The organism is Luteibacter sp. (assembly GCF_036499525.1).
Classification (GTDB): domain Bacteria; phylum Pseudomonadota; class Gammaproteobacteria; order Xanthomonadales; family Rhodanobacteraceae; genus Luteibacter.
The window spans coordinates 1-54,871 of the sequence record NZ_DASYDO010000023.1 but is presented as its reverse complement, the minus strand read 5'-3'; the positions used below and the strand labels follow the sequence as shown (position 1 = coordinate 54,871).

Annotated in this window: 42 protein-coding genes; 23 read left to right on the top strand and 19 right to left on the bottom strand. The window is 65.9% G+C overall.

What is annotated here, in order from left to right:
• Nucleotides 1–714 (bottom strand): M14 family zinc carboxypeptidase (locus VGM71_RS04855; RefSeq protein WP_331542693.1); only part of this gene is annotated, 714 nt, incomplete at its 3' end.
• A 135-nt stretch (nucleotides 715–849) separates the two neighbouring features.
• Here VGM71_RS04855 and VGM71_RS04850 point away from each other — a divergent pair.
• The 4 genes from VGM71_RS04850 (at nucleotide 850) to VGM71_RS04835 (ending at nucleotide 7,565) form a co-directional block, all read left to right on the top strand.
• A complete protein-coding gene (locus VGM71_RS04850) occupies nucleotides 850–1,515 on the top strand; it encodes a response regulator (protein WP_331542692.1) in 666 nt (221 codons plus the stop codon).
• Complete coding sequence (locus tag VGM71_RS04845) at nucleotides 1,512–2,900, top strand: ATP-binding protein (protein WP_331542691.1); 1,389 nt, start codon at nucleotides 1,512–1,514, stop codon at nucleotides 2,898–2,900. The genes VGM71_RS04850 and VGM71_RS04845 overlap by 4 nt, the downstream gene beginning before the upstream one ends.
• Before the next feature lie 81 nt (nucleotides 2,901–2,981).
• A complete protein-coding gene (locus VGM71_RS04840; protein ID WP_331542690.1) occupies nucleotides 2,982–3,503 on the top strand; it encodes a DNA starvation/stationary phase protection protein in 522 nt (173 codons plus the stop codon).
• Between the two features lie 165 nt (nucleotides 3,504–3,668).
• On the top strand, nucleotides 3,669–7,565 hold the full coding sequence (locus VGM71_RS04835) for a dermonecrotic toxin domain-containing protein (protein WP_331542689.1): 3,897 nt from the start codon (nucleotides 3,669–3,671) through the stop codon (nucleotides 7,563–7,565).
• A gap of 46 nt (nucleotides 7,566–7,611) precedes the next feature.
• Here VGM71_RS04835 and VGM71_RS04830 read toward each other — a convergent pair whose 3' ends face one another.
• Complete coding sequence (locus tag VGM71_RS04830; RefSeq protein WP_331542688.1) at nucleotides 7,612–9,492, bottom strand: M61 family peptidase; 1,881 nt, start codon at nucleotides 9,490–9,492, stop codon at nucleotides 7,612–7,614.
• A 177-nt stretch (nucleotides 9,493–9,669) separates the two neighbouring features.
• Nucleotides 9,670–10,542 carry a thioredoxin gene (gene trxA, locus VGM71_RS04825; protein WP_414675088.1) on the bottom strand — a complete coding sequence of 291 codons (873 nt, stop codon included), beginning with the start codon at nucleotides 10,540–10,542 and terminating at the stop codon, nucleotides 9,670–9,672.
• A gap of 168 nt (nucleotides 10,543–10,710) precedes the next feature.
• Between trxA and VGM71_RS04820 the strand changes: the two genes are divergently transcribed.
• The 15 genes from VGM71_RS04820 to VGM71_RS04750 all read left to right on the top strand — a co-directional run bounded on the left by VGM71_RS04820 (nucleotide 10,711) and on the right by VGM71_RS04750 (nucleotide 35,950).
• Nucleotides 10,711–11,322, top strand: coding sequence for a paraquat-inducible protein A (locus tag VGM71_RS04820; RefSeq protein ID WP_331542686.1), 612 nt, complete (start codon nucleotides 10,711–10,713; stop codon nucleotides 11,320–11,322).
• Nucleotides 11,319–11,939, top strand: a complete 621-nt coding sequence (locus tag VGM71_RS04815; RefSeq protein ID WP_331542685.1) for a paraquat-inducible protein A — start codon at nucleotides 11,319–11,321, stop codon at nucleotides 11,937–11,939. The genes VGM71_RS04820 and VGM71_RS04815 overlap by 4 nt, the downstream gene beginning before the upstream one ends.
• Nucleotides 11,936–13,612, top strand: a complete 1,677-nt coding sequence (locus VGM71_RS04810) for an intermembrane transport protein PqiB (protein WP_331542684.1) — start codon at nucleotides 11,936–11,938, stop codon at nucleotides 13,610–13,612. Before VGM71_RS04815 ends, VGM71_RS04810 begins: the two co-directional genes overlap by 4 nt.
• The gene (locus VGM71_RS04805) at nucleotides 13,609–14,211 is read left to right on the top strand and encodes a PqiC family protein (RefSeq protein ID WP_331542683.1); all 603 of its coding nucleotides are present in this window, start codon (nucleotides 13,609–13,611) and stop codon (nucleotides 14,209–14,211) included. Before VGM71_RS04810 ends, VGM71_RS04805 begins: the two co-directional genes overlap by 4 nt.
• Nucleotides 14,212–14,424: 213 nt before the next feature.
• Complete coding sequence (leuS, locus tag VGM71_RS04800) at nucleotides 14,425–17,166, top strand: leucine--tRNA ligase (protein ID WP_331542682.1); 2,742 nt, start codon at nucleotides 14,425–14,427, stop codon at nucleotides 17,164–17,166.
• A 2-nt stretch (nucleotides 17,167–17,168) separates the two neighbouring features.
• A complete protein-coding gene (gene lptE, locus VGM71_RS04795) occupies nucleotides 17,169–17,720 on the top strand; it encodes an LPS assembly lipoprotein LptE (protein WP_331542681.1) in 552 nt (183 codons plus the stop codon).
• Between the two features lie 13 nt (nucleotides 17,721–17,733).
• Nucleotides 17,734–18,744 carry a DNA polymerase III subunit delta gene (holA, locus tag VGM71_RS04790; RefSeq protein WP_331542680.1) on the top strand — a complete coding sequence of 337 codons (1,011 nt, stop codon included), beginning with the start codon at nucleotides 17,734–17,736 and terminating at the stop codon, nucleotides 18,742–18,744.
• The gene (gene nadD / locus VGM71_RS04785) at nucleotides 18,741–19,382 is read left to right on the top strand and encodes a nicotinate-nucleotide adenylyltransferase (RefSeq protein WP_331542679.1); all 642 of its coding nucleotides are present in this window, start codon (nucleotides 18,741–18,743) and stop codon (nucleotides 19,380–19,382) included. The genes holA and nadD overlap by 4 nt, the downstream gene beginning before the upstream one ends.
• Before the next feature lie 268 nt (nucleotides 19,383–19,650).
• Entirely contained in the window at nucleotides 19,651–20,037 is a 387-nt protein-coding gene (gene rsfS, locus VGM71_RS04780) for a ribosome silencing factor (protein WP_331542678.1), read from the top strand.
• A 7-nt stretch (nucleotides 20,038–20,044) separates the two neighbouring features.
• Nucleotides 20,045–20,515, top strand: a complete 471-nt coding sequence (gene rlmH / locus VGM71_RS04775; protein ID WP_331542677.1) for a 23S rRNA (pseudouridine(1915)-N(3))-methyltransferase RlmH — start codon at nucleotides 20,045–20,047, stop codon at nucleotides 20,513–20,515.
• A gap of 10 nt (nucleotides 20,516–20,525) precedes the next feature.
• Entirely contained in the window at nucleotides 20,526–21,083 is a 558-nt protein-coding gene (locus tag VGM71_RS04770; RefSeq protein WP_331542676.1) for a Maf family protein, read from the top strand.
• A 55-nt stretch (nucleotides 21,084–21,138) separates the two neighbouring features.
• Nucleotides 21,139–22,626, top strand: a complete 1,488-nt coding sequence (rng, locus tag VGM71_RS04765; RefSeq protein WP_331542675.1) for a ribonuclease G — start codon at nucleotides 21,139–21,141, stop codon at nucleotides 22,624–22,626.
• A 33-nt stretch (nucleotides 22,627–22,659) separates the two neighbouring features.
• A complete protein-coding gene (locus tag VGM71_RS04760; RefSeq protein ID WP_331542674.1) occupies nucleotides 22,660–26,532 on the top strand; it encodes a YhdP family protein in 3,873 nt (1,290 codons plus the stop codon).
• A gap of 236 nt (nucleotides 26,533–26,768) precedes the next feature.
• Nucleotides 26,769–28,208, top strand: coding sequence for a metalloprotease TldD (gene tldD / locus VGM71_RS04755; protein ID WP_331542673.1), 1,440 nt, complete (start codon nucleotides 26,769–26,771; stop codon nucleotides 28,206–28,208).
• Between the two features lie 827 nt (nucleotides 28,209–29,035).
• On the top strand, nucleotides 29,036–35,950 hold the full coding sequence (locus VGM71_RS04750; RefSeq protein WP_331542672.1) for a beta-1,3-glucanase family protein: 6,915 nt from the start codon (nucleotides 29,036–29,038) through the stop codon (nucleotides 35,948–35,950).
• A 215-nt stretch (nucleotides 35,951–36,165) separates the two neighbouring features.
• Here the strand turns inward: VGM71_RS04750 and yjgA are convergent, their stop codons facing one another.
• Nucleotides 36,166–36,705 (bottom strand): ribosome biogenesis factor YjgA, encoded by a 540-nt coding sequence (gene yjgA / locus VGM71_RS04745; RefSeq protein WP_331542671.1) that lies wholly within the window; start codon nucleotides 36,703–36,705, stop codon nucleotides 36,166–36,168.
• Entirely contained in the window at nucleotides 36,702–36,950 is a 249-nt protein-coding gene (locus VGM71_RS04740) for a DUF1653 domain-containing protein (protein ID WP_331542670.1), read from the bottom strand. Before VGM71_RS04740 ends, yjgA begins: the two co-directional genes overlap by 4 nt.
• 121 nt (nucleotides 36,951–37,071) lie before the next feature.
• Here VGM71_RS04740 and pmbA point away from each other — a divergent pair, with 121 nt between their 5' ends.
• Complete coding sequence (gene pmbA / locus VGM71_RS04735) at nucleotides 37,072–38,421, top strand: metalloprotease PmbA (RefSeq protein ID WP_331542669.1); 1,350 nt, start codon at nucleotides 37,072–37,074, stop codon at nucleotides 38,419–38,421.
• Between the two features lie 78 nt (nucleotides 38,422–38,499).
• Entirely contained in the window at nucleotides 38,500–38,904 is a 405-nt protein-coding gene (locus tag VGM71_RS04730) for a DUF4870 domain-containing protein (RefSeq protein ID WP_331542668.1), read from the top strand.
• 54 nt (nucleotides 38,905–38,958) lie between these two features.
• Here the strand turns inward: VGM71_RS04730 and ispA are convergent, their stop codons facing one another.
• From ispA to VGM71_RS04665, 13 genes are all read right to left on the bottom strand, one after another.
• Complete coding sequence (gene ispA, locus VGM71_RS04725; RefSeq protein ID WP_331542667.1) at nucleotides 38,959–39,861, bottom strand: (2E,6E)-farnesyl diphosphate synthase; 903 nt, start codon at nucleotides 39,859–39,861, stop codon at nucleotides 38,959–38,961.
• Nucleotides 39,842–40,102, bottom strand: coding sequence for an exodeoxyribonuclease VII small subunit (locus VGM71_RS04720; RefSeq protein WP_331542666.1), 261 nt, complete (start codon nucleotides 40,100–40,102; stop codon nucleotides 39,842–39,844). Before VGM71_RS04720 ends, ispA begins: the two co-directional genes overlap by 20 nt.
• Nucleotides 40,103–40,134: 32 nt before the next feature.
• On the bottom strand, nucleotides 40,135–41,424 hold the full coding sequence (gene tilS, locus VGM71_RS04715; protein ID WP_331542665.1) for a tRNA lysidine(34) synthetase TilS: 1,290 nt from the start codon (nucleotides 41,422–41,424) through the stop codon (nucleotides 40,135–40,137).
• Nucleotides 41,421–42,164, bottom strand: a complete 744-nt coding sequence (locus VGM71_RS04710; protein ID WP_331542664.1) for an NYN domain-containing protein — start codon at nucleotides 42,162–42,164, stop codon at nucleotides 41,421–41,423. The genes tilS and VGM71_RS04710 overlap by 4 nt, the downstream gene beginning before the upstream one ends.
• A gap of 254 nt (nucleotides 42,165–42,418) precedes the next feature.
• Nucleotides 42,419–43,378, bottom strand: a complete 960-nt coding sequence (locus VGM71_RS04705) for an acetyl-CoA carboxylase carboxyltransferase subunit alpha (protein WP_331542663.1) — start codon at nucleotides 43,376–43,378, stop codon at nucleotides 42,419–42,421.
• A gap of 144 nt (nucleotides 43,379–43,522) precedes the next feature.
• Entirely contained in the window at nucleotides 43,523–47,068 is a 3,546-nt protein-coding gene (dnaE, locus tag VGM71_RS04700) for a DNA polymerase III subunit alpha (protein WP_331542662.1), read from the bottom strand.
• Between the two features lie 83 nt (nucleotides 47,069–47,151).
• Nucleotides 47,152–47,736 (bottom strand): NUDIX hydrolase, encoded by a 585-nt coding sequence (locus VGM71_RS04695; RefSeq protein WP_331542661.1) that lies wholly within the window; start codon nucleotides 47,734–47,736, stop codon nucleotides 47,152–47,154.
• 26 nt (nucleotides 47,737–47,762) lie between these two features.
• Entirely contained in the window at nucleotides 47,763–48,653 is an 891-nt protein-coding gene (locus VGM71_RS04690) for a 5'-3' exonuclease (protein ID WP_331542660.1), read from the bottom strand.
• Nucleotides 48,650–49,216, bottom strand: coding sequence for a nitroreductase (locus VGM71_RS04685; protein ID WP_331542659.1), 567 nt, complete (start codon nucleotides 49,214–49,216; stop codon nucleotides 48,650–48,652). The genes VGM71_RS04690 and VGM71_RS04685 overlap by 4 nt, the downstream gene beginning before the upstream one ends.
• A 119-nt stretch (nucleotides 49,217–49,335) precedes the next feature.
• A complete protein-coding gene (locus VGM71_RS04680; RefSeq protein ID WP_331542658.1) occupies nucleotides 49,336–49,887 on the bottom strand; it encodes a DUF3106 domain-containing protein in 552 nt (183 codons plus the stop codon).
• Nucleotides 49,888–49,892: 5 nt separating this feature from the next.
• Nucleotides 49,893–50,264, bottom strand: coding sequence for a hypothetical protein (locus VGM71_RS04675; RefSeq protein ID WP_331542657.1), 372 nt, complete (start codon nucleotides 50,262–50,264; stop codon nucleotides 49,893–49,895).
• Nucleotides 50,261–50,884: an RNA polymerase sigma factor gene (locus VGM71_RS04670; RefSeq protein ID WP_331542656.1), complete on the bottom strand. Its 624-nt coding sequence runs from the start codon at nucleotides 50,882–50,884 to the stop codon at nucleotides 50,261–50,263. Before VGM71_RS04670 ends, VGM71_RS04675 begins: the two co-directional genes overlap by 4 nt.
• Before the next feature lie 99 nt (nucleotides 50,885–50,983).
• The gene (locus VGM71_RS04665; RefSeq protein ID WP_331542655.1) at nucleotides 50,984–51,451 is read right to left on the bottom strand and encodes a hypothetical protein; all 468 of its coding nucleotides are present in this window, start codon (nucleotides 51,449–51,451) and stop codon (nucleotides 50,984–50,986) included.
• 169 nt (nucleotides 51,452–51,620) lie between these two features.
• On the opposite strand from VGM71_RS04665, the gene sufT reads away from it, so the two are divergent.
• Nucleotides 51,621–52,178, top strand: a complete 558-nt coding sequence (gene sufT / locus VGM71_RS04660) for a putative Fe-S cluster assembly protein SufT (RefSeq protein ID WP_331542654.1) — start codon at nucleotides 51,621–51,623, stop codon at nucleotides 52,176–52,178.
• 12 nt (nucleotides 52,179–52,190) lie between these two features.
• Here the strand turns inward: sufT and VGM71_RS04655 are convergent, their stop codons facing one another.
• On the bottom strand, nucleotides 52,191–52,643 hold the full coding sequence (locus VGM71_RS04655) for a DUF4279 domain-containing protein (protein WP_331542653.1): 453 nt from the start codon (nucleotides 52,641–52,643) through the stop codon (nucleotides 52,191–52,193).
• A 236-nt stretch (nucleotides 52,644–52,879) separates the two neighbouring features.
• Here VGM71_RS04655 and VGM71_RS04650 point away from each other — a divergent pair, with 236 nt between their 5' ends.
• Nucleotides 52,880–54,682: a M4 family metallopeptidase gene (locus tag VGM71_RS04650; protein WP_331542652.1), complete on the top strand. Its 1,803-nt coding sequence runs from the start codon at nucleotides 52,880–52,882 to the stop codon at nucleotides 54,680–54,682.
• Nucleotides 54,683–54,871 lie beyond the last annotated feature (189 nt).

Sequence of the window (54,871 nt, the reverse complement as noted above, 5' to 3'; positions counted from 1 at the left end):
CGTCTTCTGCCACGCGGCGATCGGGGGCGGCAGCTTGTGCGGGTCCTCCGCGTACCAGGTGAGGTCGGGCTGGTAGTCGGCGCCGTCGGTGGTGTGGATGTCGATGAGCAGGTCGGGCCGCCATGTGTTCCAAAGCGTCAGCCACGCGCGCGTCTCCGGCGCGTCGGCCTTCACGTAGTCGCGGTTGAGGTTGAGGTACTGCGACTGGCCGCGGAAGCCCATCTCTTCAGGGCCGTTCTGGTTGATGCGGAAGTAAGGTCCCGAATTCTCGTGGCCGTCCACGCTATACACGGGGATATAAACGAGCACGGCGTGATCGAGAAGGTGCGGAAGGCGGCCGGTGGCGGCGAAGTCGCGCAGCAACATCAGGCCCGCGTCCTTGCCTTCGATCTCGCCCGGATGGATGCCGGCCTGTACCAGGACAACCGGCTTGCCGGCCGCACGCGCTTTCTCGGGTGTCAGGTCGCCATCCTTCGCGGCGATCATCACGATCATCGGGCGTCCTTCGGGGCTGCTTCCGAAGGTTTCCATGCGGAGCGTGTCTGGCGCGGCGGCGGCAAGTCGCCTCAGGTAGTCCTGTGTTTCAGCGTAGGACGGCGTGGTACGGAACGACGACGCCTCGGCGGGCGTGGTCCAGCTGTCCTTTGCCTGGATCGCCATCGGCGATACCGTGACAAGGGCAAGGAGCAGACATACGGGAAAGGTCCGAGGCATGGCGAGATTCCGTCTGTGAAGCAAGCATTGTAGGCATCCGGCAGAAGGTTCAGCCATCCCCGCGACGTTCCCCCTAAGCACGCGCTAAGCTCGGCAAAAGGATAATTGTTGTCCGGAAGTTACAGGCCATCGCCCTTGCACATCATCCTCGTCGAAGACGACGTCCAGCTCGGCGAAGCCATTCGCCGGGCGCTGGAGCGGCTGGCCTATACGATCAGCTGGTTCCGTAACGGCAATGAGGCCCTGCTGGCCCTGCGCGACCAGGATGCGGACCTGGTGCTGCTCGACCTCGGCCTGCCCGGCAAGGACGGCATCGATGTGCTGATCGAAGCGCGCCGCCTCCACGTGACCACGCCGGTGATCGTGATGTCGGCGCGCGATGCGGTCGATTCGCGCATCAGCGTCCTGGATGCGGGCGCCGACGATTACCTGGTGAAGCCGTTTCACCTCGACGAACTTGCGGCGCGTATCCGTTCGCTGGCGCGGCGCGTGCGCGGCGCCGCGGTGAACCGTCTGGAAGCGGGCGAGCTCAGCCTCGACCTCGGTACGTTCGAAGTTACCTGGCATGGCGAGCGGGTGGAGCTGACACGGCGGGAATTCGCACTCTTGCAGGCGTTGATGGAGCGTGCGGGACGCATCGTGCGCCGCGAATCGCTGGAGAATTCGCTCTACGGCCCCGACAACGTCATGAGCACCAGCGCGCTGGAAGTACTGGTCCATTCGTTGCGGCGCAAACTGAGCCACGGTGCGATCCAGACGGTGCGTGGCTTTGGCTACATGCTGCCGCGCGAGCCGCAATGAGCTTGCCCAGCCTTCGCTCGCGCCTGCTTGCTCTGATCGTCATGGTGCTGACGGCGGTGCTGCTTCCGCTCGGGTTCCTGAGCGCGAAACACACGCTCGAGGAGGTGGACGAGCTGTCGGACGGCAGGCTCGCCCAGGCGGCGCGCACACTGGAGGTACTGGTCGTCAGCGTCGGCGTGGAGCAGCTGCGCGAGCGGCGCCCGCCGCACCTGCTGGTTCCGAGCGTATCCAACCATCCGCAGAAATTGACGGTGCAGGGGCGCACCTTCGAGTCGGAGGTCGGTTTCCAGGTCTTCGATCGCGACGGCACATTACTGATGGCGACGGAGAACCTCGCTGCGGTGCCGAATATACGCGCAGCCGACGGCGCCTTCGAGGACATCCGCAAGGGCAAGTACGAATGGCGCGTGTTTACGCTCATCATGGGGGATGAAGGCATCACGATCCGCGCCGGTGAGCGATACGACAGCCGCAATGAGATCACCCGCGCACTGTGGATCGAGCACGCGCTGCCGACGCTGCTCGGCTTGCCGCTCATGGCGTTCCTCGTCGGGTGGGCGATCCGCCGCGGCCTCGCTCCGCTTGACGCCCTGGCGAGCGCGCTGTCGCGGCGCAAGCCCGGCAGTCGCGAACCCGTCCACCTCGCCACCGCGACGACCGAGCTGCAACCGGTGCTCGCGGCGCTGAACGACCAGATCGGCCGCCTGGAGGAAGCGCTGGACCGCGAACGCCGCTTCAGTGCGGACGTTGCGCACGAACTGCGCACACCGCTGGCCTCCACCATGATCAACCTCGAAGACGCCATGGCGTCCGCGCAGCCCGACGAGGCGCAGGCAGCCCTCAAGGCGGCGCGGGAATGCCTTGTGTCGCTGGCGCGGCGCGCCGAGCAACTGCTGGCGCTGGCCCGGCTCGAGGCAGGTGCCGCGTCGGGGCCACGCAGCCACGTGGATCTGGGTGAGCTGGCGCGGGACGTGGTCGATGAACTGTCGCCCCTGATCGGTGCCGGTGGCATCGAACTCGGGATCGACCTGTCGGATGGCCTCGTGGTCGAGGGCTATGGCGTCGGCCTCGGCTCGCTGTTGCGAAACCTGCTGGAAAACGCTTTTCGCCATGCCCCGCGGGGCGGCCACGTCGAACTTTCCATTCGCCGCGAGGGCGACCAGGCGCTGATCGAGGTGGCGGACGACGGTCCGGGCATTCCCGCGGAGCGGCGCGACGCGATGTTCAAGCGATTCCAGCGCGGCCTCGATACCGGGGGAAGCGGGTACGGGCTCGGCCTCTCGATCGTGCAGCGTGCCGTCGAACTGCACGGTGCCAGCATCCGCCTGCTGGACCGGGACGGCGGGCCGGGACTGCGGGTGCTGGTGAGCCTGCCGCTGACGTAATTCGCGAGCGTGTTTTGTCCAATCCCCTGTAACGCGGCTGGCGCATCCTCGGGAGCCCAAACACAGGTGGAGCGCGTCACCATGAAGAACCCCCAAGACACCAGGAACCTGCGCAAGGCCGCGCTGAAGACACCGACCGGCCTGGGTGCCGATGCGACCCGCGACATCTCCGGTGCCCTGGGCGCCCTGCTTGCGGATACCTTCGCGCTGTACCTGAAAACGAAGAACTTCCATTGGCACATGTCCGGGCCGCACTTCCGCGGCCTGCACCTCCTGCTCGACGAACAAGCCGCGGAAATCTTCGCCATCACCGACGACATCGCCGAGCGTGCGCGCAAGATCGGCGGAACCACGCTGCGTTCGATGGGGCATGCCGCCCGCATGCAGCGCCTTTCCGACAATGATGCCGACTTCGTCACGCCGCAGGACATGATCGCGGAACTGCGCGACGACAACGAGCGCTTCACAGGCTTCCTGCGTGAAGTGCATGGCGTATGCGACGAATACGGCGACGTCGCGACGGCCAGCCTCATTGAGAACTGGATCGACCAGGCCGAACGCCGCGTGTGGTTCCTGTTCGAAACCTCGCGCGATCAGCCATAGGGGGTATACGACGGCGAAACGGGGGATTGCCGCTCTCCTGGCAGGTCCTTGGCCGGCAGTCGGCGTACGCCGGTAGACTTATCGTCGCAGTCTCGAATAACACGTTGAGACGCCACTGCGATGACCCACCTACCCCCAATCACGCGGACCAGGATGGTCCGCGCCATGTTGACCGCCGCCGCCATGATGCCCGGCACGCACGCCGGCGCATCGGTAAGCGTCATGGTGCCGCCTCCCGACCAGCCGTCCCCGCTCCCGGCCCAACTTCCGTTCACCACGGTGGCGGACGCGCAGACATTCCACGGCATGGCGATCAGGGCACTCTCATCGCCAGCGCCCGACGCCCGGAAAGTGGCGAGGGAGCTCATCAAACAGCAACTGGGCGTCGACGGGGACGAGTACGTCGTGGCGCATTTTGCGACCAGGGAGGATCGGGCCCAGGGGAAACCCGATCACACCCTTTCGCTGACCAGCGCAACGATGGAGGCATTTCCGGAGCATGCCAGGCATGCCTTCTTCGCTGGACTCTCCGACGCGGTGGGCGGGGTCAATGCCGGCGGAAGCGAAAGTCCCGGTGTCGTTTCCTTTGTGGAGGGCGCGGCACGTAGCAAGGGAGCGGGCGAGTTCTTCAGGAAAGTCGGTGGATTTCTCTGGAGCAGGACCGGGCCCGGATACGTCTACAACACGTTTTTTGCCGATGGCAATGTCATCGAAACCGTTGGGGAAGATGCGCGTCCGCTGGATGAGGCTTTCGGCATTTATCGGGTAGGCGGTTTTTCGGCCGACCACGCCAGCCCGTTACTGCTTTCACGGGTGGCCGACGCACTCAGTGAGTTGGGCCTTTTTGCTGAACTTCCCTACGTCAAGATGCTGGACGGCGAGCTGGACCGGTACTGGGAAGAAAACCGCGCCAACTGGCCCGTCCTTGCGCGTTACGCCTTCGTCCAGCAAGCGCGCCGCGCGCGAGACCTCGGCGTGCTTACCCACGATCAGTATCGACGGGTAATGAGCGGCGGAGCGCCGCAGGTGCCGCTCAACGGTCCGGTGACGCTGGACCAGCTGCGAAGCGGGATCCCCGACCGTTCCGTGGCGATACGCCGTTTCGATATCAATGGCTACGCCGCCAGCAATCTCGTCCGCTTCCTCGACGCCGATGGGGGCGAGGTGATGTACATCCCCGGCGGCGATCCCGTGTTCGTCGTCGCAAAGAGCGAGAACGAACTCCGGCAATGGGTTCTCGATCAGGCGAAAGATGCAAAAAAACTGGATGCCCTGCTTTCCCGTTTCAGCATCTACAACAGCCAGGACAGCGCCTTCTGGACGGGAGTGAAGCGTGGGTTGGAAAATATCGGCAAGGGTACATGGAAGGCGGACGACGACAGTGCCGTCGACCATGGCAACGCGGCCATCGACGGGGACGTTTTCGATGACATGCGGACGCAGACGGAGAACCGGCTTCGTGACGACGCGAGAATGCAGGCAAGCACGGCCTGGGATGCATGGCGAGCCCGGATCAATCGTGCCGCCACGGTCGTGGGACCGTTAGGTTACATTCCGGTATTGGCCATCCCCATCCAGGTGGGTACGGGCATCGTGGGTGTCGGCAGCGGTATCGACCAGGGCATTCATGGAAGAACCGAGGCGGAACGCACGAGCGGTCTGGAGCAGGCGGCTATGACGGTCGTCACCAATATTCCTCTGGCCGGCGCATTCGGCAAAGGAAGGGGTGCTGCCGTCGACATGCCTCCCGGAGCAGAAGGAGAACGCCCATCCTTCAATCCTCCCGAGAGGGTGAACGGTGGGATCGGTTATCCCCTGAGTCCTACGAGGCCTCCTGGGTTGCCCTTGGAGGGAAGCGTTCTCGCGCGCGTGCTGCCGGACGGCATCACCACGGACCCGAAGGTCCTCAATCGCGCTGCGCAGATCATGGAGCAGTTCGGGTCCACCGAAACAATGTTGCCCACGCTACCCAGCGCGGGGGCGGGCGCGAATCCCTCGGGATCGATGGTAATGATGTCGGTGGGGCACGGCTTTATCGAAACCGTGTCGGCCCGGCTGCGCAACCCGGCCGCCAAGGCATGGAGTCTCCTGGAAATACAGTTGATCGCGCCGATCATGGTCGAGCGTACCGGTAAGCCCCTGGCGGTCTTCGATGGGGCGGGAAAATTTGCCTTCGCCGTACTGCCTGATGGCTCGGACGTCACGCCGGAGCTTCTTCCGGCAACCGCGTTGCGTCTGCAGCGACGTGGCGACGACTATGTCCTGCTTAACCGGAATAGTCAGGCTACCCGGCACACGTACCGCTCGATCTTCGCGGCGATGGAGGAAAGTGTTCGTCCGTCCAGGGATGCACACGAGCTGGACGACACCCGTCTCGAGCGCGATTTCCGTTCGATGCTGGCCGATTCGATCGATGCCCGGTCGACTCGTCCCGAACTCGAGCGCATGCATCGACTATGGGTCGATCCGATGCGGCTGCCCGATCGGCAAAAGCAACTCATAAAGGATCTTTCCAGCCTCCGGCACGCGCTCGTCGACAGACACGAAACATTGACCGCTGCGCAGAAGCACACGCTGTTGGATGCCCGTACCGACCCCGATGACGCCTCGTCGTCGGCGACGGGTATCGACGCACGTGCGATCGATGACGGTGTTCTGGCAAGAATCGCGGATCGTTGGAGTGCGCTGCTGCCTGCCGGCCTCGACTATCTGGTAGTCAAGGATCCCGCGATACTGGAACAGGCCCGTAACCAGGCCGCCGACGAGTGGACCGTGGACCACCGGGACTACGTGCGACTGCGGCACCTCGACGGCCGCACGCAGATCGTTGAGACGAATCCTGGCCAGGGGGCAGGCACCCGCGAGATTCTCGCGCCGGGGAGCCACACGGACCGCACGACGGGGCGCCAGTTGGTCAATACGGATGGCCTGTGGTATCCGGAGCCGTGGTTGCGCGAAGGGTTTGCTCCCATCGATCCTAGGGAGCAGGTTGCCGCCGCGGAAGCCATTGCCGCGAAGCTCCCCGTTTCGGCCCGGGAGGACCACGAAGCGATCGCGCGCATCGTCGATTCCATTCCACAGCCGCTCCTGAGGTTCTTCGACAAATCCCTCGCCGCCATCGACGTAGCTGCCGATGGCAGGTTGGTACTCAGGGTTCGGCACGTGGAATCGGGCCAACCCATGAGCTACCTCACCCATGTCGACGTGCACGGATGGCCCGGCCCGCGGGCGCCGGCCGGGGCCGTGCCGCAGGAATCATCCGTGCCGTTCGCGGCCGACCGGCAGCTCGTTCTTCCCGTGCTTCGAGGCACGCGGTCCACCGCATCAGGTTCTACGGCCAATCCAGACCCGCGCGCCTATATCGAGATACTTCGTTCGGAACGGCCGGTCAGCGAATTTATCGCCCGGGGCGTTGGCGACCGCCACATCAGCGCGCTCGTGAATACCCGACGGTTGCGAGGCATGCTGCGGGAGGACGCCAACGTCGCACTGGTCGGAGCCACGCCGGACCATGCCCTCACGCTGATCTTGCCTGCGAACGCCGAGACGATGCGATTGACCGGCCCCGAGCGAAACAGTGGGCGTCTCGTGGGCGATCTGCCCTCCGGTACGATTATCGCCGACAACTTGTATCAGGTCTCCACGCCTGCGGGGGAATACCCCTCGCTTGTCCGTGAGATCGCCCTTGAATGGGAAGCGTCGGGCAACAGGATGGCGCGGATCATGCCCGACGGGAGGGAAGAGACGGAATCTCCCGTGGCGTTCACTGAGCGGCTACTGGCGACTCCTCTACGGGTCAACCTGTGGAACCCGAAGCACGATCCCATTTCGGAACGGCGCTATGTCGACTACATGCGCCGTGGCTATACCAACGGTGTACCCGTGCGGCATGCAGGGCTGGATTGGCTCATGACCGCGGAGGCGAGGCGGGACTACATGACCTACTTCGCACCGCCGTCCAACATCATGCCATTCGGCGATGTTCCACCCACGGCAAGCCAGGCCGCGTCGAAAATGCGGGGACTAGCCGATGCGGCTATCGAGGCGAGCTTTCAGGAATGACGGGTGTGGGAAGCGCGGCAGCGCGCTTCCCACACGAAGCTGACGACTATTTCTTCGGCGTGGCGATGGCGCCGATCAGATCCTTGCCATCGCCGCGCACGAGGTGCGGATACTTCAGTCCGCCGTGGTAGTCGACCTTCACGGTGGAGTACGCCTCGATATCCTTGATGAGGAATTCGATCGGCGTACGGGTCGACTTTGCCGCCGTCACGGCATCTTTCAATACCTGCGCCGAATAGTCCCTGCCGTTGACGGCCACGATCGTCACGCCCGGCACCATGCCCGCCTTCGCGGCCACGCCGTCCCATTGCGAATCCGTGACCTCGCCCTTGTCGGATACCTGGATACCGAGCGAATAGGCGAGGTTGACCGTCTTGCGCACCTTCTCGGCTGTCTTCGCGAAGGCCGTGGGCTTGTCGTCGTACACCAGCTTCCAGCCGCCGCCCTCGATGCCGTGCTCGGGCAACGTGTCGCCGGTGTAATCGAGGCGCTGGCGAAGGAAGCCGGCCCAGTCGAAAGGCTGGATGCCGTTGAGAGTGGCGACCACGTCCTCGAAGGTATAGGTCTTCGGCGTGTAGCTGCCGTTGTCCATGCCGTAGAAGGCCCGCGCGAATTCGTCGAGGGTGTGCTTGCCGCCGGAGAGGTCGCGCATCTTCGTATCCACGTCGAGCCAGAGCAGTTGGCCTTCCGGGTAGTAATCGGAGCCGCGGCGCAGATTCGCCCAGCCGCGACTTCCCCGCGAGGACAGCGGGATGCCGTCGGCGGTGTCCTGCAGCGAGCGCCATGAGCGGCCGGTGCGTGCCGACATGTCCGCGGCGATTCCGGCGAGGGAGTCGCGCCATTGCGCCGTGGTCCAGATACTCGAGCGCGCGGTAAGCACGCCCGCCCAATAATCGGTGAGGCCTTCGTAAACCCAGAGGAGGTCGTCCTGCATCGGTTCGGTGAAGGTCGGCGTCCACAGGTCGGCGGGACGGCGGAACTTGCCGTTCCAGGAATGAATGTATTCATGGGGCAGCAAAGTGCCCGCGGCCACGTTCACGTCCGGATCGGTCAGGAAGTTCGCATAGAGGCGATCGTCGCTGGACTGGTGGTGCTCCAGGCCGAAATGGCCCGTGTGGTCGGAGGTGACCAGCAGGAAGTCGTAATGTCCGTAATGGTGCGCGCCGAACAGCTTGTTGGCCTGGACCACCAGCGAGCGCTGCTTCGCGATCTGCTCGTCGGTGGCCTTCACGCCCGCCTCGGTATCGCCGGTGATGTCGAGGTGTACCTGCGTGTCCTGGCCTGGTGCCAGGTCGATGCGGTTGAAGTACTTGCCGGTCATCAGGGGCGAGTCGACGAGGTTCTCGAAGCTCACCGGCTTGAAGTGCACTTCGTCGCCCGACTGCGAGGCCGTTTCGAGAGCGGAAGCGTATTTCCAGCCTGTGGGCAGCTTCACGCTGGGCTCGATCGTGATCCTGCTGGTGTAGTGGCCGGCTGGATAGAACGCCACTTCATTAAAGGAAAGCGGAACGTAGTTCGGCGTGGCCGGTGCAAGGTATTCGAAGGCCAGGTCCAGCTTGTCTACGCCCTCGGGCACGTCCACGTGGAAGGCGTACATCTCCTTGAGGTCGCGCCGCCAGGGGATGTGCTTGCCGTTCGCGCTGACGATGAAGCCAGCGACGTTGGAAAGCGGGCCGGCAGGGCCATGCACCCCAGGAAGCCACTTCGGGTAATAGAGGATCGTATGCCCGGCGCTCACGGGGATGGTCTCCCGTACGTGGTAGAGGTGCCTCGACGCATCTGACAGGTCGACGTGCAACGCCAGGGTGCCGGGGTAAGGCTGGTCTGCCGCGACCGGCAGATCGGCGGCCACGGCATGGGAGGCGGAGAAGACCATCGCGGAGGCGACGGCGGCGGCGAGGGTGGCACGGCGGAGCGAATGGCGCATGGCTCTGATCCCCTGGCGGTTGTCGACTTTCGATAGTCGGCGTCCGTTGACAGTGGGGGCCTGTGCCAGAGGTCATGGAATCGGCGTCAGCCTGGTCGCCATGACCGATCCGTTGTGGAGATCATGACGCTGATGAGCCTGGGCAACGATTACATCGTCTGGGACCAGGAAAAAAGATCAGAAGAGCAGCGAGGCCATCTTCCGGCGATAACTACCCACCAGTTCCGCATCGTCGATCGTTGCGAAGGCGGCGAGCATGCGTTTCTTCGCTTGGCCATCCTGCCAGTCGCGCTGGCGCTTCAGCACGTCGAGGAACTGGTCGAGGCCGGCGGCGAGGTCGCCTTCGATCAGCAGGCGCACGCCGAGCAGGTCGCGGGCCTGCCAGTCGGTGTCATTGGACTGCACCCGCGAGCGCAATACTTCGATCGACGGCGCGCCGGTAAGCGCACGCGCCAGTTCGAGCTGGCTGCGCAGGCGCACGGCGCGGGCATCGGTGGCGAGGTTGGCGGGCAGGGCATCAAGTTCAGCCTGCGCGGGATCGACCTGGCCGGCACGCATGAGGGCGAGCGCCAGGTCGAGCTTCAGTTCGGTGCGCTCCGGTTCGGCGGCGATCGCCTGCTGGATGCGGTTGATGGCATCCTCCGGCGTTTCCGCCGGTGCCGCGGGCGCTTCGGCGCCGGGCTCGCCGTCGAGCGGCTGCAACCCGTGCTTGGAAAGGAATTCGCGGATCTGGCCCTCGGGGAGGGCCCCCGCGAAGCCGTCGACCACCTGGCCACCACTGATCAGGACCACCGTGGGGATGCTGCGCACGCCGAACATGGCGGCGAGCTGCTGCTCGGCCTCGACATCGATCTTTGCGAGGCGGAACGCACCGTTGTATTCGGCGGCCAGCTTTTCGAGGATGGGACCGAGGGTCTTGCACGGGCCGCACCATTCGGCCCACAGGTCGACAAGGACGGGGGTGTCCAGCGAGGCATTGATGACCTCGTTCTCGAAGCCAGCCGTGGTTGCGTCGAAGACGTGGTCGCTAGGGGTCTGGGCGCTGCTCACGGAATGCTCCTGGGACATGGGTAGATGCCCCGAAAGTCGGGGAAGCGGGGAAGGATATCAAGGCCTGACGCACCCCAGGGCGAGCGCTGGCAGACCCCGTCATGCGCCGTTTACGCGGATTTGCGATCATAAGTGACGGGCCGTTGCGGCCTCCGACCGCGGGAAGGCATGCATAACGCCAGGGACCTGATCGTCTGCGAACATTGCGACTCCGTCTACCGGAGGCGCAGGCTTGCGCGCGGCGACGTCGCCGATTGCCTGGTATGCGGGGCCGTGCTGGAGCGCCACCAGTGGCTCGGCGTGGAGTCGCAGTTCGCCCTTATCGCGGCCGCGTTCATCGTTTTCGTCATCGCCAACGTCTCACCCATCGTCACCCTCGGTTTTTCCGGCATGACGGCGGCCACGACGCTATGGGGCGCCGTCATCGCCATGTGGAACGACGGCGCACAGCTGGTGGCCTTCCTGAGCGCGATGACCCTCTTCTTCTTCCCGCTCAGCCAGATCCTGATCTTCGGCTGGGTACTGTGGTTCGCCCGCAGCGGCCGGCGCGCGCCGGGTTTCGCCCAGGCCATGTCGGCGCTGGTCAAGGTGAAGCCATGGAGCATGATCGAGGTGTTCATGCTCGGCACGCTCGTGGCAGTGGTGAAGGCCCACACGTATTTCGACGTCGTGCCCGGCCCGGGCATCTGGGCGTTCGGCTTCCTCACTCTCCTCATTACCGTGTTTTCCAGTCTCGATCCCAGGGAGCTATGGAACCTGACCCGCGAGGACAAGGCATGAACGCGCCGCCGCGGGGCCAGGACCTGGGGATCATGGCCTGCCACGTCTGCCGTCAGGTCACGGCGTACACCGAGGACCCCCGCGCCCACTGTCCTCGCTGCGGAAGCGTGCTGCACGCGCGCAAGCACGGCAGCATCGTGCGCGCCTGGGCGCTCCTGGCGGCGGCGGCGATCTTCTACATCCCCGCGAATGTATTCCCGATCATGCGCACGCAAAGCATCTCGTCGCGCGACGACAACACGATCCTCAGCGGCATCTTCGAGCTGTGGCGGGCGGGCTCTCCCGGCCTGGCGTTGATCGTCTTCACGGCCAGCATCATCGTGCCCATGCTGAAGTTCATCATCATGGGCTACCTGCTGGTGTCGGTGCAGCGATCCAGCGGGTTCGTGGCCCGCCAGCGGGCCAGGCTCTACCGCTTCGTGGAACTGGTCGGTTACTGGTCGATGCTGGACGTTTTCGTCGTGGCGATCCTCTCCGCCCTGGTCCACTTCAAGATACTGAGCCGCGTCGAGCCCTTGCCTGGCGTGGTCTATTTCGGCGTCGTCGTCGTGCTCACGATGCTGTCTGCCATGAGCTTCGATCCCCGCCTGATCTGGGATAACAGGAAATCGCAATGAGCGACACCAACGTAGGAAACACGCCTCCCGAAGAGGACCTGCCGCAACCGGTGGTGCGCAAGTCGAAGCTGGGCTTCTCACTGATCTGGCTGGTGCCGATCGTCGCGGCACTGGTGGGCATCTCGTTGCTGGTCAGCCATTTCCTGTCGGCGGGGCCGCAGATCAACGTCTCCTTCCTGACCGCCGAGGGCATCGAGGCCGGCAAGACCCAGGTGAAATACAAGAACGTGGTGATCGGCAAGGTCACCACCATGCGCCTGTCGAAAGACCGCAGCCATATCACCGTGATGATCGACCTGGACAAGGATGCCCGCGCCTTTGCCACCAAGGGCACGCGCTACTGGGTGGTGCGGCCGCGCATCGGCGCCAGCGGCGTGTCCGGCATCGACACGCTGCTGTCCGGCGCCTTCATCGGCACGGACGCGGGCGATTCGGACGAGGAGCAGAGTGACTTCACCGGCCTGGAAACGCCGCCCGCGGTCACCCATGGCGCCCCCGGCCGGCGCTTCGTACTGCACGCCGGCGACCTGGGGTCGCTGGATATCGGTTCGCCGGTGTACTACCGGCGTATCCAGGTTGGCCGCATCGTGTCCTACGAACTGGACAAGGATGGCAAGGGCGTCTCGCTGCAGCTCTTCATCGACGGTCCGAACGACCGCTTCGTGTCGAAGGACTCGCGCTTCTGGAATGCCAGTGGCGTGGACGTTTCGCTCAGCGCGGAGGGCCTGAAGATGAACACCCAGTCGCTGGCGACCGTGATCGCCGGTGGCGTCGCCTTCCAGGATCCCCCCGGACCGCACGAGATCGTGCCGGCACCGGAGATGTCCGATTACACGTTGTTCAATGACGAAACCACCGCGCTGGCGCCGCCGGACGGCAAGCCGCGCTACATTCGCATGCGCTTCGAACATTCGCTGCGCGGCCTCGCGGTCGATGCGCCGGTCGAATTCCTTGGCGTGAAGGTGGGCCGCGTGGTTTCCGTCAACCTCGACTACGACCCGGCGACAAAAACCTTCCCCGTGGTCGTAGGCGCCCTCGTCTATCCACAGCGTCTTGGCCAGGCCCATGAAAAACTCGCCAAGGCGGTCGGCGGTGACGGCGATACGCTGTTCCCCCGGATCATGAGCGGGCTTGTGGCGCATGGCCTGCGTGCGCAGGCACGTAGCGGCAACCTGCTCACGGGCCAGCTCTACATCGCGCTCGACTTCGATCCGAAGGCGCCGAAGGTGGCCTTCGACGCGCAGGCCAGGCCGGTGGAGATCCCGACCATGGCGGGCGACTTCGACCATCTGCAGGAGCAGATTTCGAGCATCGTCGACAAGGTCGAGAAGATTCCGTTCGACTCGATCGGCCGCAACCTCGACGGCAGCCTCAAGGAACTGCACGGCACCCTGAAACAGGTGAACGGCGATCTGTTGCCCGAAGCGAAGAAGACCCTGGAGGGCGTGAGCCACACCATGGGCACGGCGAACGACGCCCTGTCCGAGAACTCGCCGTTGCAGCAGAACATCGCCAACACGCTCGAGGAACTGCAGCGCACCGTGCGGTCGGTACGCGCCTTTACCGATTACCTCGGCCGCCATCCCGAAGCACTCCTTCGCGGCCGGGGCGCCGACACGCCGCCGAAGATCGCCTCTCCGTCCACGAAGCGGGGCAAGGAAGAACAGCCATGATCCATCCTCTCCGCCTCGCGGGTATCGTCTTCCTGGTCGTGGGCCTTGGCGCGTGCGCCTCCGCGCCGACGCATTTCCACACGCTGGTTCCGCCGTCGGCGCCACTGCCGGCGGCCGTGGCACCCTTCGTCATCGACGTGTTGCCCGTGGGCGTGCCGCCGCAGGTCGACCAGCCCGCCCTGGTGTTGCGCCAGGGCGCAAGCGGCATCGACGTGCTCGATGGCGAACGCTGGGCCTCGCCGTTGGGCGACGAGATCCGCGGCGCTCTCTCGGCGGATCTCGCCGCGCGCCTGGGCACGCACGACGTGCACGGCTTGCCGCGCGCGAAGGAGGCCAGGGTCGTCCGCGTGCAGCTCGACGTCCGCCGCTTCGATTCCGAAATCAACGGTAATGCCACGCTGGAGGTGTCATGGTCCGTTCGCGGCCAGGACCAGGCGGCGGGCAACTGTGCCTCGCGCGTCGCCGAACCGGCCGGATCCAGCTACGACAGCCTCGTCGACGCCCACCAGCGCGCGCTGGGCAAGGTCGCCGACCAGATGGCGGCCGCCGTACGTTCCGTCGCCGCCGGCCAGCCCGTCTCGTGCGGAAGCCCGCTGTAGGAGCGCGCCCTGCGCGCGACATCTTTTGAAGCCATGACCTGGAGCTGGCGCGCCAACCTCTGGACTGGCGCGAAAACCGGTCGCGCGCAGGGCGCGCTCCTACGGCGGCGGGCCGCAAGGCTTGGCCCCAGCCCCCTCGTGGGATAGTCTCCCGCGATTGACCGCCGCGTTTTCAGCGCGGCCACCCGAGCATCCCCACCGGTACCGAACATCATGCAGGACACCCACGATCAGGGCACGCGCGAGCAGGGCGGTTACGCCCCGGACGTCGTCGAGACGGCCGCACAGCGCTTCTGGAACGATACCCGAGCCTTCGAAGTCAGCGAGGATTCGGACAAGCCGAAGTACTACTGCCTCTCGATGCTTCCGTATCCGTCGGGCGCCCTGCACATGGGCCACGTGCGCAACTACACCATCGGCGACGTCATCAGCCGCTTCCAGCGCCAGCAGGGCCGGAACGTGATGCAGCCGATGGGCTGGGACGCCTTTGGCCTGCCCGCCGAGAACGCCGCGATCAAGAACCGCACGGCGCCGGCGAAGTGGACCTACAAGAACATCGAGCACATGCGCGAACAGCTGAAGCGCATGGGCTTCGCGTATGACTGGAACCGCGAAGTCACCACCTCCAAGCCCGAGTACTACCGCTGGGAACAGCAGATGTTCACCCGGCTGATGAAGAAGGGCCTGGTGTATCGCAAGAACAGCGTCGTTAACTGGGATCCGGTGGACCAGACCGTGCTGGCGAACGAGCAGGTCATCGACGGCCGGGGCTGGCGCTCCGGCGCGCTGGTGGAAAAGCGGGAGATCCCGCAGTGGTTCCTCAAGATCACCGCGTACGCGCAGGAGTTGCTCGATGGCCTTGACGCACTGCCCGGCTGGCCGGACGCGGTGAAGACCATGCAGCGCAACTGGCTGGGCCGCTCCGAGGGACTGGAAATCGCCTTCGAGGTCGACGGCTGGAGCGAGCCGCTTCACGTGTTTACCACGCGCCCGGACACGCTCCTGGGTGTGTCCTACGTCGCCGTCGCTGCCGAACATCCCATCGCCGCGCGTGCCGCCGGGGGTAACCCCGGGCTGGCCGCGTTCATCGAGGGCTGCAAGACCGGCGGCGTGTCCGAGGCAGAACTGGAGACACAGGAAAAGCGTGGCTATTACACCGGCGTCGATGCCACGCACCCGATCACCGGCGAAAAGCTGCCCATCTGGGTCGCGAACTTCGTTCTGATGGCCTACGGCACCGGCGCCGTCATGGCCGTGCCCGGCCACGACCAGCGTGACTGGGAGTTCGCGCAGAAGTACTCGCTGCCCATCCGGATGGTGGTGGTCGATCGCGGCGTCGTGGACGCCGTGGCGGAACTGAAACGCGACCTGGCCGCCGAAGGCACGGACACGGTGCAGAACGCACTGGACGGCGGTTCTTCGGATGCCTACCAGGCATCCGCGGCCGTGGAAACGATCAAGACATTCGAGAGCCGTATCCAGAACGTCGAGGCGTACACGGAATACGGCACGCTGATCAATTCAGGCGAGTTCGACGGCCTGGAGTTCAAGGACGCGTTCGAAGCCATCGGCGCGAAGCTGGCCGCCACCGGCCGCGGCGAGCGCCGGGTGAACTGGCGCATCCGCGACTGGGGCGTAAGCCGCCAGCGCTACTGGGGTTGCCCCATTCCGGTCATCTACTGCCCGCAGTGCGACGCGGTGCCGGTGCCGGAAGACCAGTTGCCGGTGGTGCTGCCCGAGGACGTGGAGTTCTCCGGCGTGCAGTCGCCGATCAAGGCCGACCCCGAGTGGCGCAAGACCACCTGTCCCCGCTGCGGCGGACCGGCGGAGCGCGAAACGGACACCTTCGACACGTTCATGGAATCCAGCTGGTACTACGCGCGCTACACCAGCCCCGGCGCCAGCGGGCAGGTGGACGAGCGCGTGAATTACTGGACGCCGGTGGACCAGTACATCGGTGGCATCGAGCACGCGATCCTTCACCTGCTGTACTTCCGCTTCTACCACAAGCTCATGCGCGACGAGGGCCTGGTAAACAGCGACGAGCCGGCCACGAACCTGCTCTGCCAGGGCATGGTGATCGCCGAAACTTACTTCCGCAAGGAAGCCGACGGTTCCTCCACCTGGTTCAACCCGGCGGACGTGGACGTGCAGCGCGACGACCGCGCGCGCATCGTCGGCGCGGTGCTGCGCGCCGATGGCAAGCCGGTGGAGATCGGCGGCATCGAGAAGATGGCGAAGTCGAAGAACAACGGCGTCGACCCGCAGTCCATGGTCGAAAAGTACGGCGCGGACACCGTGCGCCTGTTCTCGATGTTCGCCGCGCCCGCGGACCAGTCGCTGGAATGGAACGAGGCAGGCGTCGAAGGCATGGCCCGCTTCCTGCGGCGGCTGTGGCGCGACGTGTCCGCGCATGCGGAATCCACGCCCGCTGGCGATAACCCGGCCGGCGAGGGTTCACGCAAGGCCCTGCGCCGCCAGCTGCACGAAACCATCCAGAAGGTCGGCGACGATATCGGCCGCCGGCAGTCGTTCAACACGGCCATCGCGGCCCTGATGGAACTGCTGAACGCGTTGGGCAAGTTCGATGACGCCAGCGCCCAGGGCGCGGCGCTGCGCCAGGAAGCCTTTACGGCGATGGTGCAGCTGATCAACCCGTTCACTCCTCATGTGGCGCACGCGCTGTGGCAGGTGCTGGGCCATGGGGAAACCCTGGTCGAGGACGCCGGTTGGCCCCAGGTGGACCCGGCGGCACTCGTACGCGACTCGCTGACCTATGCCGTGCAGGTGAATGGCAAGCTTCGCGCTACCATCGAGGTGCCGGCGTCGGCCTCGAAGGAAGAGGCGGAGGCGATGGCTCGGGTGGAGCCGAACGTGGCCCGCCTGCTGGAAGGCCAGACCGTGCGCAAGGTGATCGTCGTGCCCGGCAAGATCGTCAACATCGTCGCAGGATAACCATGAGCCCGAACCTCCTTCGTTCGCTTCGCATCGCCGCGCTCCTCTCGGCAGTGGCCCTGCTCGCCGGTTGCGGTTTTCACCTGCGCCAGACCGCGTCGTTGCCGCCGGGAATGAAGAAGATCCACCTCACGGTGTCCGCCGGCGGCAGGCTCGAGCGCGACCTCGCCCGGGCGCTGAAGAACTCCGACGTGACGATTGTCGACGAGCCCGCGCCCGATGCGGCGGAACTGTCGATCACCTCGAACGCCTTCCGTACCGACTCCCTCACCGTGAGCGGTACGGCGCGAGTCACCGAATACGCCGTGCGCTATCACGTCGATTTCAATGCGAAGGCGGCGGATGGCACCGTGATCATCCCCTCGCAGGCGATCGATATGTCGCGCGAGTTCAGCTACGACGCGACCAACACCATCGGCACCGCCAGCCAGACCGAAGAACTGCAGCGCAGCCTCATCGGCGACATGGTCCAGGCCATCCTGTTCCGCCTGCAGGCCGCCGCCGAGCATCCCGCCGTGGCGATGCCCGCGCAGGCGCCCGCGACCTCGAATTGACCCGGTAGACGGCGTGGCCCTCAATCCTGTTCAGTGGCGGAAGCACCTCGAAGGCGACCGCATGGCGCCGGTCTACCTGCTCGTGGGCGAGGAGCTGCTGGTGCTCGAAGCCGCCGACGCCGTGCGCGCCATGGCTCGCCGCCTGGGCTACAACGAACGCGACGTGCTTGAGGCCGATAGCCGGTTCGACTGGGACGACCTCGCGCGTGCATCGGCTGGCCTGTCCCTGTTCGCGACCCAGCGCCTGCTCGATCTTCGCCTGGCCGGTGGCCGCGCCGGGAAGGAAGGTGGCGCGGCGATCGCCGCCTTCGTGGCAGATCCCGCGCCCGACACCACCTTGCTGATTACCGCCACGGAATGGAGCAGCAAGCACGAGGCGGCCTGGACCAAGACCGTGGACCAGGGCGGCATCCAGGTCGTATTCAATGCGCCACGGCCCCACGAGTGGACCCAGTGGGTCGGCACGCGGCTCGCCTCGCGGGGACTGAAGGCCGCGCCGGACGCCGTCGCGATGCTTGCCGAGCGTGTGGAGGGCAACCTGCTCGCCGCGGCCCAGGAAATCGACAAGCTCGTCGTCCTTGCCGGCGACAGGCCGCTCGATGCGGCGACGCTGGAGGGCCTCGTCGCCGACAGCGCGCGTTTCGATGCCTTCAAGCTCACTGATGCCGCTTTCGCGGGGGAGGGTGGACGTGCACTGCGCATCCTGGCCGGCCTCCGCGCCGAGGGCGACGAGCTGATCGCCCTCATGGGCTGGCTGGTGAACCAGCTGCAACTGGCGATGCGCCTTGCGAACGCGCGCGACTTCAGCGCGCAGGCGAAAGTGGAGCGGCTATGGCCCGCACGGGAGCAACTCTTCCGCAAAGCGCTTCGCCGCGCCCCGCGCGAACACTGGATGGCTTGCCTGGCCCGCGCGGCGCGGATCGACCGCATGGCGAAAGGGCGGGAACAGGGCGATCCCTGGCTCGAGGCGGAGCGGCTCATTGCCGCCATCGCCGAGCCGCGCGCCGCGGTGGCCTTCGGATGAGCGGGGTGCGTCCGCTCGCTATCCTCGGGGGTACCTTCGACCCGGTCCACCACGGGCACCTGCGTGGCGCCTGGGAGGCGGCCGAGGCGCTGGACGCGGAGGTGCGCCTGGTGCCTGCCCGGACGCCACCGCACCGGCCCCCGCCCGTGGCCGACGCCGCCGGGCGCGTGGCCCTGCTGCGCGCCGCGCTCGCCGGCCAGGACCGGCTCGTCATCGATACCCGGGAACTGGATCGGGACGGCCCCTCCTACACGGTGGACACCCTGGCCTCGTTGCGTGCCGACATCGGTCCCGGTCGGCCGCTGGTACTGCTCCTCGGCGCGGATGCCTTCGCCGGGCTGGCCTCCTGGCACCTCTGGCAGGACCTCTTCAGGTTTGCCCATCTCGGCGTGCTGACCCGCCCCGGTGGAAGCCACGAACCGACGGGACCGCTGGCGGACTTCATCGCCGGCCGCCGCGCACCGCGCGTGCATGGTCCGGCCGGCAGCGTCGTGGACATCGCCATCACCCCCCTGGATATCGCCGCCACGGCGATTCGCGAATCCTTCGCGGGAGGCGGCGAGCCGCGCTTCCTGCTGCCGTCGGCCTGTTTTGAGGACGAGGCCCTGCTGGCCCCCTACCGGGCCCTGGGCCGGTAGGAGCGCGCCCTGCGCGTTTATGCCCGCGTCGGGTACGACAGCTTTTCGCGCCGGTCCGAAGGATTGCGCGCCAGCTTTCAGGCACGGCCTCAAAACATGTCGCGCGCAGGGCGCGCTCCTACATTACCCGCCAGGCATTCATTACCCGCCAGGGCATTCATTACCTGCCAGGGCATTCATTACCTGCCAGGGCATTTGACGCGCCCGGAGCGCTCGGGCGTTATACTGCGGCCAACCCCGGCATCCTGCCGAACGAGGTTTCCGCATCTTGAGTTCGACCGCATCCCGCAAGGCAAAATCCGCCGCCAGCAACGAGCATCTGCGCCTGCGCGTGGTGGCCGCCCTCGAAGACCTCAAGGCCAAGGACGTTCGCGAAATCGATGTCCGCGGCAAAACCTCCATCGCGGACATCCTTTTCATCGCTTCGGGCACCTCGGCCCGTCACGTGAAGTCCATCGCCGACGAAGTCATCAAGTTCGCTAAAGAAGCGGGCGTGATGCCGCTTGGCGTCGAAGGACAGACGGAAGCCGAGTGGGTGCTGGTCGACCTGGGCGACATCATCGTGCACGTGATGATGCCGCGCATTCGCGAGTTCTACGGCCTGGAACGGCTTTGGACCGTGGGCGACGACGGCGCCGCAGCCGCGAACGACTGAGCCTGCCGTGCGGGCCCGCCTCATCGCCGTCGGCGAACGCATGCCGGCCTGGGTGGCTGAAGGTTTCGCTGAATACCGCAAGCGTCTCTCCCACGAACTCCCTCTCGAACTGGTCGAGATCAAGCCCGGCACGCGCGGCAAGGGCCGCGACGACGCGAAGGCGATCCTCGATGAAGGCGCGGCGATCCTGGCCGCGCTGCCACGCGACGTCCACGTCGTGGCGCTGGACGGTCGCGGCAAAGCGTGGTCCAGCGAGGATCTGGGCCAGCAGCTGGAGCAATGGCGGATGGGTGGCCGCGATATCGCGTTCCTCATCGGCGGTCCCGATGGGCATGCGTCCGACGTCCTCGCCCGTGCCGACCAGCGCTGGTCGCTGGGACCGTTGACGCTGCCGCACATGCTGGTCCGTCTCGTGCTGGCCGAGCAACTCTACCGCGCCACGACCCTCGTGGCTGGGCACCCCTACCACCGCGCCTGAAGGAAAAGCCGTGCTGTACCTGGCCTCGCAATCGCCGCGCCGTCGCGAACTCCTCGACCGGCTCGGCGAGCCCCACCGCACGCTGGACATCGACGTGGAAGAAGCCAGGGAACCCGGTGAGGCGCCGGATGCCTATGTCATCCGCGTGGCCCTGGACAAGGCACGCGCCGGCTTCGCCCTCGTGAAAGGCGAGGAGGGTGCCCGCGTGCTTGGCGCCGATACCGAGGTGGTGCTGGGCGACGAGGTCTTCGGCAAACCCCGTGACGCCGCCGATGCGGCCGCCATGCTGCGCCGCCTTGCCGGCCGCGAACATCGGGTCGTTTCCGCCGTGTGGCTGGTACGGGCCGGCAGCGAGCAATGCGCGGTGTCGGTTTCCACCGTACGGTTCGCCGCGCTTTCCGATGACGATATCGCCGCCTACGCCGCCTCCGGCGAGTGTATGGGCAAGGCCGGTGCCTATGGCATCCAGGGCCGCGCGGGCGCCTTCGTGGAACACCTTTCCGGCAGCTATTCAGGCGTGATGGGGCTGCCCTTGTTCGAAACCTCCCGTCTGCTTCGCGGTCAGTGACAGGTCGTCGATGCGCGGGCTATAAAGCATGACGACCTAAGGAAAAGGCAGCGCGGTGAGCGAGGAAATCCTGATTAATGTCACGCCGCGTGAGACGCGCGTGGCCATCGTCGAGAACGGCATGCTCCAGGAAGTCCACGTGGAGCGCGCACAGAAGCGTGGCTACGTGGGCAACGTCTACAAGGGCCGCGTGCAGCGGGTGATGCCCGGCATGCAGGCCGTGTTCGTGGAGATCGGGCTGGAGCGCGCCGCGTTCCTGCACGCCTCCGACATCGTTCGCCCGTCGCTGCCGCCTACCGATACCCCCGTCGAGGGGAAGAGCAATGGCCATGGCCCGGTACCGCCGATTTCCGAACTGGTGCACGAAGGCCAGGAAATCGTCGTGCAGGTGGTGAAAGACCCGATTGGAAGCAAGGGGGCGCGCCTTTCCACGCACCTGTCGATTCCATCGCGCTACCTCGTGCTCCTGCCGCATTCGCGTACGCTGGGCGTGTCGGTGCGCATCGAGGACGAGGCCGAGCGCCAGCGCCTTAAGGACATCATCCATCCGCTGATCGGCGAGAACCACCTCGGCTACATCGTTCGCACCAATGCGGAAGGCCAGTCGGAAGAATCCCTGGCCTTCGACGTCACCTACCTGAGCAAGGTATGGCGCGTGGTGCAAGAGAACATCCAGAAGGCGAAACTGGGAGAGCGCGTTTACGAAGAACTGTCGCTGCCGTTGCGTTCGCTTCGCGATTCGCTCAACGACGGCATCGAGAAGGTTCGCGTGGACTCGCGCGAAACCTACGAGAAAACCGTGAAGTTCGTGCACAAGTTCATGCCGGTGCTGTCCGACCGCATCGAGCATTATGCAGGCGAGCGGCCCATCTTCGACCTCTACGGCGTGGAAGACGAGATCCAGCGTGCGTTGCGCAAGGAGGTGCCGTTGAAGTCGGGCGGTTACCTCATCGTCGACCAGACCGAGGCGATGACCACCATCGACGTCAACACCGGCGGGTACCTCGGCAGCCGCAATCTCGAGGAAACCGTGTACCGCACCAACCTCGAGGCCGCGCAGGCGGCATCGCGCCAGTTGCGCCTGCGCAACCTCGGCGGAATCATCATCATCGACTTCATCGACATGATCGACGACGAGCACAAGCGCCAGGTGCTGCGCATGCTCGAGAAGGGGCTGTCGAAGGACCACGCGAAGACCACGGTGTATCCGATGTCGGCGCTGGGCCTCGTGGAAATGACCCGCAAACGCACCACCGAAAGCCTGGAACGCCAGCTTTGCGAGCCCTGTCCCGCGTGCGGCGGACGCGGCACGCTGAAGACCGCCGAAACGGTGATCTACGAAATCTTCCGCGAGATCACCCGTGCGGTGCGCCAGTTCAATGCACAGAAACTGTTGGTGATGGCCAGCCCCAAGGTGGTGGGGCGGATCCTCGAGGAGGAGTCGGCAGCGGTGGCCGAGCTCGAGGAATTCATCGCCAAGAGCATCCGTTTCCAGGCGGAAGAACATTATTCGCAGGAACAGTTCGATGTCGTCCTTCTCTAGCGTGCCTGCCTTGCTTTCCCGGGCCGGCTGGCGGTGAACTCGAACTGGCGCCATCGCGCACGACGCCTGAGATTCGTCGTGTTGGGGCTGGTCGGAAGCCTGCTCGTCGCGCTGGCGATCGTGATGGCGCTCGGCCAGCTCCTGCTTCCGTTGGCGGCGCATTATCCGGAGCGCGTGGCGGCCTTGCTCAGCGAGCAGTTGCACCGGCCCGTGCGCTTCGCGTCGCTGGAAGGCTTCTGGCGGCCGGCTGGGCCGCTCTTCGTGATGCGCGACGTCACCATCGCGCCGAGCGAGGGCGGCGCGCCGCTGAACCTGCCGCAGGCGGCGGTGAAGCTCGATTTCGGCGCCTTCGTGCTGCCGTCGCGACATCTCATCAACCTGCGCCTGCAAGGCCTGCGCCTCGGGCTGCGCCGTGCCGTCGACGGGCGCTGGAGCATCGACGGGTTCGCCACGGGCAGTGGCACGCAGAAAGTGTCGCTGGGCAACCTGTCCGCCGACCTCTGGCTCGGCAACCTGCGCCTCGACATCGCCGACGAAACCACGCAGCGGCATTACGGCCTGATCGCCGACCAGTTGCAGATCAGCCTGCGCGGCCACGCCATCCGCTTCGGCGGCAGCCTGCGTCGCGAGAACACCGCCGGCGTTCTTACGGCGGCCGGGCGCTTCGCCGAGGACGGTTCCAGCGGGCGCATCTATGTGAAGGGGGCCGACGTCGATTTCGCCGCCCTTACTGGCGATTTCGACAGCGACGGTTATTCGCTGGCGGGCGGCAAGGGCAGTTTCGAAAGCTGGCTGGACTGGCGCAACGCGCACGTGGTGCGCGCCACCTGGCGCGTCGACCTGGACAACCTTGCCGTCCGCGGTCCGGCGCGCACGGTACGCACGGCCGGGCTGCACGGCATCATCGACCTGCATCGCACAGGCAAAGGGGAACGGATCGACTGGGCGGGACGCGATGGCAGCGACCTGGCCCTGGTACTGCGCCGAACGGGCGACAAGACCGAAGGCACGGTGGTCGCGCGCAAGCTGGACCTTGCCCCGTTGCTGCCGTGGGCCGGCGTGCTGCCACAGGTGTCGCCGTCGCTGGCGCGCTGGCTGGGCGAAGGCCATCCGCATGGCCGCCTGGACCATCTGCGCGCCGAATGGAACTCGACATCGGGCATGACTTTCGCCCATGCGGCGTTTTCCGGGCTTGGTATCGACGCCAGCGGCAGCCTGCCCGGTGTGTCTTCACTGAAGGGCGAAGTTTTCGGCGACGGCGAAGCACTGGCGCTGAGCCTGCCCGCGCAGCCCACCACGATCGATGCCACCGGTGTATTCCGGAAGCCCTTCGCGATGTCGTCGCTTGGCGGCGACGTGGCGGTATACAAAGACGACGGCGATTGGCATATCGGCGTGGACCCGCTCGATTTCCGCGGTGAAGGCTACGGCGGTCAGGCGCGCGGCGAAGTGGTGCTGCCGGCGGCAGATACCGGGCCCTTCGTGGACATGTACGTGGCGCTCGGCGAAGGCGACGTGCCCGCGGCGAAATTGTTCTGGCCTATCCATTCGATGTCCGAGACCGCACAGAACTGGCTCAATCGCGGCCTCGTCGCCGGACGTATCGTCGGTGGTTCCGCGTTGATCCGCGGCAACCTCCACGAGTTCCCCTTCCGGAACCAGGAAGGCCGCTTCGAGGCCCGCGCGGTCATCGAAGACCTGGTGCTCGACTACGGCATCGGCTGGCCGCGGGCGGAAGGCGTCTCTGTGGTGGCGAACTTCATCGGCAATGGCATGTACGTGGAAGCCAGCGCCGGGCATTCCCTGGGCAATGCCGTGAGCACCGCATCGGCGGCCATTCCCGATTTCGCCGACGGCATCCTCGACCTCAAAGTGAGTGGCGCCGGCACCGGCAGCAGTTACCTCGACTTCATCAAGAACAGCCCCGTCGCCAGCCGCAGCCGCGAGGCGCTCGACAAAATGAAGCTAGGCGGCACCGGCGAGTTCGGCTTCAACCTGCTCATGCCGCTGAAGAGTACGAAGGATTTCACGCTGCAGGGCAAGGCAACCATCAAGGACGCCGATCTCGTCGCCGACGCATGGAAGCTGCGCCTGGACAAGATCACCGGGCCGATGAGTTTCGACGGTGCCGGCTTCAGCGCGAAGGGACTGAAAACATCGTTCCACGGCCAGCCGGCCCGGCTGGACCTCGCGATTGCCGGCGCCACCGGCGATCCCGCGAAAATCGTGGATGCCTCGGTCAGCGGCGCGTTCACCGTAGGCGAGATGGTCGGCGATTTCGAGAACCTGAAGTGGTTGGCGGACATTGCCAAAGGCCGCGGGCTGTTCCGCGTCAGCTTCGACCTGCGCAAGACAGGGCAGGGCGATGCCACCGCGCAGACGTTGCGCGTGGATTCGGATCTGAACGGCGTGGAGCTGGCCATGCCCACGCCGGTGAAGAAACCCGCGACGGTGTCCACACCGCTTTCGGTGAGCGTCGGCTTGCCCGTCGACGGCGCGCGTCTGGATATCGCCCTTGGCGACATCGTGCGCGGAAGGCTGCGCCTGCCGACGGACAGCGAACCGCTCGCTGCCGCGTTCAACCTCGGCAGTACGGCGCCGACGACGATGCCCGCGCGTGGCTACCTGATCGGTGGACACGCGGCGAAGCTGGACGCATCCGGCTGGGCGCAGTACGTCGTCGGTCTCTCCACCGGGGGATCCGGACCGGGGCTTTCAGCACTGGACGTGACGACCGACGACGCGGAGGTATTCGGGCAGCATTTCGCGAACATGCACCTGGTCGTGAAGCCAGGCCCGCAGGAGCTTTCATTGCGCATGGATAGCGACGGCATGGCTGGACAGATGACCGTGCCGAACGAAGAGCTTCGCCGTCGTGGCATCACCGCGCGGATGGACCGCCTCTGGTGGCCGGCGGCGGACGATGCCGCCACCGCCGCGAAGAAGGGCAAGACCGCCGCCGGTGCCGCGGCGACGACCGCGGCCACGGTGGCGAAGGCGGAAGAAGCCCGGTCCAACGCTGCGGCGGCGGCGAAAACGCCCGATGCGAATGAAGTGGGCGTCGCGCCTTCCAGCCTGCCGCCATTGCACCTTCAGGTGAGCGACATGCGCCTGGGCCACGCGCGCCTTGGCGAAGCCCGCCTCGAAACCTGGCCCACCGACGAAGGCATGCACATCGACCAGCTGCGCGCGCAGTCGAAGAACGTGCAGATCACGGCTTCCGGTAACTGGAACGGCGACGAGAAGCGCAGCCGCACGCACCTGACCATGGACTTTGCATCGGAGGACGTGGCGCGCATGTTCGACGCCCTCGGCTTTGCCGGCATCCTCCAGGGGGGGCGCACCTCGGCGCGCCTGGACGCCACGTGGCCCGGCGGTCCGTCCGCGCTTGCGCTGGCTAATATGGACGGCACGCTCAAGGTCGACGTTGCCCATGGCCGCATCCTGGAAGTGCAGCCCGGCGTCGGCCGCCTGTTCGGCCTCATCTCCGTGACGGAACTGCCGCGCCGCCTGTCGCTGGATTTCGGCGACGTGCTGGGTAAGGGTTTCGGCTTTGATTCCATTACGGGCGATTTCCATTTTGCCGACAGCAACGCCACCACGCAGAACCTCAAGATCCGCGCGCCGGCCGCGGAAATCACGATCACCGGTCGCGCTGGCCTCAAGGCGCGCGATTACGATCAGGAAGTACTGATCGTTCCGCACGTCGGCAACAGTCTCCCCATCGTGGGCGCGTTGGCCGGCGGCCCGGTAGGCGCGGCCGCGGGCTTCGCGGTGCAGGGCATCCTCGGCCGAGGCCTGAACCAGGCAGCCCGCAAGCGCTACCACGTGACCGGCACCTGGGACAAACCCATCTTCACCCCCATCGACAAGGGGCAACCCTCCACCCCGCCCGCCAAAAACTGACGGGAGCGGTGTAGGAGCGCGCCTTGCGCGCGACATCTTTTGAGGCTGTGCCCAAGAGCTGGCGCGCCAACTTCATGCCTGAGGCGAAAAGCTGTCGTACCCGACGCGGGCATAAACGCGCAGGGCGCGCTCCTGCAGCTTGGGCTCCAGCCAAGGCGTTGTCCCGCCGCAGGGTTTAAGCTAGGTAGTCCCGGCCCCAGATAGGGGACTTCATCGCTACTCCAACCGGCAGGCCCATGGATTCCCTGATCTCCCTCGCAGAACGCCGCCTCCTTACCCCCGGTGGCCTCGCCGCCAACGACCTGGACCGTGTGTTCTCCCAGTTGATGGGGCCCTCCATCGACGCGGCGGACCTCTATTTCCAGCATTCGCGCAGCGAGTCCTGGGTGCTGGAGGAGGGCATCGTGAAGGACGGCAGCCACTCGATCGAGCAGGGCGTCGGTGTACGCGCCATATCAGGCGAGAAGACCGGCTTCTCTTATTCGGACGAGATCGTGCTGCCGCAACTGCTCGAGGCGTCGCGCGCGGCGCGGGCGATCGCGCAGGGCGGGGCGGGCGCGGGCAAGCCGCTGGCGATCGCCACCGGACGCGGCCTGTATCCGGCCATCGATCCGGTAGAGAGCCTGCCGAACGAAGACAAGATCGCTCTGCTGCGCGAAGTGGATGCGTATGCGCGCTCGCGCGACCCGCGCGTGAAGCAGGTCGTGGTGAGCCTCGCCGCAACGATGGACACGATCCTCGTCGCGGGCTCCGACGGCACGCTGGCCGCCGATGTCCGCCCGCTCGTGCGCCTCAACGTACAGGTGATCGTCGAACAGAACAGCCGCCGCGAACAGGGCCACGCTGGCGGTGGCGGCCGCTACGGTTATCGCGAACTGATCGACAACGGCCGCGCGCAGGCGTTCGCCGCGGAAGCCGTGCGCCAGGCGCTGGTGAACCTGGATGCGGTGGATGCGCCGGCGGGCAGCATGAGCGTCGTGCTCGGTCCCGGCTGGCCCGGCATCCTCTTGCACGAGGCGATCGGTCACGGCCTGGAAGGCGACTTCAACCGCAAGGGCAGCTCCGCGTTCGCGGGACGCATAGGTCAGCGCGTGGCGGCCGAAGGCGTCACCGTGGTCGACGACGGCACGTTGCCGGGTCGCCGCGGCTCGCTGAGCATCGATGACGAGGGCACGCCGACCGAGTGCACGACGCTGATCGAGAACGGCATCCTCAAGGGCTACATGCAGGACAAGCTCAACGCGCGCCTGATGGGCGTGAAGTCCACGGGCAACGGCCGCCGCGAATCCTTCGCGCAATTGCCGATGCCGCGCATGACGAACACGTACATGCTCGCGGGCGATCGCGAGCCGGAAGAAATCGTTCGCTCGGTCAAGCGCGGTCTTTACGCGGTGAACTTCGGCGGCGGCCAGGTCGACATCACGAACGGCAAGTTCGTGTTCTCGGCCAGCGAGGCTTACCTGATCGAGGACGGCAAGATCACGCGTCCGGTGAAGGGCGCCACGCTGGTCGGCTCCGGACCGGACGTATTGACCCGGGTTTCCATGATTGGCAATGACCTCGCCCTCGACGAAGGCGTAGGCGTCTGCGGCAAGGACGGCCAGAGCGTTCCCGTAGGGGTGGGCCAGCCCACCCTGCGTGTCGACGGCATGACGGTAGGCGGCACCGCCGCCTGACGATCGTCGCCTGCCGCGCCTGAGGAGGAGCCGCTACGCGGCTCAGTGTCTTATGGCTTGCGCCATCGATCGCTTCCGAACGTGCGCGTGACGACACCGTCGCCCCGTAGGAGCGCGCCCTGCGCGCGACAGCTTTTCGCGAGCAAGCTACAGGACCTGCAGCCTGCAGCCTGCAGCCTGCGGCTCGTCGCGAAAGGCTGTCGCGCGCAGGGCGCGCTCCTACAAGGGCGGTGGATACCGTTGCGCGCGGCACGCGAGATAACGAGCCACTAGCTGCCAGGCCACGCGGCAAGCGCCGATGCGATGCCAAAGGCGAGCCCGCCCTACGAAGCGAAATGCAAAAAGCGATTCGTCGATGTTTCCCACTCGACAACACTTCGCGAGCCGCCATGATTTTGACGGGTGACGTGGAATGCGCGTTTAAACTGCAGCATCGTAGTAGCGCTTTCCTCGCCCTTGGGCGTCTTGTCAAAACCTATCCATTCGCGTCTGTTCCACGTCAAACCGGACGCACATCACGGAACGCGAACGTGCCGTGAAAATTTCCGGGTCAGGCACCCTGATTGGTATTGTGAGTGTCATCCCGCAGGCGGATGATCCGCAGCGACGGCGTATGGACGGCTAAACCCGGAAGGCCTGCAGGGGCTCGCAAAGACCGGCACCAGGGTGAACAGTCCACTCATCGCGTAACGACGGAAAGCCGGCGCTTCATGCGCCGGCTGCGCGTTCGTGCGCGCTGGGAATCCGTGCCGTCTCACAACGTGGCCCAGACAGGGGACCCAAATCCAATGAAGCGACATCCCGCATCACCACGGAGTACGCCCAGGTTGGCCAGGCTATCCAGCCTGCTCGCCCTCGCGTTCCTCGGCGTGACCGCGACGGCCCAGGCCGCCTCGGTCCCGCAGTCGGATCGCCAGGACATCAATCTTGGCGCGCAACCGTGGAAATACACCAAGCAGTCCATCGTCAATCCAAACGACCCGGTGATCTACGCGTCGATGCCCAACGGCGATGAAGGCGCGGCTGTCAATTTCAACGACAGCGGCTGGCTCACCGTCGGCCTGCCGCATGCGGCCAACGACTTCACCACCTTCATCAACCAGGAGTCCGGTGGTGGTCAGGGTAGCCTCGACGGCGAGACCAGTTGGTATCGCACGAAGCTTGCCGATTCCGCGTCATACCGCGGCAAGAAGGTGATGGTGGAGTTCGAAGGCGCGCACACGGGCGACCGCGTATACGTCAACGGCACCTTCATTCCCGGCACCGGCGTGCTTAATCAACCCGGCCAGCCGGACGCCCAGGCCACCCACGTGATCGGCTTCCTGCCGCACATCGTGGATCTCACCCCATACCTGAAATTCGACGGCACCGACGTGCTTGCCGTGAAGGTGAGCCGCGGTGGTGGCGGGTTCTTCGAGGATCCGGGTTTCTCGGGCTCGTTCCGCTTCGGCCAGGCCGAGTCGGGCATCTTCCGTCCGGTGAAGCTGCACGTGACCAACCTCGTGCATATCCCGGAGAACGTGTACGCCGGCCAGAACACGTGGGGTACTTACGTCGGTACGCAGTCGATCAGCGCCGATCACACGAAGGCAACGGTCCGTGTCCAGACCAACGTGGTCAACGAGACGGATGCGCCGCAGACGGTGCGGCTGACCACGCAGGTCGTGGCCGCCGACGGCACCGTCGTCGCCAGCGACCAGCGCACGGGCACGCTCGCGCCGCACGTGATTCCGGAGGACCAGGCTCCCGTGTTCGACGAGACGTTGACGGTGAACAACCCGACGCTCTGGTATCCGAACAACAGCCTGGACGGCAAGCCGTACCTGTACAAGGTGATCCATACCGTCGACATCGACGGCAGCGTGGTGGACGCGAAGGAGAGCACGCTCGGCATCCGCACGATCACCTGGGATAAGGACTTCCCGTACGTCAACGGCAAGAAACAGTACATGTGGGGCGGTTCGGGCCGCTACGACTACCCCGGTCTGGGTTCGTCCGTGCCCGAGGAACAGCAGTGGCGCGACCTGAAGCAGATGGCCTCCTACGGCGGCAACCTGTGGCGGCCGGGACACTCGCCCTCCAGCCCGGAATTCGTGGAGGCGGCCGACGCGCTTGGCGTGTTCATCGTGCAGCCCAGCGGCGACGGCGAGAACGGCTTCGCGAATGCCTGTACGGCAGGCGACCAGGCTTGCGCGGACATGTGGACGATCAAGCGTGAAGTCCATCGCGACATCGTGATCCGCGACCGCAGCCACCCGTCCATCCTGGCCTGGGAGCACGATAACGGTGCGATGAATACCGCTTTCGCGCAGGAACTGCGTGCCATGGCCCGCAGCTGGGACAGCATCGCTCCCCGCGCGGCAGCCGATCGCACGCCAAATGCCGCCAACGGCGACATCCTGAGTTGCTCCAAAGCCGGTTGCGAAACCTACCTGCACTCCACCGAGTATCCGAACAAGCCCGCCTGGGGCGCGGAATACTGGGGTCCGGGCGGGACGCGCGAAGCGTATGACTACGAGTTGGCCTTCGCGCTCAACTACCTCGTTCCGTACTCGCAGGCCCGGAAAGTCGGTACCTTCGGCATGGCGCAGTGGTACTTCGCGGACACCCCGGGTGAAACCATCGAATTGGTGGACGGCCTGGAAGACGCGACGCACTGGACGTACCAGCGCAATGCGGACGGCAGCATCGCGACGCACCCGGACGGCACGCCGATCAAGGGCTTCCGTCACAACGCCCGTGGCAACAACGCCTCGATGACCGATGCGAACCGCTTCCCGCGCATGCTGGCCTACATCTACGAATCAGTGTGGGTGCCTTACGACCTGCGTCCCGTAGTGAAGCTGGCGAATACCTGGAATCGCGGCGGCAGCGCCGGCGACATCCAGGTGAACGCGTTCAGCAACTGCCCGAAGGTGCGCCTGCTGGTCAACGGCGTGCAGCAGGGTACCGACCAGGTACCGAATCCCTGGGACACGATCGACGAGGCGTCCTACAACCTCGAGAACGGCCCCACGGACGAGCTGACCGGCAAGATCGTGGGCGCCGACAACGCGCAGAAGACCACGAAGCTGCCGGGCCAGGTCCATTGGAACGTGATGTGGCAGTCGGGAAAGGCGGTGGCGCAGTGCCTCGACAACCTGGGCAACGTGCGTACCGATGCCAACGGCAAGGACGTGGACGACACACTGGCCACGGCCGGTCCCGCGCACCACATCGAACTCGAGGTGTTGAACACGGCCGATCCGATCGTCAAGCCGGACGGCACGCGTTTCCAGATCGCAGCGAACGGCTCGGATGCCGCCTTCATCGTGGCCAGGGTCGTCGACGCCAATGGCGTGCTCGTACCGGACGCCAAGCAGAAGGTTGACTTCGAAGTCGACAGCGGCGCCTCGCTGGTCAGCTTCAACGGCGGCACGCAGCAGTATGTCGATTACAGCGACGGCGAAACGCCGGACCAGAACGGCGGCATCGCGGAACCGCATCACTATTACCATTCGCCGGGCTCGCACGAGCTTCAGTTCGAGGGCGGTCTGCAGAAGATTGCGCTGCGCACGAAGTTCACGACCGGCACGGTGACGGTGAGCGCGTCTGCTCCGGGTCTGCTCACGGGACATACCTCGTTCACGATCTCGGCCGTGCCGCAGGCGCCCACGCCTTCCGGTCCGCCGTCGGTCGTCGCGGATCCGAACGACGACAGCGTCACCGTCGGCGACGCCGGCCACTTCTCGGTGACCGCGTCCGGCGCACCGCCGCTCAGCTTCACGTGGAAGAAGAACGGCGTCGAAATCCCGGGTGCCACCGGTGCGAGCTACACCACGCCGGCTACCAGCCTCGGCGACGACGGTGCGAAATACAGCGCGGTCGTCCATGGCGATGGTCCCGACCGGGAGTCGAACCCGGGTGTGCTGCACGTCTTCCCGTTCAAGGAAATCGCGATCTCGGCCCAGCCCGTCGAGCAGAACGTCGACGAAGGCCAGACGGCACATTTCGCCGTGGTCGCCTCCGGTTCGCCGAAGGTGCAGTACAAGTGGATGAAGAACGGCGCGGCCATTCCGAACGCCACGGGTCCGACCTACGACACGCCCATGCTGACCCAGGCCGACAGCGGCGGGAAATACTCGGTATTCATCAGCAATTCCGGCAGCCAGAAGCTCTCGAACGAGGTGCAGCTCACGGTGAATGCGGCGCGTCAGCCCGTCTTCACCGGTGCGTTGGCCGACGTTCGCGCGAACCCCGGCCAGCCGGCGACGTTCGATGTGTCGACGCTGGTGGCCGGCACCTCGCCGTTCCACTACAAGTGGTCGCACGGTGACCAGGCGGTCGGCGACGACCAGCCCACGTTCACCATCCCCTCGGTGCAGCCGGCCGATGCCGGTCCGTACAGTGTCACGGTGACGAACATCACCGGCGATGCGCTGGCCGTGACGGCCACCGCCAGGCTCGCGCTGGCTCCCCCGGGCGCCAACCTTGCCCGGCAGAAGGGCACGCTGTCCTCGCAGGTGGAGAACCCGCAGGGCACTGCCGCGTGGCAGGCCGTGGACGGTGACGAAACCACCCGTTGGGGATCGAAGGTCGGCGACGACATGGCGTTTATCACGGTGGACCTCGGTTCGTCGCGCACCTTCAACCGCGTCGTGCTGAAGTGGGAGAACGCCCATGCCGCCGAGTACAAGATCCAGTACTCGGACAGCCCCGACTCGGGATTCCAGGACGCGTATCACGCCGACACCAGCAATGGCGGTACCGAGGATTTCACCTTCGACCACCCGGTGACGGGCCGTTACGTGCGCATGCAAGGCATCAAGCGTGCGACCGAATACGGCTATTCGCTGTATGAGTTCGAGGTGTACAACTCGGCCGGCTGCTGCGCGGTGACGGATCGCTACACCACCGTGTCCGGTTCGACGCTGGTCACCGACACCCTGAGCGGCCTGCAATGGGATCGTACCCAGCGTGGCTTCACCGACCAGGGCGCGCAGTTCACCCAGTCGAAGGCGATCGCCGAATGCGGGAAGGATGGCATGCGCCTTCCGACCGTCGACGAAGCCCTGGCCATCAGCGGCCAGAACTATTCGACGGCGGCGTTCCCGGGGGCATGGACGACCTGGACCGAAGGCCAGGATCCGACCGATAACCAGTTCGCCTTCCAGGTGAACTCGCTCGGCGTGAAGAGCCGCGAGGTCGCGGAGAACAACCCGGGCCACGTGCTGTGCGTGAAGGGCACGAAGGCGATCGCGCCGGTGATCACCGGCCAGCCCGCCAGCCAGAAGGCCGGCGTCGGCCGTTCCGCGCACTTCACCGTGACGGCGACGGGCGTGGGTCCGCTCAGTTACGACTGGTATGACGTGACCAAGGACACGGACAACGCCGATGTGGAGTCGTTCCTGTCCAGCACCGCGGACAGCACCTATGCCACGCCGGCCCTGGTGGCGGCGAACAACGGTGCGCGCCTGCGCGTGAAGGTAGTCAGCGCCCAAGGCCTTTCGACGACCAGCGGCGACGTCATGCTGGCAGTCGACAACTCCAACGACGGCTTCGAACCCGTCTTCGGCACGGTGCCGGTACAGCAGCCGGGTGGCGGCGACAATGGCGGCGATAACGGAAGCGACAATCCGCCCAGCCCGGGTACGCCGGGTGACGGCAAGGGTGGCGTGAACATCGCCGTCGGTGCCACCGCATCGTCGTCCGTGGACAGCGAACGGGGCGACCTCAGCCCGTCCGCCGCCATCGACGGCAACTTCGACACCCGCTGGGCCTCGGCCACGGGCATCGATCCGGCCGACCTGGTCGTGGATTTCGGCACGCCGAAAACCTTCGACCACGTGATCATGCGTTGGGAAAACGCCTCGTCGGCCGAGTACACCATCGACACGTCGGATGACGGTACGCACTGGAACACCGTGAAGGGCCCCGTCGCGGGCAAGGGCGGCGTGGATACGCAGACCTTCCCGGCACAGACCTCGCGGTATGTGCGCATGAACAGCACGAAGCGGAACACCGGTTACGGCAACTCGATGTTCGAGTTCGAGGTGTACGCGGCGACGGTCTCCCAGACGCAGCAGCAGCCAGTCACCGACAAGCCCGCGGCGTCGCTGCCGCAGGTGCCGCCGCAGCCGGACCAGACCGTGCCCGCAACGGGTAACCTGGCCCTGCACCGCACGGTGCTCGTTTCCGACAGCGAGAATCCGGTGGCATTCAAGCCGGAAAACGCGAACGACGGCGACGCCGGTACGCGCTGGTCCTCGGGCTTCACGGACGACGAGTGGATCCAGGTCGACCTCGGTTCGGTGAAGACGGTCGGCAAGGTGATGTTGTCGTGGGAGAACGCGCATGCGCTCGCCTACCGCATCGAAGTGTCCACCGATGGCAAGACCTGGAACCTTGCGTACGACAACGAGAACAGCCAGGGCGGGGTGGAAACCGTCACCTTCCCGGCGATCTCGGCACAGTACGTGCGGATGAGCGGCATCAAGCGCTCCAGCCCTTACGGCTACTCGCTGTGGGAGATGGGCGTGTATGCGGCGGATGCCAGCGACGGCACGACGCCGCCGGAGAATCCGCAGGCGAACGATCCCGCCCAGGGCTTCGACTACACGACGTATCCGGGCTTCATCGGTACGCAGCTGCGTAATACGACCAACGGCAAGTGGCGCGACGACCAGGTCTTCGTCGCCGTCATCGGCCGGGATCCCAAGACGCAGGTGTTCTCGTGGGTCAAGCCGGACGGCACGGTGACCGCCGCATCGGAAGCGGATAACGATGGCCAGGGTCACCTGACCAAGAACGGCCAGAACTACCCGAACTACTTCTTCACGCTCGCGCAGGCCAAGCTGCTCAAGCTGCCGAAGCTGGATTCGGGCCGGATCTTCGTGTCGGTCGGCGAACCGATGTACATCAAGATCCTGAAGGCCGCCGACGGTGCGATCGGTTTCGCGGGTCCCAACCCGCTCAATGCCACCGACCCGAACATTGGGGTCGCCTACGACTGGTATGAGTTCACCTGGAACGACAACGCCATCTTCATCAACACGACGCAGGTGGACCAGTTCTCGATCCCGCTGTCGCTCGATGTGTATGGTGGTGAGAAGACCAGGCACGAGTCGTCGGGCATCACGCAGACGCGTGCGCAGATCTTCGCCCAGTACAACCAGGAGGTTCCGGCCGAGTTCCAGCTCGCCGAGGCCGATCCGATCCGGATCCTGGCACCGGGCAAGGCCGCGTTCGACGCCGGCAAGCCGCAGGAGCATTACTTCGACGATTACATCGACCAGTCGTGGGCGTACTACCAGAACCACGTGCTGGAGATGACCATCGGCAACAAGCAGTTCGAAGGCACCGTGATCGATGGTGTGCTGACCTTCACCCACGCCAACTGGGCCGATACCCATGAACAGGACGAGCCGGAAGGCATGCTGTTCAAGGTGGACAAGCCCAGCACGCAGGACGTGCTCGAAGGCAAGGGCGCCCTGGCTCGGTCGAACGACCCGTGGGGCGTGGAAGGCCAGCTCGAGGCGCAGATCTGCGCGGCGTTCAACCGCCACGTGGTGGAAGACACGACGCTCTGGAAGGATCCGGGCTCGTTCTACCTGCAGTCGCCGACGAACTACTACTCACGCTTCTGGCACCTGCACGGCGTGAATGGCAAGGCGTACGGTTTCGCGTACGACGATGTTTCCGACCAGAGCTCGACCTTGATCGAGACCCAGCCGGAACATCTCGAACTCGGGATCGGCTGGTAAGCCGGTAACACGGTAAAAAAGAAAGGGCGGTGGAGTAATCCACCGCCCTTTTTCTTTCTCCGGCAGGAGCGCGCGATTCCTGTTCTTTCTCCGCCAGAAGCGCGCGATTCCTGTAGGAGCGCGCCCTGCGCGCGACATGTTTTGAGGCCATGACCCGGAGCTGGCGCGCCGGCCCGGGGACCGGCGCGAAAAGCTGTCGCGCGCAGGGCGCGCTCCTACGACGCCGAGGCGTCGAGCTCTTTCAGGATCCGGTAAATCTCGCGGAACGCATGTGGCGGCTTGCTCCCCTCGCGCTCGGCTTTCGCCTGGCGTACCAGCGAGCGCAGGTGCTGGCGGTCCAGATCGGGATGACGGTCGAAAAGTTCGCCTAGGGCGTCGTCGCCGCCTTCCAGCAGTTTCTCGCGTGCCGCCTCGATGCGGTGCATGTGCGCCGCTTCCTGGCGCTGGCGATCGCGGTCCTCGCCCAGTTCGGCGCGCGCGTCGGCGAAGGCTTCGTCACCGTGCCTGCGCATCTGCTTCGCCAGGAAAGCCAGCTGGCGCTTGCGCGCGATGTGCGCCGTGATCTTCCGCGTGCGGCCGATCTCGTCGACGATGTCCTCGGGCAGGTTCAGCTTGGGAATGCGGCTGGGCGGCAACTCCATGAGCTGCCCCGCGAGTTTGAGGATGTCGAGCGCGTTGCGGCGCTTCTCGGTTCGGCTGGGCCCGAAATCTTCCTCTTCGTTCGCGTCGGGCAGGCGGTCGTCGGAGGGCTTCATGGCGTGGTATCCGTGATGGATTGGAAATCGTCGGCCTCGCGTTCGAACGCGAAGCGGGGAACGGTCTTGCCGTCGCGCTCCACGGATTCGGCGAACATGCTCGCGGGGCGCACCCACAGGCGGCGCTGGTCGTAGAGATCCTGGTAGATGACCAGTTCCTCCATGGTTTCGCTGTGCAGGGCGCTGCCAAGCACGCGATAAGGCATGCCCTTGAAGTGGCGGTAATAGCCGATAGGGACTGTCATTCGGGCTTCCATGGCACTATGCGCAGTGCCCTTGCTTTTGATCGGGCCACGCGGCCCCATCTGATGGGGATTGGCCGCGTACGGCCGGATATTCTAACCGCCCAGACCCCAGGACGCCCACGTGAGCCAAGTTGCGACCCCCGACACCAGCCACCAGGACCTCGATCGCCTCGCCGAACTGGCCGAGGACACGATCCGGCGCGCCCGCGCCGCGGGAGCCAGCCAGGCGGAGGTGTCGGCCAGCATCGACGTGGGCCTGAATGTGAACGTGCGTCTGGGCGAGGTCGAGACGGTGGAGCACACCCGCGACCGCGGCTTCGCCCTCACCGTGTATTTCGGCCAGCGCAAGGGCTCGGCCAGCACCGCCGACCTCAACCCTGATTCCATCCAGGCCACCATCGAGCAGGCCTGCGCTATCGCGCGCTTCACTGAGGAAGACCCTGCTTCCGGCCTGGCCGACGCGGAGCGCATGGCGAGGGACTTCCCCGATCTGGACCTCTGGCACCCCTGGGACCTGGACGTGGACACCGCCATCGCGCTGGGCCGGGACATCGAGGACGGCGGCCGTGCCGTCGCCGGTATCACGAATTCCGACGGGTCGAGCGTCAACGCGGGCCAGAGCCTCTCGGTGTATGCGAATTCCCATGGCTTCCTGGGCCGCGAGCGCGGCACGCGGCATTCGCTGTCGGTGGCGCTGATCGCTGGCGACGACGAGGGCATGCAGCGCGATTACTGGTACGACAGCGCCCGTCGCGCCGGCGACTTCATGGACGCCGCGGAGATCGGCCGCAAGGCCGCGGAGCGCACGCTCTCTCGCCTGGGTTCGCGCCGCCTCGGCACACGCCACGCGCCGGTGCTGTTCGCACCGGAAGTGGCGCGCTCACTCCTCGGCCACCTGCTGGGTGCCGTGAGTGGCGGTTCGCTGTATCGACGTTCCAGCTTCCTCGTCGACCATGCAGGCAAGCAGATCCTGCCGCCATGGTTCCGCATCGACGAGAAGCCGCTGGTGCCGCGCGGTCTTGGTTCGTCCGTATTCGATGCGGAAGGCGTGGTCACGATGGATGCGCCGCTGGTGGTCGACGGCGTCCTCCAGCGTTACATCCTCGGCAGCTACTCCGCGCGCAAGCTGGGCCTGTCTTCCACCGGTAACGCCGGCGGCGTGCACAATCTCTACGTCAAGACCGGCGACGACGACTTCGACGGCATGCTGCGCAAGCTCGGCACGGGCCTGCTGGTCACCGAAGTCATGGGGCAGGGCGTGTCGATCGTCACCGGCGACTATTCGCGCGGCGCCTCGGGCTTTTGGGTGGAGAACGGCCAGATCGCGTATCCGGTGGAGGAAATCACCATCGCGGCGAACCTGCGCGACATGTACGCAAACCTGGTCGCCGTGGGCGCGGACATCGACCATCGCTCGCATATCCTCACCGGCTCCTGGCTGGTCGAGAAGATGACGATCGCCGGCGAGTAACCCCCTGCCAAACGTCGGCTTGACAGGGACCCGGGCGGAACGGAGAGTGGGCATCGACATCGTCCACGGAGTTCTACCATGAGCACGCCGTCCGACCAGATCCCGCCGTCGCCTCCGCCGTCCCCGCCGCCCTACGAGCCCACCGGGCCCGTCGTGACCAACACCGACGACAAGAACATCGCGATGCTGACCCATCTCTCGGGGATCATCTTCAGCATCATCGTGCCGCTCATCGTCTGGCTGGTTCACAAGGACCGCGCCGACAAGACCTACCTCGTCACCGAGGCGAAGGAAGCCCTGAATTTCCAGATCACCGTCCTCATCGGCTACGTGATCTGCTGGGTTCTTGCCTTCGTCATCATCGGCGCGTTCCTCACGCCGCTGCTGTGGCTGTTCAACCTGATTTTCTGCATCGTCGCCGCGGTGAAGGTCAGCTCGAATGGAAGCTATCGCTATCCGTTCGCGTTGCGGCTGATTGCCTGAGGCGGTCGGTTCCTGCTTTGACGAAAAGGCCCGCCAAGCGGGCCTTTTCTTTCTTTAATGACCGCGCCGCGCGGAGTACCGCGCGAGTTCGGCGAGCCACCCGCCGCGCTCGCCGAGCGGCGCGACGGCTTCCAGGGCTTCGTTCACCAGGGTCGCCAGACGGGCGCGCGAGGCGTCCAGGCCAAGGATGGACGGGAACGTAGGTTTGTCGGCGGCTGCGTCCTTGCCGGCGGTCTTGCCGATCACGGCGGACTCGCCTTCGACGTCGAGGATGTCGTCGCGCACCTGGAAGGCGAGGCCGACGGCATGCGCATAGCGGTCCAGCCGGTCGAGCATGCCGCCGTCGCTGCAGCCGGCGGCGAGCGCACCAAGGCGCACTGAAGCGCGGATGAGGGCGCCCGTCTTATAGGCGTGCATCCGTTCCAGCTCGTCCAGCGAGAGCTTCCGGCCCACGCCGGCGAGGTCGAAGGCCTGCCCGCCGGCCATGCCCTCGGCGCCGCAGGCCGCGCCCAGGGCGCGCAGCATGGCGAGTCGCTGCTGCGCATCGTCTTCGCCTGGCGCCGTGGCCAGGATCTCGAAGGCCAGCGCCTGCAAGGCGTCGCCGGCGAGGATCGCCATGGCCTCGCCGAACACGATGTGACAGGTCGGCCTGCCGCGACGCAGGGCGTCGTCGTCCATCGCGGGCAGGTCGTCGTGCACCAGGGAATAGGCGTGGATGATTTCCACCGCGCAGGCCGGTGCGTCGAGTACCGGTCCGTCGCAGCCGAGGGCATGCCCTGCTGCGTAGACGAACAGCGGACGCAGGCGTTTGCCGCCGCCGAGCACGGCATAGCGCATGGCGCGATGCAGGTCCGTGGGTGGCAGATCTTCGCCGGGAAGGACGCGTGCAAGCGCGCCGTCCGCCCGGCCGACCAGCGCCTTGAGCGGCGCTGGCAGGTCAGTCGATGCGGGAGTCAAAGGGTTCGGCGGTATCGGGGGCTTCGGGGTCGAGCAGCAGGCGCACGCGCAATTCCGCCTGCTCCAGTGCCGTCTGGCAATGACGGTAAAGGCCGATACCTCGTTCGAACGACTTCAGCGACTCATCGAGGCTGAGCTCTCCGCCTTCCATACGCGTCACCAGCTGTTCGAGCTCGTCCAGCGAGTGCTCGAATTCGGCGATCGACGGCGCGGACGCGGGGGTAACTGGGGACTTCGGCATGGCCGCAAAACTAGCTCACACGGCCGTTTCAATCAATCGTCGCGATGCCACACCGGTCGTCCGCCGGCCGCGTCGAACAGTGCTTTCCCTTCGTCGTTCAGCCACTTGTCGGCGACGGCGATCAGGCGGCCGCCGACTTCCATGAGGGGGATGCGCGGACGTTCCCATGGGGGCACGGCGTCTTGCTGGAACAGGTCGCGCAGCTCGCGGGTATGGCGGTCGCCGTGCGGGCGCAGGGATTCGCCGCCCTGGCGGTAGCGTACGGTCAGGGGGGAGTCCAAACGCCCGGCTGTAAGCGACAGCGTTCCACCGCCCGGCAGGTCGAGCCGCTCGCCTCGCCAGGGGGCCGACCAGCCCTCGTCGAGGCTGGGGCGGCGACGCAGGGCCCACATCCGGCCACGCCAGACCCGTACTTCGGTATCGGCCCAGCCCACCAGTGGCAGGCGTTCCGCCGAGGCTTCGCGAACCTGACGCTCGAGCGTTTCGCGTTGCGCCGTGGTCGGTGCGGAAAGCCCCGCCGCATGCAGCCAGTGGTCCAGCAGCGGTGCGCGCCATGCGGGAGGAAGTGCCAGCCAGCCCGCCGCATCCAGCGTGCCGCGCTCGTCGCGGAGCTGGACAAGCGCATCCATCCATCCCTCGCGCAGGCTGTCCGCGGCCTCGCCGCACAGGCGGGCGCTGTGCGCGATGCTCACCGCGGCCTGCGGCCACTGCGAGGCCAACGCCGGAACGACGGTACCGCGCAGGTAAACGCGAGCGATGCGCGGGTCGTCGTTCGACGGGTCGTGCACGGTATCCAGGTCGAATTCGGCGATGTGGTCGAGAAGGGCGATGCGCGGCAGGCCGAGCAGGGGACGCCACATCAGCCCTGCGCCCAGCGGGCGACATGCACGCATCCCGGCAAGTCCCTCCGGCCCGGCGCCGCGCAGCAGCTTGAGCAGTACCGTCTCGACCTGATCGTCGCGGTGGTGCGCCAGCACTATGCGCTCGCCCGGCTTCAGCACGGCGGCGAAAGCCGCACGGCGAGCGCGTCGCGCGGCCGCTTCGACACCCTCTCCGCGAGTGAGGTCGACCGTGACGCGAATGGCTTCGAACGGCACTTCCAGCGATTCGCAGAAGCGTCGGCAGTGCAGGGCCCAGACGCCGCTCTCCGCATGCAGGCCGTGGTCCACGTGCAGCGCGCGGAGCGCCGGTCGCGGGGAGCGTGTCGCCAAGGCGTGCAGCAGGGCAGTGGAATCAGGGCCGCCGCTGTAGGCCACGACAAGCGCCGCCTCACCTGCATCGTCCAGGGCGCGGTCGAGGTGGGCGGTGAGGCTCGAGCTCATTTGCTCCGCGGCTTGTTACGCACGAACGGGTGCTTGCCGTTGCCGATCTGGCGGTCCTCGATGTCGAACAAGCCGATGGCGTTGATGAGGCCGCTGAACTTCGAAAAGCCGTAATCGCGCGAATCGAAGTCGGGCGAGCGCTTGTTGACGATGCCGCCGACCGTGCTCAACGCAGCCCATCCGTTCTCATCGGAGGAGGCGTCGATAGCGTTGCGCAGCAGGTTCATGAGCTTCGCATCGCCGCGCAGTTCACTCGGGGTTCGCTTCACCTTGGGCTCTTCCGGCTCGCTCTCTACGGTGCCGACGAGGCGATCGGTATAGATGAACTTGTCGCAGGCCGAAACAAAGGGAAGCGGCGTCTTGCGTTCGCCGAACCCGTAGACGATCAGGCCCGCTTCGCGGATGCGCGAGGCAAGCCGGGTGAAGTCGCTGTCGCTGGAGACGATACAGAAGCCGTCGAACCGGTCGGCGTAGAGAAGGTCCATCGCATCGATGATCATCGCCGAGTCGGTGGCGTTCTTGCCCGTCGTGTAGGCGAACTGCTGGATCGGCTGGATGGAATGGTCCAGCAGGGCCGACTTCCACCCGTTGAGGTTCGGACCCGTCCAGTCGCCGTAGATGCGCTTCACGTGCGCCGTGCCGAACTTCGCGACCTCGGCAAGCAGCCCGTCGACGATGGCCGGGCGCGCATTGTCGGCGTCGATCAGTACAGCGAGCTTGGCGGCGACGTCGTTGGCCATGGAGCGCTCCGGATGCGGCAGTTCCCGCATGGTACTGCGGCCCGGCTACGAATTATCAGCCGGCGAAATTCAGTTCGATCGCGATGCCTGCCGGGTCCCTCGTGAGCACCTGGACCTCACCCGAGATGGGTATGTGCTCGACCTCGTAGCTCACGCCGTGGGCATCGAGCCGCGCAAGGGAAGCGACGCACGCGCTCGATCATGGCTTCCGAAGCGCGAATGTTCACATGCGCAAGACCCGTGATCGCCATGGCTCAGCCCTCGATGAAGGCGCCGTAGCCTCGCAGGCGCTGATAACGCTTCTCCAGCAGTTCCTCGATCGGCATGGCCTCGAGTTCGTCGAGCTGGTTGAGCAGAACCGCCTTCAGGCGGGTCGCCATGGACTGCGGGGCGCGGTGTGCACCGCCCAGCGGTTCACGGACGATCTTGTCGATCAAACCGTTCTCGAGCAGGCGCGGCGCGGTGAGGCCCATCACCTCGGCGGCGTCCCTCGCCTTGTCGGCGCTCTTCCAGAGGATGGACGCACAGCCTTCCGGCGTGATCACCGAATAAGTGGAGTACTGCAGCATCAGTGTGCGGTCGCCGACGCCGATGGCGAGCGCGCCGCCGGAACCGCCTTCGCCCGTGACCGTGCAGATGATCGGCACGCGCAGTTCGGCCATCTCGAGCAGGTTGCGCGCGATGGCCTCGGACTGGCCGCGTTCTTCGGCATTGATGCCGGGCCACGCGCCCGCGGTGTCGATGAAGGTGAAGACGGGAATGGCGAACCGCTCGGCCAGCTTGAACAGGCGCAGCGCCTTGCGGTAGCCCTCCGGACGGGGCATGCCGAAGTTGCGCTTGACCTTGGTCTTGGTGTCGCGGCCCTTCTGGTGGCCGACAATCATGATCGAACGGCCGTTGATGCGCGCGAGGCCGCCCACGATGGCCTGGTCGTCCGCGAACATGCGATCGCCCTTCAGCTCATGGAATTCCTCGGACATGCCCTGGATGTAATCCAGTGTGTACGGGCGCGCCGGATGGCGCGACACCTGGCTGATTTGCCACGGGGTGAGATTGCGGAAGATCTCCGCCGTCTTGATCTTCAGCTTTTCGCGCAGACGAGCGACTTCCTCGTCGATGTTGAACGCCTGACCGCTGCTGGCATGGCGCAGTTCTTCGATCTTGGCTTCCAGTTCGGCGATGGGTTGTTCGAAATCGAGGAAGTTGGGATTCATGAAGTCGCGGGATCCGGGCAGGACCGCTGATTATACCGAGTGGCGGGCTGGGTGGTGTGCGTCCGGGTATGGATGCCCGGACGTGGCCTAAGTGACTGAAACGGCTTGAGGTTAATGAGACGTAGCCGGGGGCGTGTGCGGTTCTCAGTCGGAAGGGCGCACCATGCGAAGTTCGGTGCCGAGTACGCCCGGCAGATTGCGCAGCGTGCGTAGCAGGTCGGGCAGGGCGCGCACGCGCCAGGCGTCGCCGAGTTCGAAGCTGGCCTGGCCCGTGTCGTTCCGGTAGCCCGCAAGCAGCAGCGGCGTGCGGCCGCCGCGGTAGCCCATCAAGGCCTGGCGCAGGTGTTGCGGGAAATCGGGACCCACGCCGTTGAGCTTTACCGTGAGCAGCTTGCCGAAGTGCTCCATCGCGTCGGACAGGGCATAGGCCTTGCGCGCACGCAACTGGTAGCCGCCGGCGAAATCGTCGATGCGCAGGCCGCCCTCCACCACGATCAGGTTGCCGCGCGTAAGCAGTGGGGCGGCATCGGTGAACACTTCGCGGAAGAAACTGGTTTCCAACAGGCCGGTAGCATCCTCGATCTGCACGAAGGCGTCGCTATCGCCACGCTTGCGCATGCCGACCACCATGCCGGCGACAGTCCAGGGCGTTTCCGGGCCGCGGCGGAAGCGACTGGCGTTTTCGTCGTCGTCGCCGCGCCGCGGCTTCGGCGGCTGGTAGCGCTGCGGTATCTCGCCGATGGGGCAACTGGACAGCTGGCTGAGTTCGGCCTTCCATGGATCGGTGGGGTGGCCCGACAGATAATGGCCAAGGGTGTCGTGCTCACCCTGCAACACTTGTTCGAGTGGCCACTCGGGTACCGAGCCCGACAGTTCGATGATGCTGGGCGCCTCGGCCGCACCGAACGCGCTGCCGAAGATGTCCACCTGTCCCGAGGCACGGTTTTTCGCTTCCTGGTCGGCCGCGCGCATCGCCTCGGGAATGTGCATGAGCAGCGTGGCGCGGTTCTCGCCCAGCGCATCCAGCGCACCGGATTGCACCAACGCTTCCATCGTGCGCTTGTTGAGCTTGTTCGAACCGACGCGCTGGCAGAAATCCACCAGGCCACGGTACGGGCCGCGCGCCTTGCGCTCGGCCACGATCTCTTCGCAGATGCCTTGGCCCACGCCCTTGATGGCGCCAAGGCCGTAGCGCACCACTTTCGGTTCCACCGCTTCGAACATCCACTCGGAGGCGTTCACGTCCGGGGGCAGCACCTTGATGCCGATGGCGCGGGTTTCGTCGAGGAAGGTTACCGCCTTCTCGGTGTTGTCCATGTCCGACGAGATCGTCGCGGCCATGAACTCGGCGGGGTAGTGCGCCTTCAGCCAGGCAGTCTGGTATGAGACCAGCGCGTATGCAGCGGCATGCGACTTGTTGAAGCCGTAGCCCGCGAACTTCTCCATGAGGTCGAAGATCGCGTCGGCCTTGTCGCCGTCGATCCCATCCTTCGCGGCACCCTCGCGGAACGTTGCGCGGTGCTTGATCATCTCCTCGGGCTTCTTCTTGCCCATCGCTCGGCGCAGCAGGTCGGCGCCGCCAAGCGTGTAGCCGCCGACGATCTGCGCCATCTGCATCACCTGCTCCTGGTAGACCATGATGCCGTAGGTCTCTTTCAGGATGGGCTCGACGCGCGGATCGGGATATTCCACCGCTTCCTTGCCGTGCTTGCGCGCGCAGAAACTGGGGATGAGGTCCATGGGACCCGGGCGATACAGGGCGACGAGGGCGATGATGTCCTCGAAGCGGTCGGCCTGGGCATCCTTGAGCATGCCCTGCATGCCGCGCGACTCGAGCTGGAAGACGGCGACCGTCTGCGCTTTCTTCAGCAGGTCGTAGACCTTGGGATCGTCCAGTGGCAGCGACTCGATCACCAACGGTTCGACGCCTTCACGTTCGCGCCGCTTGTTGATCGCCTTCACCGCCCAGTCGATGATCGTGAGCGTGCGCAGGCCGAGGAAGTCGAACTTCACGAGGCCCACGGCTTCCACGTCGTCCTTGTCGTACTGGGTGACGACGCCTTCGCCGCTCGGTTCGCAGTACAGCGGCGCGAAGTCGGTCAGCGGCGTGGGCGCGATCACGACGCCGCCCGCGTGCTTGCCGGCGTTGCGCGTGAGGCCTTCGAGACTCAGGGCAAGGTCGATGAGCGTGCGCGGCTCTTCCTCGGTCGCATAGATGTCGCAGAAATCCTTGACGATGCGATCCGACTCTTTCTTCGACTTCTCGGAGCGGCCGAGCGCGTCGGACAGCGTGAGGTCGAGTGGACGGTTGGGAATGAGCTTCGCAAGGCGGTCGACCTGGCCATAGCCCATGCCGAGCACGCGGCCGGAATCGCGCAGCACGGCTTTCGCTGCCATCGAACCGTAAGTGATGATCTGGCTGACGTGGTCGCGGCCGTATTTGCGCGCGACGTAGTCGATGACCTCGTCGCGGCGGTCCATGCAGAAGTCGATGTCGAAGTCGGGCATCGACACGCGTTCAGGATTCAGGAATCGCTCGAACAGCAGTTCGAACTGGAGCGGGTCCAGGTCGGTGATCTTCAGCACCCAGGCCACCAGCGAGCCGGCGCCCGAACCGCGGCCTGGACCTACCGGGATGCCATTCTGCTTACCCCAGTTGATGAAGTCGGCAACGATCAGGAAGTAGCCAGGAAAACCCATGCCGATGATGACGTCGACCTCGCGGTCGAGCCGGGCCTGGTAATCGTCCAACGTCTTGCCGGGCGCGAGCGGGTGCGTGGCCAGCCGCTCGTCGAGGCCCTTCTGCGCCTGTTCGCGGATGAAGGTGTCGAGCGTATGGCCTTCGGGTACCGGGAAGTTCGGCAGGTAGTACGTGCCGAAGGAAAGCTCGAGGTTGCAGCGCCGGGCCAGCTCAATCGTGTTCTCCAGCGCTTCGGGAATGTCGGCGAACAGCGCCTCCATGTCCTCCGGCGACTTGAAGTACTGCTCCTCGCTGTAGTCGCGCGGGCGCTTGGGATCGGCGAGGACGCGGCCCTGGTTGATACAGGTGCGCGCCTCATGGGCTTCGAAGCCTTCACGTTCGAGGAAGCGCACGTCGTTGCTGGCGATGACCGGCAGGGCGTATTCGCCAGCCAGGGCCATGGCGGCGCGCACCCAGTTCTCCTCGTTCTCACGGCCCGTGCGGGTGAGCTCGAGGTAGAGACGGTCGGGGAACAGCCGCCGCAGCGCTTCGAGGCGCTGGCCGGCGGCCGGCAGGCCCGCGCCGAGCGCGACTCGCCCCAGCTCGCTCTCGCGGCCGGCGATGGCGATCAGGCCGCGCACGCTCTCCGGATGCATCCAGGTCGCCTCAACCAGCGCGCGGCCGCTGCCCTGGCCTTCGCGCCAGGCGCGCGAGACGAGGCGCGAGAGGTTCAGGTAGCCGTCGCGGTCCTGGCAGAGCAGGGTGAGCCGCCAGGGGCGCGGATCGTCGGGGCTGGACACCCAGATGTCGCAGCCCGCGATGGGCTTGATGCCCGCCGCCGTGCACTGCTTGTAGAACTTCACCAGGCCGAACAGGTTGTTCTCGTCCGTCAGTGCGACGGCAGGTAACCCCATGCGCACGCAGGCAGCGACCAGCTGCTTGATGCGGATGGTCGAGTCGACCAGCGAATATTCGCTGTGCAGGTGGAGGTGGGCGAAGCGGACGGACATGGACGGCGCCTGGTTAGGCCATTGGGAAGGCTACCCGTGGGCGCGGGACAGGGCAAGATTGACAGGTGGCGAAAGACGCCGGGTCAGCGCATGTGCGCGTCGGGATGCTCGATGAACCACAATCCAGCGAAAAGCTTCGCGTCGATCGAGAAACCTTCCTTGGCGCGCTCGAACAGCCAGCGGCCGGCTTCCGCGCGCGGAACTTCGTGCACCACGATGTTTTCGGTCTCGTCGCCACCACCATCGCCGACTTTCACGAGATCCCAGGCGCGGGCGAACGCGATCAGCTCCGTGCTCATCCCCGCCGACGACGGGCCTTCATGCACGAACTCGATGCGGCCGCAGGCGTAACCGGTTTCCTCTTCGAGTTCTCGCCGCGCCGCCAGCAGCACGTCCTCGTCTTCGGAGCCGGTGATGTCGCCGACGAGCCCCGCCGGCATCTCGATGGTGTTGGCCCGGATGGATACACGGTACTGCTCGACGAACACCACCTTGTCCTCCGGCGTGACCGCCAGGATGATCACCGCGCCGCCGGGGTTGTTGCGCACGGCGTATTCCCAGCGGCCGCGCTTCTTCATCGTCAGCCACTTGCCCGTGTACAGCGTCTCCTCGGGCGCGGAAGCGTCGTCGGGGATGGGCGAGGCGTGCGGCAGCGGGCGATTATGCATGTGCGACTCCTACAGGGTGCGATGGGTCAGATCAGGGCTTTCAGGCGCGTGCGGGTCAGTGGTCCGAAGCGGATCCTCTCGCAGAGCTCGTCAACGGATGCGGCGTCGCCAGCGCGACGGCTGAGCGCATCGGCTGTCTCGGCCACGGCGATGTCCAGCGCGATGCGCGTCAGGCGGCGGCAGAGCAGGGCCTGTTCCGCATGCTCGCGCAGGCGCGCGGCACAGGCGGCGGCACCGCGGATACGCAGGTACGGAACCTCGTCGACGCGTTCGAGGACGGCGTCGAGGCTGCCGAAATGCGAGAGCAGCGCCGCAGCTGTCTTCGCCCCGATACCTGGTACGCCCGGGATATTGTCCACGGCGTCGCCGCACAGGGCGAGATAGTCGGCCACCTGGTGCGGATGCACGCCCATGCGGTCGAACACGCCGGCCGCGCCCCAGCGTACGTTCTTTGCAAAGTCCCACTGCTCGTCGAATTCGCCGAGCAGCTGTCCGAAGTCCTTGTCCGCCGATACGATCACGCCGCGGAAGCCGTGCGAACGCAGTCCCCACAACGCGCTGCCGATCAGGTCGTCGGCTTCGTACTGGTGATCGTTGAGCACGGTGAGACCGAGCGCGGCCGCGATCTCGCGACACAACGCGAACTGTCGCACCAGCTGCGGCGGCGGGAGGTCGCGGTTGGCCTTGTACGCGGGATAGATCGCGTTGCGGAACGAGGTGGTGAGCGAGGCGTCGAATGCCACCGCGATGTGTTCCGCACGGCTGCACTCAAGCAACTCGCAGAGGAAGCGCGTGAAGCCGTGCACCGCGTTGACCGGCTCGCCGTCATGGTCGTGGAACTCGTCCGGCATCGAGTGCCAGGCGCGGAACACGTAAAGGCTGCCGTCGACCAGGTGGACGAGCGAATCGCCGCTCACGGTTCCCACACGCTGGCGACGTCGTCGTACGACGGACGATCGCGCTCGGGCGCCTCCATCGCGGGCGTGCCGACGTGGATGAAGCCGACGACGTGTTCGCTCTTCTTCATGCCGAGCAGCTTCGCCACGTCGCGATCGTAGGCCGCCCATCCGGTGAGCCACTGCGCGCCGTAACCGAGCGCCTGCGCGCCGAGCAGCAGGTTGTAGGCGACGCAGCCGGCGGCGAGTGTCTGCTCGATCTCGGGCACCTTGCTCTCATCGTCGATCTTCGCGGAGACGACGAGCACCAGCGGCGCGTGGTCGTAGCGATGCCGCTCCTTCTCGCGCTTGGCCTCGGAAAGATCGGGGTTTGCTTCCTCCGCGATCTTCGCCAGCTTGCGACCGAAGGCAAGCTTCGCCTCGCCGCGAAGGATGCGGATGCGGAAGGGAACCAGTTTGCCGTGGTCGGGCACGCGCAGCGCCGCCTCGATCAGGCGGCGGAGCGTGGCGTCATCGGGCGCTGGCTCGCCGAGTTGGCGCGAAGGCACCGAGCGGCGTGCATCGAGGAAGGCGAGATCGGTCATCCGCCCAGTTTACCGGACCCGGCTTTGCGTAGGTGCGCGCCTGCGCGCGACAGTTTTTCGCGGAGAGCAGCAGGACCTGTGGCTCACGGCCCCAAAACATGTCGCGCGCAGGCGCGCTCCTACGGATGGCTCGGGGGCGGACGGTGGTCGTCCGCTGGCGGGGGCAGCGCGTCGTTCGGGCCAAGATGGTCGACGGCCTCGCGCCTCTGCTCGGGCGACTGGCTTTCCCACTTGTCCATCAGCGCCTGGCGCTGGGCCGGCGGAAGCGTGCGGAAGCGCTCGAAGGCGTCGTGCAGCTTGTCCCGCTGCGCCTGCGACAGATCCTGGAACTTCTGCCGGTTCCGGCGCGCCTCGGCGCGTTCCTCGGGCGTCATGTGCTGCCAGCGCTCGATGCGCTCGCGGATTTCCGCGCGGCGTTCGGGCGGCAGGCCTCGCCAGCGCTGCGCCTTGTCGAGCATCTTCGACTGGCGTTCCGGGGGGAACGTGTCCCAGTCGTGCGCCAGTGGGGCCAGGATGTCCTTTTCGTCGGCCGTCAGCGCTTTCCAGGGGCGCGGCGCGGGCATCGGAGCCTTCTGCTGGCCCGGAGGCGGGAGCGGACGGTCCTGCGCCGGTGCGGCAAATGGTGCCGTCAGGGCGAGTAACAGGGCGAGGACGAGCGGAGCGCGGCGCATGGCGGTCACTTGCGGGAAGAGGACGGAGTGTCGTTGTAGGCCAGCCAGCTATAGAACTGGAGGTCCTTGTAGAGCGCCGGATCGGCGCTGTCGGCATCCGGCGGCAGGTCGTTCGGGTCGTTGTCGCCCGGCTGCGCCACCACCGTGGGCGCCGGCGGACCGCCGCCCGGCTGCCAGACCGTCAGCGTGGCCAGGGCCAGCACTGCGAAGGCACCGGCGGGCAGGAGCAGGCGTCGCGCCGTGGAATGGTGCGGAGGGGCCAGCGCCGCGCGCCGCGCGGCACGCAGGCGGCCGGCGGTGGCCGGACCCACGTCCCGGCTGGCGCGCAGGTACAGGTCCCTGGCGCGACGTTCGAGTTCCCGATCGTGCTGGCTCATCGCCATGCCTCCAGTTGGTCGCGCAACGCGTGCATCGCGCGCGAAAGATGGGTCTTCACACTGCCGTCGGAGCAACCCATGGCCGCTGCCGTCTCGGCGACGTCCAAGCCTTCCATGACGCGAAGCATGAATGCCTCACGCTGGCGGCGGGGCAGGTTGCGCAGGGCCGCGACGATGTCCGCGTAGGCCTGCGAATCCTGCAACCGCGCCGCGGGGTCGGGACTGTCGTCGGCAGGCTCCCACTGCGGGAGCTCGTCGCCGTCGTCGTCCCTGCCGCCGCCCAGCCATCCCACCACGATCGAGCGTACCTTGCGGCGACGCTGCAGATCGACGATGCGCCGGCGCAGGATGCCCCAGAACAGCGGCGTCCATTCGCCGGCCGGCTTGTCCCCATAGTGCTGAACAAGCCTCATCATGGCGTCCTGCACGGCGTCCAGCGCATCCTCGCGGTTGCCCAGGTGGATCTCGGCCATGCGCCAGGCCCGCCGTTCGATGGCCGCAAGGAAGGCGTCCATGTTCGCCGGCACCTCGCGCACTCCCTCGAGCGATGCGCTATCGAGCGTGAGCGAGGCGTTCACCGCCTTCTCCGCATCGTTGGTCTCGGCATCCTCGTGCTCCATACGACCTGGTTCACTCCCGGTAAACGCGGTCGGCGACCGCCGGTTGACTGCCCGTTCGACGCAATATCTTCCGGGCATTGATATTTATAGGTTATGAAGTCAGTTAGGGCGACCGCCGCGGGTCCGCAACGGCCACGCCATCATCGCGGCGAGGGCTGCGCCGCTCAGGGCGAGCGCCACGTCGCCCGGTCCCTGAGCCAGGCGCGCCAACGCGAGGAGCATGGCGGGTCCCGCATCGGCTATTGCCTGGGCCAGCCCGATGCCCATCATGCCGGAAATCACCGCGGCGGCCACGAGGCAGGCGGTATAGACCGCGGCCAGCAGGGTGGCGCCGGCTGCCAGAACAGCGCCCGCGATGCCCTGGAAGTGCAGCCAGCGGCGCACGACCATGCCAAGTACCCAGCCCGCCGGCAGCACCAGGGCCGGAAGGGCGCGGCCGAACATCATCGACGGCAGCATCCAGACCGCGCCCACGGCCAAGCCGAACATCGCGGCACAGAGCACACCGAAGAGGAGGCCGAGGAGCCGGAAACGCGCGGTCTGGGGAGGTTGGCTCGGATCGGGCATCAGTTCAGGGAGGCGGGCAAAGCGGGCATGATAGCCGCCGTGACAGTTTCGCGCTCTTGAGCCCGCAGGCCGCAGCCCCGACGTAAGACCCGTAGATGCTTACCCCACCCCGGGCGCAAGCGCATAATTGGCAACTTTGCGGCCGCGCCCCGGCCTCCACAGGACAGCAATGAGCGGTTTCAGCCTCAGCAGCGAGCCTTTCACCCTGGAACGCGACTGCCCGGCGGTCATGGTCCCGCAGGGCGAGACGGTGACGCTTCCGGCCGGGCAGATCGGTTACATAACTCAGGCCCTCGGTGGCAGTTTCACCGTGTACGTGGAAGGCAACCTGTTCCGCATCGCGGGCAACGACGCCGACGCGCTGGGCAAGGAGCCGCCGAAGCCGATCGAACTCGAGGACGATGCCTCCGACGACGACGTCGAGAAACTGGTGTGGCAGCAACTGCGCACCTGCTTCGATCCGGAGATTCCCATCAACGTGGTGGAACTGGGCCTCGTCTATGACGTGAGCCTGGAATCCGGCGACGAGGGTGGCCGCAAGGTCTACGTCAAGATGACCCTCACCGCCCCGGGCTGCGGCATGGGCGACATCCTCGTCGACGACGTGCGCACCAAGCTCGAAATCATCCCCACCGTGTTGGAAGCCGACGTCGACCTCGTCTTCGATCCGCCGTGGAACCACTCGATGATGTCGGACGCGGCGAAGCTCGAGACAGGGATGCTCTGAGGTGGCGTGACCTCAGCTTTCGGGCGACGCGGATGGAACGATGCCGACGCCAAGCGATGCGTTGTAGGCAGCGACGGCTTTGATGCTGACCGGCGAACAAAGGCAGTCAGGTACTTCCTGGCCATACATGCGCACGTGCAAGCCCACGTGTGCATCCAGTTCGAGCGAGCGGATCGCATCGACGAGCTCCTCCCGGTGTGGGACCAGTACCGCCAGCAATTCCGAGAGCGGACCGTCCAGCATGTAGGTGCGTTGCCAGGGCAGCTCGATACACCAGCCGTTTGTCCGGCGTTGCAGTTCCGATGATGCGATGCTTTCGCCTTTCTGCCACGTTATCGCGCCCGGCAGATCGATCTCCGTGAGCAGCCTGTCCAGCACGTGCCGTTCCGATGTCAATCGGAACGCGGCACGCACGGAAGGCGTAAGGCGCCGGAGGTCGGAGTCGATGTCGGAGGGGTCGCTCATCCGCTGTCCTTTCGCAGGTTCATGTGGTCCTGGTGTGCCTAGCATCGCGTTTTTCCGGGGCCTAGGGAAATCCCTAGGTAGTCGACCGCTAGATCTTGCGATAGGTTGACTGAGACTTTTCGTAGGGGCGAGAGGTCACAACGGGCATCGCGCTACGGCGCGAACTTCATATCGTTCGGAATGTGGTCCCACGGCCGCAATGGCTTCGTGCGGCCCATTCCAGGAGGAGGAACGTCATGGCAAGTCATGTTCGCTTGAAACTCCTGGCCGCTTCGCTGGCCATCGTCGCCGCATCCACGGCGGGCGCAGCCACCCAACAGGCCCTGCGCGCGCAGAACCTGGGCGCCACGCCAACCCCCCAACTCGCCTCGCGCCTCGGCCTCACGGCCGATTACGGCTTCGTGGCGAAGACCTCGGCCGCCACGGTTCGCGGTACGACCACGGTGCGCTTGCAGCAGACCTTCAAGGGCGTGCCGGTTTTCGGCCAGAGCATCGCGGTGGAGCAGGACGCGCAGGGGAATGCGCTGGTCGCCGATGGCGTCGTGTCGTCCGATTTGCAGGTGGATATCGCCTCGGTGACGCCGCGGTTCGACAAGACCCAGGCAGTGGCGCTGCTGGTCAAGCAGTCCAGTTCATTCGTGAGCGGGCTGACGAAGCCCGAGAGCAGCAAGGCCGATCTGTACATTTACCCGCAAGAAGGTGCGCCGGCCCGGCTCGTGTACCTCACCTCCTTCTTCTCGGGCGGTGAGCACCCGAGCCGCCCGACCGCGATCATCGATGCGAACACCGGGCAGATCATCGAGCAGTGGGACGGCCTTGCCTACGCCAACGCCACCGGCCCAGGCGGCAACCCGAAGACAGGTCAGTACACCTGGGGCGCCAACGGGCTTCCCTATCTCAACGTGACGCAGTCGGGCACCACCTGCACCATGCAGAACACCTATGTGCGCACGTACAACATGAACCATGCGACCTCGGGTAGCGGCACGCTGTGGAGCTTCACCTGTCCGAACTCCAACGGTTCCCCGGCCAACGGCGCGTATGGCCCGATCAACGACGCCCACCACTTCGGTGGCGTGGTGCACGACATGTACCTGGCGTACATGAACGTACCGCCGTTGGACAACAACCAGGTGCTGATCATGAAGGTGCACTACGGCACCAGTTACGAGAATGCATTCTGGGACGGCAGCTCCATGACGTTCGGCGACGGTGCCAGCACGTTCTATCCGCTGGTGTCCCTGGATGTGACCTCGCACGAGATCAGCCACGGCTACACCGAGCAGAACTCGAACCTCACCTATAGCGGGCAGTCGGGCGGCATGAACGAGGCGTTCTCGGACATGGCCGGTGAAACCGCCGAGTACTACGACCGTGGTTCCAACGACTGGCTCGTGGGTTCCGAGATCTTCAAGGGCAATGGCGCGCTGCGTTACATGCAGACGCCTTCGCAGGACGGTGCATCGATCGATAACGCCAGCCAGTACTACAACGGCCTGGATGTCCACTATTCCTCCGGTGTCTACAACCGGGCGTTTTACCTGCTGGCGCACAAGACGGGCTGGAACACGCAGAAAGCGTTCCAGGCGTTCGCCCGCGCCAACGCGTTGTACTGGCAGGCCAACTCCACGTTCAACAGCGGCTCCTGCGGCGTCGCCACGGCAGCCAACGACCTCGGCCTCAGCTCGGCGGACGTCGTCTCGGCGTTCACCACCGTTGGCGTGAGCTGCTCGGGCGGCGGTGGCGGCACGGTGTTGCTCAACAAGACGGGCCTGTCGGGCGCTAGCAACTCCGTCGTCAACTACACGGTCTCCGCAGCGGCAGGAACGCTGACGGTCACCATGAGCGGCGGAACCGGCGATGCGGACCTGTACGTGCGCCGCGGTTCGGCGCCGACCACGTCGACGTATACCTGCCGTCCGTACCTCACGGGCAACAACGAGACCTGCACCATCAGCGTCTCGAGCGCAGCTACGTACTACATCCAGGTCCGGGGTTATTCGGCCTACTCCGGTGTTGCGCTGAAAGCCGTGCAGTAACGGCGTAAGCGATGTGTAAGCGGAAGGCCCGGGCGGCGACGCCCGGGCTTTTTTACGTGCGCCCGGCAGGGCGCACCTGCTAGGAGGTGAAAGTCCTCTACCCACCCGGCAAGGGGAAGGGTTAGCCAGAGGCAAGGGCGATTCGGGTGACTGGTCGTCTGAAGGAAGCCCGAGGCAAAACGCTGGCCT

Coding starts and splice junctions, on each gene's coding strand:
- VGM71_RS04845 (WP_331542691.1), top strand. CDS start 1,512: ATGAGCTTGCCCAGCCTTCGCTCGCGCCTGCTTGCTCTGATCGTCATG.
- VGM71_RS04840 (WP_331542690.1), top strand. CDS start 2,982: ATGAAGAACCCCCAAGACACCAGGAACCTGCGCAAGGCCGCGCTGAAG.
- VGM71_RS04835 (WP_331542689.1), top strand. CDS start 3,669: ATGTTGACCGCCGCCGCCATGATGCCCGGCACGCACGCCGGCGCATCG.
- VGM71_RS04830 (WP_331542688.1), bottom strand. CDS start 9,492: ATGCGCCATTCGCTCCGCCGTGCCACCCTCGCCGCCGCCGTCGCCTCC.
- VGM71_RS04820 (WP_331542686.1), top strand. CDS start 10,711: ATGCATAACGCCAGGGACCTGATCGTCTGCGAACATTGCGACTCCGTC.
- VGM71_RS04815 (WP_331542685.1), top strand. CDS start 11,319: ATGAACGCGCCGCCGCGGGGCCAGGACCTGGGGATCATGGCCTGCCAC.
- VGM71_RS04810 (WP_331542684.1), top strand. CDS start 11,936: ATGAGCGACACCAACGTAGGAAACACGCCTCCCGAAGAGGACCTGCCG.
- VGM71_RS04805 (WP_331542683.1), top strand. CDS start 13,609: ATGATCCATCCTCTCCGCCTCGCGGGTATCGTCTTCCTGGTCGTGGGC.
- leuS (WP_331542682.1), top strand. CDS start 14,425: ATGCAGGACACCCACGATCAGGGCACGCGCGAGCAGGGCGGTTACGCC.
- lptE (WP_331542681.1), top strand. CDS start 17,169: ATGAGCCCGAACCTCCTTCGTTCGCTTCGCATCGCCGCGCTCCTCTCG.
- nadD (WP_331542679.1), top strand. CDS start 18,741: ATGAGCGGGGTGCGTCCGCTCGCTATCCTCGGGGGTACCTTCGACCCG.
- tldD (WP_331542673.1), top strand. CDS start 26,769: ATGGATTCCCTGATCTCCCTCGCAGAACGCCGCCTCCTTACCCCCGGT.
- yjgA (WP_331542671.1), bottom strand. CDS start 36,705: ATGAAGCCCTCCGACGACCGCCTGCCCGACGCGAACGAAGAGGAAGAT.
- VGM71_RS04740 (WP_331542670.1), bottom strand. CDS start 36,950: ATGACAGTCCCTATCGGCTATTACCGCCACTTCAAGGGCATGCCTTAT.
- VGM71_RS04730 (WP_331542668.1), top strand. CDS start 38,500: ATGAGCACGCCGTCCGACCAGATCCCGCCGTCGCCTCCGCCGTCCCCG.
- VGM71_RS04720 (WP_331542666.1), bottom strand. CDS start 40,102: ATGCCGAAGTCCCCAGTTACCCCCGCGTCCGCGCCGTCGATCGCCGAA.
- tilS (WP_331542665.1), bottom strand. CDS start 41,424: ATGAGCTCGAGCCTCACCGCCCACCTCGACCGCGCCCTGGACGATGCA.
- VGM71_RS04710 (WP_331542664.1), bottom strand. CDS start 42,164: ATGGCCAACGACGTCGCCGCCAAGCTCGCTGTACTGATCGACGCCGAC.
- VGM71_RS04705 (WP_331542663.1), bottom strand. CDS start 43,378: ATGAATCCCAACTTCCTCGATTTCGAACAACCCATCGCCGAACTGGAA.
- dnaE (WP_331542662.1), bottom strand. CDS start 47,068: ATGTCCGTCCGCTTCGCCCACCTCCACCTGCACAGCGAATATTCGCTG.
- VGM71_RS04695 (WP_331542661.1), bottom strand. CDS start 47,736: ATGCATAATCGCCCGCTGCCGCACGCCTCGCCCATCCCCGACGACGCT.
- VGM71_RS04685 (WP_331542659.1), bottom strand. CDS start 49,216: ATGACCGATCTCGCCTTCCTCGATGCACGCCGCTCGGTGCCTTCGCGC.
- VGM71_RS04680 (WP_331542658.1), bottom strand. CDS start 49,887: ATGCGCCGCGCTCCGCTCGTCCTCGCCCTGTTACTCGCCCTGACGGCA.
- VGM71_RS04675 (WP_331542657.1), bottom strand. CDS start 50,264: ATGAGCCAGCACGATCGGGAACTCGAACGTCGCGCCAGGGACCTGTAC.
- VGM71_RS04670 (WP_331542656.1), bottom strand. CDS start 50,884: ATGGAGCACGAGGATGCCGAGACCAACGATGCGGAGAAGGCGGTGAAC.
- VGM71_RS04665 (WP_331542655.1), bottom strand. CDS start 51,451: ATGCCCGATCCGAGCCAACCTCCCCAGACCGCGCGTTTCCGGCTCCTC.
- sufT (WP_331542654.1), top strand. CDS start 51,621: ATGAGCGGTTTCAGCCTCAGCAGCGAGCCTTTCACCCTGGAACGCGAC.
- VGM71_RS04655 (WP_331542653.1), bottom strand. CDS start 52,643: ATGAGCGACCCCTCCGACATCGACTCCGACCTCCGGCGCCTTACGCCT.
- VGM71_RS04650 (WP_331542652.1), top strand. CDS start 52,880: ATGGCAAGTCATGTTCGCTTGAAACTCCTGGCCGCTTCGCTGGCCATC.